Source organism: Pseudomonas sp. ChxA, from assembly GCF_030263855.1.
Classification (GTDB): Bacteria; Pseudomonadota; Gammaproteobacteria; order Pseudomonadales; family Pseudomonadaceae; genus Aquipseudomonas; species Aquipseudomonas fluorescens_CB.
Window position 1 is genome coordinate 1,145,001 of record NZ_JARPMK010000001.1, and the last position, 57,671, is coordinate 1,202,671.

43 protein-coding genes, 2 tRNA genes, 2 rRNA genes and 1 pseudogene (1 of these 48 only partly in view) are annotated in these 57,671 nt (G+C 59.4%); 31 read left to right on the plus strand and 17 right to left on the minus strand.

Translation table 11 applies throughout. The features are described 5' to 3' along the window. The first annotated feature begins 75 nt into the window (after window positions 1-75). The 12 genes from P5706_RS05045 to yfiB all read left to right on the plus strand — a co-directional run bounded on the left by P5706_RS05045 (window position 76) and on the right by yfiB (window position 17,502). Window positions 76-152 (plus strand) — tRNA-Ile (locus P5706_RS05045). Window positions 153-162: 10 nt separating this feature from the next. Continuing rightward, window positions 163-238, plus strand: a tRNA-Ala gene (locus tag P5706_RS05050). A gap of 237 nt (window positions 239-475) precedes the next feature. Further along, window positions 476-3,366, plus strand: a 23S ribosomal RNA gene (locus tag P5706_RS05055). 156 nt (window positions 3,367-3,522) lie between these two features. Further along, window positions 3,523-3,638: ribosomal RNA gene (gene rrf / locus P5706_RS05060) — 5S ribosomal RNA — on the plus strand. A gap of 174 nt (window positions 3,639-3,812) precedes the next feature. Next, window positions 3,813-4,172 carry an IS66 family insertion sequence element accessory protein TnpB gene (gene tnpB / locus P5706_RS05065; protein ID WP_060766773.1) on the plus strand — a complete coding sequence of 120 codons (360 nt, stop codon included), beginning with the start codon at window positions 3,813-3,815 and terminating at the stop codon, window positions 4,170-4,172. Window positions 4,173-4,190: 18 nt separating this feature from the next. After that, the gene (gene tnpC / locus P5706_RS05070) at window positions 4,191-5,723 is read left to right on the plus strand and encodes an IS66 family transposase (protein ID WP_060766772.1); all 1,533 of its coding nucleotides are present in this window, start codon (window positions 4,191-4,193) and stop codon (window positions 5,721-5,723) included. Window positions 5,724-5,848: 125 nt separating this feature from the next. After that, window positions 5,849-9,301: an exodeoxyribonuclease V subunit gamma gene (gene recC / locus P5706_RS05075; RefSeq protein WP_285678676.1), complete on the plus strand. Its 3,453-nt coding sequence runs from the start codon at window positions 5,849-5,851 to the stop codon at window positions 9,299-9,301. Continuing rightward, window positions 9,298-12,972, plus strand: coding sequence for an exodeoxyribonuclease V subunit beta (gene recB / locus P5706_RS05080; protein ID WP_285678677.1), 3,675 nt, complete (start codon window positions 9,298-9,300; stop codon window positions 12,970-12,972). Before recC ends, recB begins: the two co-directional genes overlap by 4 nt. Next, on the plus strand, window positions 12,969-15,038 hold the full coding sequence (recD, locus tag P5706_RS05085; RefSeq protein ID WP_285678678.1) for an exodeoxyribonuclease V subunit alpha: 2,070 nt from the start codon (window positions 12,969-12,971) through the stop codon (window positions 15,036-15,038). Before recB ends, recD begins: the two co-directional genes overlap by 4 nt. A 142-nt stretch (window positions 15,039-15,180) precedes the next feature. Next, on the plus strand, window positions 15,181-15,747 hold the full coding sequence (gene yfiR, locus P5706_RS05090) for a regulatory sequestration protein YfiR (RefSeq protein WP_200432502.1): 567 nt from the start codon (window positions 15,181-15,183) through the stop codon (window positions 15,745-15,747). Continuing rightward, complete coding sequence (gene dgcN / locus P5706_RS05095; protein WP_285678679.1) at window positions 15,744-17,006, plus strand: diguanylate cyclase DgcN/YfiN; 1,263 nt, start codon at window positions 15,744-15,746, stop codon at window positions 17,004-17,006. The genes yfiR and dgcN overlap by 4 nt, the downstream gene beginning before the upstream one ends. 4 nt (window positions 17,007-17,010) lie before the next feature. Next, window positions 17,011-17,502: an outer membrane lipoprotein YfiB gene (yfiB, locus tag P5706_RS05100; RefSeq protein ID WP_285678680.1), complete on the plus strand. Its 492-nt coding sequence runs from the start codon at window positions 17,011-17,013 to the stop codon at window positions 17,500-17,502. A gap of 824 nt (window positions 17,503-18,326) precedes the next feature. Here the strand turns inward: yfiB and P5706_RS05105 are convergent. The 3 genes from P5706_RS05105 to P5706_RS05115 form a co-directional block, all read right to left on the minus strand. Then, window positions 18,327-18,617 carry a DUF3077 domain-containing protein gene (locus P5706_RS05105; RefSeq protein ID WP_219269023.1) on the minus strand — a complete coding sequence of 97 codons (291 nt, stop codon included), beginning with the start codon at window positions 18,615-18,617 and terminating at the stop codon, window positions 18,327-18,329. Window positions 18,618-19,249: 632 nt separating this feature from the next. Then, window positions 19,250-21,046 (minus strand): glycosyl hydrolase family 28-related protein, encoded by a 1,797-nt coding sequence (locus tag P5706_RS05110; protein WP_285678681.1) that lies wholly within the window; start codon window positions 21,044-21,046, stop codon window positions 19,250-19,252. A 117-nt stretch (window positions 21,047-21,163) separates the two neighbouring features. Continuing rightward, entirely contained in the window at window positions 21,164-22,111 is a 948-nt protein-coding gene (locus P5706_RS05115; protein ID WP_065930500.1) for a LysR family transcriptional regulator, read from the minus strand. A gap of 132 nt (window positions 22,112-22,243) precedes the next feature. Here P5706_RS05115 and P5706_RS05120 point away from each other — a divergent pair, with 132 nt between their 5' ends. Then, window positions 22,244-23,761, plus strand: coding sequence for a CoA-acylating methylmalonate-semialdehyde dehydrogenase (locus P5706_RS05120; protein ID WP_186618047.1), 1,518 nt, complete (start codon window positions 22,244-22,246; stop codon window positions 23,759-23,761). A 15-nt stretch (window positions 23,762-23,776) separates the two neighbouring features. After that, entirely contained in the window at window positions 23,777-24,664 is an 888-nt protein-coding gene (mmsB, locus tag P5706_RS05125; RefSeq protein WP_285678682.1) for a 3-hydroxyisobutyrate dehydrogenase, read from the plus strand. Window positions 24,665-24,715: 51 nt separating this feature from the next. On the opposite strand, the gene P5706_RS05130 is transcribed toward mmsB, so the two are convergent. Further along, on the minus strand, window positions 24,716-25,966 hold the full coding sequence (locus P5706_RS05130; protein ID WP_285678683.1) for an OprD family porin: 1,251 nt from the start codon (window positions 25,964-25,966) through the stop codon (window positions 24,716-24,718). 105 nt (window positions 25,967-26,071) lie between these two features. Continuing rightward, on the minus strand, window positions 26,072-26,416 hold the full coding sequence (locus P5706_RS05135) for a cupin domain-containing protein (protein WP_003230905.1): 345 nt from the start codon (window positions 26,414-26,416) through the stop codon (window positions 26,072-26,074). Between the two features lie 373 nt (window positions 26,417-26,789). Between P5706_RS05135 and kynB the strand changes: the two genes are divergently transcribed. Both kynB and kynA read left to right on the plus strand, forming a co-directional pair. After that, entirely contained in the window at window positions 26,790-27,440 is a 651-nt protein-coding gene (kynB, locus tag P5706_RS05140; RefSeq protein ID WP_285678684.1) for an arylformamidase, read from the plus strand. Then, the gene (kynA, locus tag P5706_RS05145) at window positions 27,437-28,294 is read left to right on the plus strand and encodes a tryptophan 2,3-dioxygenase (protein WP_285678685.1); all 858 of its coding nucleotides are present in this window, start codon (window positions 27,437-27,439) and stop codon (window positions 28,292-28,294) included. Before kynB ends, kynA begins: the two co-directional genes overlap by 4 nt. A 177-nt stretch (window positions 28,295-28,471) precedes the next feature. Here the strand turns inward: kynA and P5706_RS05150 are convergent, their stop codons facing one another. From P5706_RS05150 to antA, 4 genes are all read right to left on the minus strand, one after another. Next, the gene (locus P5706_RS05150; protein WP_200432512.1) at window positions 28,472-29,875 is read right to left on the minus strand and encodes an amino acid permease; all 1,404 of its coding nucleotides are present in this window, start codon (window positions 29,873-29,875) and stop codon (window positions 28,472-28,474) included. A 71-nt stretch (window positions 29,876-29,946) separates the two neighbouring features. After that, window positions 29,947-30,954, minus strand: a complete 1,008-nt coding sequence (gene antC, locus P5706_RS05155) for an anthranilate 1,2-dioxygenase electron transfer component AntC (protein WP_285678686.1) — start codon at window positions 30,952-30,954, stop codon at window positions 29,947-29,949. A gap of 263 nt (window positions 30,955-31,217) precedes the next feature. After that, window positions 31,218-31,709, minus strand: a complete 492-nt coding sequence (gene antB, locus P5706_RS05160; RefSeq protein ID WP_285678687.1) for an anthranilate 1,2-dioxygenase small subunit — start codon at window positions 31,707-31,709, stop codon at window positions 31,218-31,220. Next, entirely contained in the window at window positions 31,709-33,100 is a 1,392-nt protein-coding gene (antA, locus tag P5706_RS05165) for an anthranilate 1,2-dioxygenase large subunit (RefSeq protein WP_285678688.1), read from the minus strand. Before antA ends, antB begins: the two co-directional genes overlap by 1 nt. A 312-nt stretch (window positions 33,101-33,412) precedes the next feature. Here antA and P5706_RS05170 point away from each other — a divergent pair, with 312 nt between their 5' ends. Continuing rightward, the gene (locus P5706_RS05170) at window positions 33,413-34,405 is read left to right on the plus strand and encodes an AraC family transcriptional regulator (protein WP_138813856.1); all 993 of its coding nucleotides are present in this window, start codon (window positions 33,413-33,415) and stop codon (window positions 34,403-34,405) included. Window positions 34,406-34,538: 133 nt separating this feature from the next. Here P5706_RS05170 and P5706_RS05175 read toward each other — a convergent pair whose 3' ends face one another. Then, a complete protein-coding gene (locus P5706_RS05175) occupies window positions 34,539-35,414 on the minus strand; it encodes a LysR family transcriptional regulator (RefSeq protein WP_285678689.1) in 876 nt (291 codons plus the stop codon). Between the two features lie 114 nt (window positions 35,415-35,528). Between P5706_RS05175 and P5706_RS05180 the strand changes: the two genes are divergently transcribed. Genes P5706_RS05180 through catA form a run of 3 tightly spaced genes read left to right on the plus strand, consistent with a single transcriptional unit; the run spans window position 35,529 to window position 37,930 of the window. Next, window positions 35,529-36,656 (plus strand): muconate cycloisomerase family protein, encoded by a 1,128-nt coding sequence (locus tag P5706_RS05180; RefSeq protein ID WP_285678690.1) that lies wholly within the window; start codon window positions 35,529-35,531, stop codon window positions 36,654-36,656. A gap of 12 nt (window positions 36,657-36,668) precedes the next feature. Beyond that, entirely contained in the window at window positions 36,669-36,959 is a 291-nt protein-coding gene (catC, locus tag P5706_RS05185; RefSeq protein WP_017137960.1) for a muconolactone Delta-isomerase, read from the plus strand. Between the two features lie 41 nt (window positions 36,960-37,000). Beyond that, window positions 37,001-37,930, plus strand: a complete 930-nt coding sequence (gene catA / locus P5706_RS05190; protein ID WP_285678691.1) for a catechol 1,2-dioxygenase — start codon at window positions 37,001-37,003, stop codon at window positions 37,928-37,930. 166 nt (window positions 37,931-38,096) lie between these two features. Here the strand turns inward: catA and P5706_RS05195 are convergent, their stop codons facing one another. After that, window positions 38,097-38,570 (minus strand): Lrp/AsnC family transcriptional regulator, encoded by a 474-nt coding sequence (locus P5706_RS05195; protein WP_003176072.1) that lies wholly within the window; start codon window positions 38,568-38,570, stop codon window positions 38,097-38,099. Window positions 38,571-38,714: 144 nt separating this feature from the next. On the opposite strand from P5706_RS05195, the gene kynU reads away from it, so the two are divergent. Continuing rightward, window positions 38,715-39,965, plus strand: coding sequence for a kynureninase (gene kynU, locus P5706_RS05200; protein ID WP_285678692.1), 1,251 nt, complete (start codon window positions 38,715-38,717; stop codon window positions 39,963-39,965). Between the two features lie 236 nt (window positions 39,966-40,201). Continuing rightward, window positions 40,202-41,608 (plus strand): amino acid permease, encoded by a 1,407-nt coding sequence (locus P5706_RS05205; RefSeq protein WP_200432521.1) that lies wholly within the window; start codon window positions 40,202-40,204, stop codon window positions 41,606-41,608. Here P5706_RS05205 and P5706_RS05210 read toward each other — a convergent pair. Next, the gene (locus P5706_RS05210) at window positions 41,554-42,444 is read right to left on the minus strand and encodes a LysR family transcriptional regulator (RefSeq protein WP_200432522.1); all 891 of its coding nucleotides are present in this window, start codon (window positions 42,442-42,444) and stop codon (window positions 41,554-41,556) included. The genes P5706_RS05205 and P5706_RS05210 overlap by 55 nt on opposite strands. A 191-nt stretch (window positions 42,445-42,635) precedes the next feature. On the opposite strand from P5706_RS05210, the gene P5706_RS05215 reads away from it, so the two are divergent. The 5 genes from P5706_RS05215 (at window position 42,636) to P5706_RS05235 (ending at window position 47,682) form a co-directional block, all read left to right on the plus strand. Then, window positions 42,636-43,400: a sulfite exporter TauE/SafE family protein gene (locus tag P5706_RS05215; RefSeq protein WP_285678693.1), complete on the plus strand. Its 765-nt coding sequence runs from the start codon at window positions 42,636-42,638 to the stop codon at window positions 43,398-43,400. A 124-nt stretch (window positions 43,401-43,524) separates the two neighbouring features. Beyond that, on the plus strand, window positions 43,525-44,115 hold the full coding sequence (gene mdaB, locus P5706_RS05220) for an NADPH:quinone oxidoreductase MdaB (protein ID WP_200432524.1): 591 nt from the start codon (window positions 43,525-43,527) through the stop codon (window positions 44,113-44,115). A 30-nt stretch (window positions 44,116-44,145) separates the two neighbouring features. Beyond that, window positions 44,146-45,042, plus strand: a complete 897-nt coding sequence (locus P5706_RS05225; RefSeq protein ID WP_285678694.1) for a LysR family transcriptional regulator — start codon at window positions 44,146-44,148, stop codon at window positions 45,040-45,042. Between the two features lie 103 nt (window positions 45,043-45,145). After that, on the plus strand, window positions 45,146-46,039 hold the full coding sequence (locus tag P5706_RS05230; protein WP_285678695.1) for an NAD-dependent epimerase/dehydratase family protein: 894 nt from the start codon (window positions 45,146-45,148) through the stop codon (window positions 46,037-46,039). Window positions 46,040-46,236: 197 nt separating this feature from the next. After that, a complete protein-coding gene (locus P5706_RS05235; protein ID WP_285678696.1) occupies window positions 46,237-47,682 on the plus strand; it encodes a SulP family inorganic anion transporter in 1,446 nt (481 codons plus the stop codon). Window positions 47,683-47,685: 3 nt separating this feature from the next. Here the strand turns inward: P5706_RS05235 and P5706_RS05240 are convergent, their stop codons facing one another. Further along, a complete protein-coding gene (locus P5706_RS05240; protein WP_285678697.1) occupies window positions 47,686-48,078 on the minus strand; it encodes a lysozyme inhibitor LprI family protein in 393 nt (130 codons plus the stop codon). A 247-nt stretch (window positions 48,079-48,325) separates the two neighbouring features. Between P5706_RS05240 and P5706_RS05245 the strand changes: the two genes are divergently transcribed. From P5706_RS05245 to P5706_RS05260, 4 genes are read left to right on the plus strand one after another with little or no spacing between them, the layout of a single operon-like run. Beyond that, window positions 48,326-49,675, plus strand: a complete 1,350-nt coding sequence (locus tag P5706_RS05245) for a GntT/GntP/DsdX family permease (RefSeq protein ID WP_285678698.1) — start codon at window positions 48,326-48,328, stop codon at window positions 49,673-49,675. A 54-nt stretch (window positions 49,676-49,729) separates the two neighbouring features. Beyond that, complete coding sequence (locus tag P5706_RS05250; protein WP_285678699.1) at window positions 49,730-50,590, plus strand: MurR/RpiR family transcriptional regulator; 861 nt, start codon at window positions 49,730-49,732, stop codon at window positions 50,588-50,590. A 1-nt stretch (window position 50,591) separates the two neighbouring features. After that, window positions 50,592-52,055: an N-acyl-D-amino-acid deacylase family protein gene (locus P5706_RS05255; protein WP_285678700.1), complete on the plus strand. Its 1,464-nt coding sequence runs from the start codon at window positions 50,592-50,594 to the stop codon at window positions 52,053-52,055. A 29-nt stretch (window positions 52,056-52,084) separates the two neighbouring features. Then, complete coding sequence (locus P5706_RS05260; protein WP_200432532.1) at window positions 52,085-52,453, plus strand: glyoxalase superfamily protein; 369 nt, start codon at window positions 52,085-52,087, stop codon at window positions 52,451-52,453. 204 nt (window positions 52,454-52,657) lie between these two features. On the opposite strand, the gene P5706_RS37120 is transcribed toward P5706_RS05260, so the two are convergent. The 4 genes and pseudogenes from P5706_RS37120 to P5706_RS05275 all read right to left on the minus strand — a co-directional run. Then, complete coding sequence (locus P5706_RS37120) at window positions 52,658-53,521, minus strand: methyl-accepting chemotaxis protein (protein WP_371317720.1); 864 nt, start codon at window positions 53,519-53,521, stop codon at window positions 52,658-52,660. Further along, window positions 53,513-54,802, minus strand: a pseudogene (locus P5706_RS37125) (methyl-accepting chemotaxis protein); the annotation flags it as partial. The gene P5706_RS37120 and the pseudogene P5706_RS37125, both read right to left, overlap by 9 nt. Beyond that, window positions 54,753-56,579 carry a CocE/NonD family hydrolase gene (locus tag P5706_RS05270; RefSeq protein ID WP_285682645.1) on the minus strand — a complete coding sequence of 609 codons (1,827 nt, stop codon included), beginning with the start codon at window positions 56,577-56,579 and terminating at the stop codon, window positions 54,753-54,755. The gene P5706_RS05270 and the pseudogene P5706_RS37125, both read right to left, overlap by 50 nt. Before the next feature lie 19 nt (window positions 56,580-56,598). Further along, window positions 56,599-57,671, minus strand: the 3' portion of a protein-coding gene (locus P5706_RS05275) for a YfcC family protein (protein ID WP_285678702.1). It continues 355 nt past the right edge of the window; only the last 1,073 of its 1,428 coding nucleotides appear in the window; its start codon lies off the right edge, out of view; it ends in the stop codon at window positions 56,599-56,601.

Sequence of the window (57,671 nt, forward strand, 5' to 3'; positions counted from 1 at the left end):
TCATTGAAGAAGACGATAGAAGCAGCTTTAAGCTCCAAGCTGATAGCTCTTAGCTAATCAGTGGCGCTCGAAATTGGGTCTGTAGCTCAGTTGGTTAGAGCGCACCCCTGATAAGGGTGAGGTCGGCAGTTCGAATCTGCCCAGACCCACCAATTTTGTTATGGGGCCATAGCTCAGCTGGGAGAGCGCCTGCCTTGCACGCAGGAGGTCAACGGTTCGATCCCGTTTGGCTCCACCATTAACTGCTTCTGCTGTTAGAGTTTAGAAATGAATATTCTGAAGTGAATATTGATTTCTAGTCTTTGATTAGATCGTTCTTTAAAAATTTGGGTATGTGATAGAAAGATAGACTGAACGTTACTTTCACTGGTAACGGATCAGGCTAAGGTAAAATTTGTGAGTTCTCTTAATTGAGAAATTCGAATTTTCGGCGAATGTTGTCTTCACAGTATAACCAGATTGCTTGGGGTTATATGGTCAAGTGAAGAAGCGCATACGGTGGATGCCTTGGCAGTCAGAGGCGATGAAAGACGTGGTAGCCTGCGAAAAGCTTCGGGGAGTCGGCAAACAGACTTTGATCCGGAGATGTCTGAATGGGGGAACCCAGCCATCATAAGATGGTTATCTTACGCTGAATACATAGGCGTAAGAGGCGAACCAGGGGAACTGAAACATCTAAGTACCCTGAGGAAAAGAAATCAACCGAGATTCCCTTAGTAGTGGCGAGCGAACGGGGACTAGCCCTTAAGTGGCTTTGAGATTAGCGGAACGTTCTGGAAAGTACGGCCATAGTGGGTGATAGCCCTGTACGCGAAAATCTCTTAGTCATGAAATCGAGTAGGACGGAGCACGAGAAACTTTGTCTGAATATGGGGGGACCATCCTCCAAGGCTAAATACTACTGACTGACCGATAGTGAACTAGTACCGTGAGGGAAAGGCGAAAAGAACCCCGGAGAGGGGAGTGAAATAGATCCTGAAACCGTATGCGTACAAGCAGTGGGAGCCCACTTTGTTGGGTGACTGCGTACCTTTTGTATAATGGGTCAGCGACTTATTTTCAGTGGCGAGCTTAACCGAATAGGGGAGGCGTAGCGAAAGCGAGTCTTAATAGGGCGTCTAGTCGCTGGGAATAGACCCGAAACCGGGCGATCTATCCATGGGCAGGTTGAAGGTTGGGTAACACTAACTGGAGGACCGAACCGACTACCGTTGAAAAGTTAGCGGATGACCTGTGGATCGGAGTGAAAGGCTAATCAAGCTCGGAGATAGCTGGTTCTCCTCGAAAGCTATTTAGGTAGCGCCTCATGTATCACTGTAGGGGGTAGAGCACTGTTTCGGCTAGGGGGTCATCCCGACTTACCAAACCGATGCAAACTCCGAATACCTACAAGTGCCGAGCATGGGAGACACACGGCGGGTGCTAACGTCCGTCGTGAAAAGGGAAACAACCCAGACCGTCAGCTAAGGTCCCAAAGTTATGGTTAAGTGGGAAACGATGTGGGAAGGCTTAGACAGCTAGGAGGTTGGCTTAGAAGCAGCCACCCTTTAAAGAAAGCGTAATAGCTCACTAGTCGAGTCGGCCTGCGCGGAAGATGTAACGGGGCTCAAACCATACACCGAAGCTACGGGTATCACGTAAGTGATGCGGTAGAGGAGCGTTCTGTAAGCCTGTGAAGGTGAGTTGAGAAGCTTGCTGGAGGTATCAGAAGTGCGAATGCTGACATGAGTAACGACAATGGGTGTGAAAAACACCACGCCGAAAGACCAAGGTTTCCTGCGCAACGTTAATCGACGCAGGGTTAGTCGGTCCCTAAGGCGAGGCTGAAAAGCGTAGTCGATGGAAAACAGGTTAATATTCCTGTACTTCTGGTTATTGCGATGGAGGGACGGAGAAGGCTAGGCCAGCTTGGCGTTGGTTGTCCAAGTTTAAGGTGGTAGGCTGGAATCTTAGGTAAATCCGGGATTCTAAGGCCGAGAGCTGATGACGAGTTAACTTTTAGTTAACGAAGTGGTTGATGCCATGCTTCCAAGAAAAGCTTCTAAGCTTCAGGTAACCAGGAACCGTACCCCAAACCGACACAGGTGGTTGGGTAGAGAATACCAAGGCGCTTGAGAGAACTCGGGTGAAGGAACTAGGCAAAATGGCACCGTAACTTCGGGAGAAGGTGCGCCGGTGAGGGTGAAGGACTTGCTCCGTAAGCTCATGCCGGTCGAAGATACCAGGCCGCTGCGACTGTTTATTAAAAACACAGCACTCTGCAAACACGAAAGTGGACGTATAGGGTGTGACGCCTGCCCGGTGCCGGAAGGTTAATTGATGGGGTTAGCTAGCGCGAAGCTCTTGATCGAAGCCCCGGTAAACGGCGGCCGTAACTATAACGGTCCTAAGGTAGCGAAATTCCTTGTCGGGTAAGTTCCGACCTGCACGAATGGCGTAACGATGGCGGCGCTGTCTCCACCCGAGACTCAGTGAAATTGAAATCGCTGTGAAGATGCAGTGTATCCGCGGCTAGACGGAAAGACCCCGTGAACCTTTACTATAGCTTTGCACTGGACTTTGAATTTGCTTGTGTAGGATAGGTGGGAGGCTTTGAAGCGTGGACGCCAGTCTGCGTGGAGCCAACCTTGAAATACCACCCTGGCAACTTTGAGGTTCTAACTCAGGTCCGTTATCCGGATCGAGGACAGTGTATGGTGGGTAGTTTGACTGGGGCGGTCTCCTCCTAAAGAGTAACGGAGGAGTACGAAGGTGCGCTCAGACCGGTCGGAAATCGGTCGTAGAGTATAAAGGCAAAAGCGCGCTTGACTGCGAGACAGACACGTCGAGCAGGTACGAAAGTAGGTCTTAGTGATCCGGTGGTTCTGTATGGAAGGGCCATCGCTCAACGGATAAAAGGTACTCCGGGGATAACAGGCTGATACCGCCCAAGAGTTCATATCGACGGCGGTGTTTGGCACCTCGATGTCGGCTCATCACATCCTGGGGCTGAAGCCGGTCCCAAGGGTATGGCTGTTCGCCATTTAAAGTGGTACGCGAGCTGGGTTTAGAACGTCGTGAGACAGTTCGGTCCCTATCTGCCGTGGACGTTTGAGATTTGAGAGGGGCTGCTCCTAGTACGAGAGGACCGGAGTGGACGAACCTCTGGTGTTCCGGTTGTCACGCCAGTGGCATTGCCGGGTAGCTATGTTCGGAATAGATAACCGCTGAAAGCATCTAAGCGGGAAACTAGCCTCAAGATGAGATCTCACTGGGACCTTGAGTCCCCTGAAGGGCCGTCGAAGACTACGACGTTGATAGGTTGGGTGTGTAAGCGCTGTGAGGCGTTGAGCTAACCAATACTAATTGCCCGTGAGGCTTGACCATATAACACCCAAGCAATTTGTTTCTCGAGAGAGCATCAGATTGCGGTGTGTGAAGACGAGATGAACCGAAAGTTCGACGCTCACAAAACACCGAAAGCTGTCACATACCCAATTTGCTGAAGCGAAGCCAGCTGGCTACGACTCAGTACCCGAATTTCTTGACGACCATAGAGCATTGGAACCACCTGATCCCATCCCGAACTCAGTAGTGAAACGATGCATCGCCGATGGTAGTGTGGGGTTTCCCCATGTGAGAGTAGGTCATCGTCAAGATTAAATTCCGAAACCCCTGATTGCTAACGCAATCAGGGGTTTTGTTTTGGACGGTCGAAAAGTGTGGGCACGCAACGTATCAAGCGTTTCGTATCCGCTCCACGAACCCCACATTCCAAACGAATAGCTGACAGCTGATGCTGTGCTCCCGATTTCCCTCAGGAGCCCGCAACCATGATGCGTCCCGACGCCAAGGTCGAAAAAGTCTATCTCTACCCCAAACCTGTCGACTTCCGAAAATCCATCGACGGCCTCGCCGCCTTGGTCGAATTGGATATCAAAGTGGCGGTGTTCGACCCCGTGCTTTTTGTTTTTCTGAATCGCCCCCGTAATCGGGTGAAAATACTTTATTGGGAGCGCAACGGCTTCTGCCTTTGGCTCAAGCGCCTCGAATCCGAACGATTCAAAACGTCCCCTGACGATACGGATGAAGCCATTGTCCTGACGGTTCAGGAACTGAACTGGCTGCTCGACGGTTTTGATCTCTGGCGCAACCGTCCGCATCAGGTTTTGACGCCGCGATTCGTCGCTTGATTGGGTATAATCCGGGCCATGATTTCCATGCCCGACGACCTCCCCGATGATCCGGTTCTGCTCAAGCAAATGCTTGTGCAGATGCTCAGTGAGCGTCAGGTGGACAAAGACCAGATTGTTGATCTGAAAGAACAGATCCGGCTATGGCGTGAACGTTTTTTCGGGCGTAAATCAGAACAAACCGTCGATCCGCAGACGCCACAGCTCGCGCTCTTTAATGAACCTGAAAGTCTCGCTGTTCCGGTCTGCGACGAGTCTGACGAAGAAGCCGTTGCGCCTACCAAGCGCCGTGGCAAGCGCAAGCCGTTGTCGACTGACTTGCCGCGCATCGAAGTTATCCACGAACTTCCAGAGCACGAACTGACCTGCGCCTGCGGCTGTCGCAAACACGTCATTGGCGAAGAAACCAGCGAACAGCTGGAGATCGTGCCGATGCAGATCCGCGTACTCAAACACATCCGCAAAGTGTACGGTTGCCGCAGTTGTGAAACCGCGCCGGTCACCGCTGACAAACCCGCTCAGATAATCGAAAAGAGCATGGCCAGCCCCAGTGTGCTGGCGATGTTGTTGACCACCAAGTATGTCGATGGTCTGCCGCTGCATCGTTTTGAAAGTGTACTGAGTCGACACGGCGTCGATATTCCACGGCAAACCCTGGCGCGTTGGGTGATCCAGTGCAGTGAACACTTTCAGCCACTGCTGAACCTGATGCGTGATCGATTACTGGAAAGTCCGGTGATCCACTGCGACGAAACCCGCGTCCAGGTACTCAAGGAACCGGATCGAGACCCGACCAGCCAATCCTGGATGTGGGTGCAAGCCAGCGGCCCGCCAGAGCGGCCAGTGATCCTTTTTGACTACACCACCAGCCGAGCGCAGGAGGTGCCGTTGCGCCTGCTCGGCGACTATCGCGGCTACGTGATGACCGATGATTATGCGGGTTACAACGCATTGGCGTTGCAACCCGGAGTTGAGCGTTTGGCGTGTATGGTCCATGCGCGACGCAAGTTCGTCGAAGCGCAGAAGGTACAGCCCAAGGGCAAGACCGGTCGCGCCGATATCGTGCTGGCGATGATGAGCAAGTTGTATGGCATCGAACGCGAGCTCAAGGATGCTTGCGATGAACAGCGGTTTATCGGTCGGCAGGAGAGAAGCTTGCCGGTACTCGCCGAGTTGAAAAGTTGGCTGGAGAAAACACAGTCCCAAGTCACGCCGCAAAGTGTGCTGGGCAAGGCGGTGAATTACCTGGCGAACAACTGGAGCCGGTTGGAGCGCTATGTGGAGGCCGGCCATTTGCCGATCGATAACAACTTGGCGGAGCGTGCGATAAAGCCGTTTGTTATTGGGCGCAAGGCGTGGCTGTTCAGTGACACGCCTAAAGGCGCCACGGCCAGTGCGCAGATCTACAGTTTGGTCGAGACAGCCAAGGTCAACGGCCAAGAGCCCTATACGTGGCTGCGCCACGTACTGGAGCGATTGCCGCACGCCTCGTCAGTAGAAGATTACGAAGCGCTGCTGCCGTGGAACTGCTCGCCACAGATGCCACGGTAAACCGAGGTTACATCTTGTGGTAGGTGGGGTTTGTGGATCGCACTCAGCGTTTCCCTCTTGCAACCTGCAGCCGCCTTCAATGCTAAAGTCCATGCCTCGATTTTGCTTTTCCCAAGGAAGCCGTTATGCCGGATGCGACGTCCCTCAGCGCTGGATTCATGGTGGTTCACGGCAACCGCCTGGACGAACTGCGTAGCCTGGTAGTCAGCTGGATGCGCCGTTATCCGTTGGCTCCTCTGGAAAACGAAATTGCCCTGGTCCAGAGTAACGGCATTGCCCAATGGCTCAAGTTGGCCTTGGCCGAAGATCCGGAAGAAGATGATATGGGCGGCTGTGGCATCGCTGCGGCTATCGACGTGCAACTGCCCGGTAGCTTCATGTGGCAGCTCTATCGCATGGTTCTGGGCAAAGACGAAATTCCGCCCAAATCCCTGCTCGATAAAGCCCCGCTGACCTGGCGCCTGATGCGCCTGCTCCCGGCGCTCATCGATCAACCGCACTTCGAGCCCCTGCAGCGCTTTCTCACCGACGACACCGACCTGCGCAAACGCTACCAACTGGCCGAACGTCTGGCCGACTTATTCGACCAATACCAGGTCTACCGCGCCGACTGGCTGGAAGATTGGGCTGCCGGCCGCCATCAACTGCGCAGTGGCCGAGGCGACGCAAAGCCCCTGAACCCAGCGAACTGCTGGCAGGCAGAGCTATGGCGCGCACTGCTATTGGATGTAGGCGAAGAGGGCATGGCCGAAAGCCGTGCCGGTGTTCACCAGCGTTTCATCGAGCGGATCAACACCCTCGAAAAAGCCCCTCAGGGCCTGCCGTCCCGAGCCATCGTATTCGGCATCTCATCCTTGCCCGCTCAAGCACTGGAAGCACTTGCCGGCCTGGCACGCTTCAGCCAAGTCCTGCTGTGCGTACACAACCCTTGTCGTCACCACTGGTCCGACATCGTCGCCGACAAAGACCTGCTGCGTAACGAGTACAAGCGCCAGGCGCGCAAAGCCGGCATGCCAGTTACCATCGACCCGCAAACCCTGCACCAGCATGCGCACCCATTGTTGGCCGCCTGGGGCAAACAGGGCCGTGACTACATTAGCCTGCTGGACAGCTACGACGACCCCAGCAGCTACCGCGCCGCCTTCCGTGATGGCCGCATCGACCTGTTCAGCGACAACGAACCCACCACGTTGCTCAACCAGTTGCAGGACGACATCCTCGAATTGCGCCCACTCAATGAAACGCGTGAGCTGTGGCCGGGCGTCGATCTAACACACGACAGCTCCATCCGCTTTCACATCGCCCATAGCGCCCAACGTGAAGTGGAAATTCTTCACGACCAATTGCTCCAGCGCTTCAGCGCCGACCCCACACTGCGCCCGCGGGACATCATCGTCATGGTCCCCGACGTCGACAGCTACGCGCCGCACATCCGCGCCGTCTTCGGCCAGCTTGAGCGCAACGACCCGCGTTTCATCCCGTTCACACTCACTGACCAAGGCCAACGCGGCCGCGATCCGCTGCTGATCGCCGTCGAACACCTGCTCAAACTCCCGGACAGCCGTTTCCCCGTCAGCGAAATCCTCGACCTGCTCGACGTCCCGGCGCTGCGCGAACGTTTTGCCATCAAGGAGCGCGACCTGCCCACGCTGCACCGCTGGATCGAAGGCGCCGGCATCCGTTGGGGCCTCAACGCCGAACAGCGCGCCGGCCTCGGCCTGCCCCATGAACTGGAGCAAAACAGCTGGCGATTCGGTCTGCGCCGCATGCTGCTGGGTTATGCCGTGGGCACTGGAATCGCCTGTGACGGTATTGAGCCCTACGATGAAATCGGCGGGCTGGACGCCGCGCTGATCGGCCCACTGGTCGCCTTGCTTGATGCGCTAAACCACGCCCATCAAGCCTTGTCACAACCGGCAAGCCCGCAAGAATGGGGCGAGCGCCTGCAACGCCTGATGCAGCTGTTCTTCCTGCCCAGCAGCGAGCACGACGACTATCTACTCGGCCAACTCGAACAACTGCGAGAAGACTGGCTGGAAACCTGCGAGTCCGTCGGCCTGCAGGACGAGTTACCCCTTACCGTAGTCCGCGAAGCCTGGCTCGCCGGCCTCGACCAAGGCCGCCTGTCCCAGCGCTTCCTCGCGGGAGCTGTCAATTTCTGCACCCTGATGCCCATGCGCGCCATCCCGTTCAAGCTGGTCTGCCTGCTCGGCATGAACGACGGCGATTACCCACGCGCCCAACCGCCGCTGGACTTCGACCTCATGGGCAGCGACTACCGCCCCGGCGACCGTTCACGCCGCGAAGACGACCGCTACCTGCTGCTCGAAGCGCTGCTGTCTGCCCGCGATCAGCTCTACATCAGCTGGGTAGGCCGCAGCATCCGCGACAATAGCGACCGCCCGGCCTCGGTATTGATCGGCCAACTGCGTGACCACCTCGCCAGCGGCTGGCACAACGCAGACACACAAGAACCCCTGCTGGAAGCCATGACCCAGGAGCACCCACTCCAACCCTTCAGTGCCCGCTACTTCCACGAAGGTGATGCGCTGTTCAGCTACGCCCGCGAATGGCAATTGCTGCATCAGGCACCCGTGGCCACCGCCACAGAAGAACACTTGGCCGAGCACCACCAGGAAGAACCCTTGAGCCTTGGCCAGTTGCAGGACTTTTTGCGCAACCCCGTCAAACACTTCTTCAGCCAGCGTCTGAAAGTGTTCTTCGAGGCCGCTGAAGTCCCGCTGGCCGATGAAGAACCTTTCGTTCTCGACGCATTGCAACGCTACAGCCTCAGCGACAGCCTGCTCAATGCCGCCTTGGCCCAGCCCGATCACATAGACCAGGCCCTGAATGCCCAAGCCCTGCGCCTGCAAGGCAGTGGCCTGCTGCCCATGGTCGGTTTCGGCGAATGCCTGCGCAATGAATTGGTCGAGCCGTTGCCCGATCTATTGCAACGTTATCAACACTTACTGGCGCTCTGGCCCACGCCACAAACCGCCGCAGAACCGATCAGTTTTGAGCATCAAGGCATCGAGCTCGAAGGTTGGATCAGTGGTCTGCATCGGCGCAGCGATGGCGGATTGTTAAGCGTCACCACCATCCCCAACAGCATCGGCTCGATCAAGACCCGCAAGTGGCATCGCCTGATCCGCCCGTGGGTCAATCATGTGGTGGCCTGCGCTTGCGGCTTGCCGCTCAGTACCGGGCTGGTCGCCAGTGACGACACCCTGCTGCTGGCTCCGATGGAAAAAACCGTCGCCCAGGAAATACTCGGTAACCTTTTACTGGCCTGGCACACCGGCATGCGCAAACCACTGCCCGTCGCCGTGAAAACCGCCTTCGCCTGGCTCGGCCAAACCGACCTCGACAAGGCCCAGGCAGCCGCCAGCAAAGCCTACGAAGGCGACGGCCTGACCACCGACGGCGAACGCCGCGAAACTCCCGCGCTCACCCGCCAATTCCCGGATTACGCCACGCTTATCGCCAGCGAAGAATTCGAAGGTTGGGCCGAAACCCTGTATCGCCCCTTGATCAACGCCCCATGGCGATCACTCAGCAGCGAGGAGGCCAGCACATGATCAGTCAACCTTTGGCCCTGGCCTTCCCACTCAAAGGCAGCCAGCTGATTGAAGCCAGCGCCGGAACCGGCAAAACCTTTACTATTTCGGCCCTGTACCTGCGCCTGGTGCTTGGCCACGGTGGCGACGAATCCGGTTTTGGCCGCGAACTGCTGCCACCGCAAATCCTGGTGGTGACCTTCACCGACGCCGCCACCAAAGAGCTGCGCGAGCGCATCCGCATCCGCCTCGCCGAAGCGGCGCGGTTCTTCCGCGACGAAATCGAGCAACCGGATGCTCTGATCGCCGACCTGCGTGACCAGTACCTGCCCGAGCAGTGGCCTGCCTGTGCCAACCGCCTGGACATCGCCGCCCAATGGATGGACGAAGCTGCGGTTTCGACCATCCACAGTTGGTGCCAGCGCATGCTGCGCGAACACGCGTTCGACAGCGGCAGCCTGTTCACCCAGACCCTGGAAACCGACCACAGCGACCTGCTCGGCGAAGTGCTGCGCGATTACTGGCGGCTGTTCTGCTACCCAATGCACGACGACGCACTCAACTGGGTGCGCAAAAACTGGAGCGGCCCCGCCGCGCTGATGCCACGCGTGCGCGCGCTGTTCGGCAGCGAACGGCCCACCGATGAAACCCGTGAGCCGGCCGAATTGATCAACGCTTGCTTGCAAGAGCGCCGCCAAGCGCTGGTCGCCCTCAAGGCGCCCTGGCAACAATGGGCCATCGAGCTACGCGATATCTGCCTGCAAGCCGTCGCTGCCAAAGCTGTCGACGGCCGCAAGATGCAGGCGCGTTACTTTGAACCCTGGTTCGAAAAGATCAGCGCCTGGGCCGCTGACGAAACCCTCGAACAACTCGACATCGGCACCGGCTTCACCCGCCTCACGCCCGATGGCATGGCCGAAGCCTGGAAGGGCGAGCCGCCGCGCCACCCCGGCATCGACGCCATGGCCAGCCTCAAGGCCAGCCTCGACGCGCTGCCAACGCCCGACGCCGCCGTGTTGCAACACGCCGCCGGTTGGGTCGGTAAACGCTTCGAAGAAGAAAAACGCCGCCGCGCCGAAATGGGCTTCGACGACATGCTCATCCGCCTCAACGCCGCCCTGCAAGCCGACGGCGGCGAGCGCTTGGCCAATGTGATCCGCGAGCAATTCCCGGTCGCCCTGATCGACGAATTCCAGGACACCGACCCGGTGCAATACAGCATCTTCGACAGCATCTACCGCATCGAAGAAAACCACCTAGACAGTGGCCTGTTCCTGATCGGCGACCCCAAGCAGGCGATCTACGCCTTCCGTGGCGCCGACATCTACACCTACCTGCGCGCCCGCCAGTCCACCACCGGCCGCCATCACACCCTGGGCACCAACTTCCGCTCCAGCCATGCGATGGTCGAGGCGGTCAACCATGTGTTCCAGCGTGCCGAGACCGGCCGTGGCGCGTTCCTGTTCCGTGAGCCAAATGGCGACAACCCGGTGCCGTTCCACTCGGTGTTGTCCCAAGGCCGCAAAGAGCAGTTGCAATTCGATGGGCAAACCTTGCCGGCGATGAACCTGTGGCACCTGCCCACCGATCAGCCGATTTCCAACGCGGTCTATCGCCAACAACTGGCGGCCGCCTGTGCCACACAAATTGTTGAATTGCTCAATGGGGGGCAGCAGGGCCGCGCAGGTTTCCTACAACCGGATGGCAGCTTAAAAGGCGTACTCCCGTCAGACATCGCCATCCTGGTGCGCGACGGCAAGGAAGCCCAAGCCGTGCGCGCCGAACTGGCCGCCCGTGGTGTACGTAGCGTTTATCTGTCTGACAAGGATTCGGTGTTCGCCGCCCAGGAAGCCCACGACCTGCTGGCCTGGCTCAAGGCCTGCGCCGAGCCGGACGTCGAGCGCCCACTGCGCGCCGCCCTGGCCTGCGTCACGTTGAACCTGTCACTGGCGGAACTGGAGCGTCTGAACCAGGACGAACTGGCGTGGGAAACCCGCGTGATGCAGTTCCGTGGCTATCGCGCGATCTGGCGTACCCAAGGCGTGTTGCCGATGCTGCGGCGCCTGCTGCATGATTTCAAACTGCCGCAAACCCTGATCGCCCGCAGTGACGGCGAGCGCGTATTGACCAACCTGTTGCACCTGAGCGAATTGCTGCAACAGGCCGCATCAGAGCTGGACGGCGAGCAGGCATTGATACGCCACCTGGCCGAACACCTGGCGTTGTCGGGGCAGGCCGGTGAAGAACAGATCCTGCGCCTGGAAAGCGACGAGCAACTGGTCAAGGTAGTGACCATCCACAAATCCAAAGGCCTGGAATACGACCTGGTTTTCCTGCCCTTTATCTGCTCGGCCAAACCGGTGGATGGCAGCCGCTTGCCGCTGCATTACCACGACGAACAGGGCAAATCCCAAGTCAGCCTGCGGCCCACCGCCGAGCTGATTGCCCAAGCCGACGACGAGCGCCTGGCCGAAGACCTGCGTTTGTTCTACGTCGCCCTCACGCGTGCCAAACACGCGTGCTGGTTGGGCATTGCCGACCTCAAACGTGGCAATAACAGCAGCTCGGTCTTGCACCTGTCTGCGCTGGGTTATCTGCTGGGTGGCGGTGCCTCGCTGGGCGAATCCGCCGGTTTGGCGCGCTGGCTGCTGGACTTGCAGGAGCGCTGCGCTGCCATCCACTACACCCACGTGCCCGACGCGCAAGACAGCCTGTTCCACCCGCCGCGCAACGAGGCTACCTTGCTTGCACCGCTACTGCCCACGCGCAAGGCCGCTGAAAACTGGTGGATCGCTTCTTACAGTGCGCTAAGAATTGGCGACAGCATGAGCGCCGCCAATCTTGAAGCACCAGAAAGCCCACAGGCCCAGAAGCTGTTCGACGACGAACGCCTCGACCCCGACGCACCGCGTGAAGTGGCAGCGTCTGGCGGCGACATTCACCGTTTCCCACGTGGCCCTAACCCCGGCACCTTTCTCCATGGCCTGTTGGAATGGGCGGGCGAGGAAGGTTTCAACGTGACGCCCGAGGCCATCGAAAAAGCCGTGGGCGCCCGCTGTAATCGGCGCAACTGGGAAGGCTGGATCGTCACCCTCAGCGGCTGGCTCGGCCATTTGCTGCAAACGCCGCTGCCGGTAGATAACGATCTAGTCGCCCTCAGCAGCCTGCAGCACTATCAGATCGAAATGGAGTTCTGGTTCGCCAGCCACAAAGTCGACGTGCTGGCCCTCGACAAGCTGGTGTGCCAGCACACCCACAACGGCGTGTCCCGTGTGGCCGCCGAACCGGTGCTGCTCAACGGTATGTTCAAGGGGTTTATCGACCTGACGTTCGAACACGACGGCCGTTATTACGTGGCCGACTACAAATCCAACTGGCTTGGCCCTGACGATTCGGCCTACACACAGGACGCCATGGAACAGTCGATCCTAGAGCATCGGTACGACCTGCAATACGTGCTTTACCTGCTGGCCCTGCACCGCCAACTGAAGGCACGCCTGCCGGATTACGACTACGACCGCCATGTCGGCGGCGCGCTGTACCTGTTCCTGCGGGGCACCCAAGCCACCAGCCAAGGTGCGTATTTCACCCGGCCGCCACGGGAGCTGATCGAAGGCTTGGACCTGCTGTTCCAGGGCAAACCCATACCGCCCAAGGTTGAGCCCGCCTGGGAACAAGGAGTGCTGCTATGAGCCTGTCGCCGTTACCGCTAGAGGAACTGATGCCCCTCAGTCGCGCCGCCGACCTGCTGCAACTGTTGGAGCGTTGGGTAGACCGTGGCTGGCTGCGTGCATTGGACAAAGCCTTCGTCGGCTTCCTCCACGAACTCGACCCGCAGGCCGACCCGCTGGTATTGCTGGCCGCCGCACTGACCAGCCACCAACTGGGCCATGGCCACGTCTGCCTGGACCTGTTCGAAACCCTTAAAGCGCCAGACTTTGCCCTGTCATTGCCTCCCGAAGGCGACCTGCAAACCGGCGCCATGCTGTTGCCCTCGCAATTGCTCGACGGCCTTGATGGCGCCCACTGGTGCCATGCGCTGGCCGCCAGCCACTTGGTCGCGCTGGCTGTCGATGGCAGTGAATCGGCCCAAAGCCGCCCGCTGGTGGTGTCCGGCAAACGCCTGTATTTGCGCCGCTATTGGACCTACGAACGACGCATCGACACGGCGTTGCGCCTGCGCCTGGCCACCCAGGAAACCGTCGCCACTGATTTGCCGCAACGCCTGAACACCTTGTTCGATCAAGCGCCGCCGGACGGCGTCATCGACTGGCAAAAACTCGCCTGCGCCCTGGCCACACGCGGTGCCTTCAGCATCGTCACCGGCGGCCCCGGCACCGGCAAAACCACCACTGTAGTGCGCCTGCTCGCGCTGCTGCAGGCCCCGGCAGTCGAGGCCAACAGCCCATTGCGCATCCGCCTCGCCGCGCCCACCGGCAAAGCCGCCGCGCGCCTCACCGAATCCATCAGCCAGCAAGTGTTGTCGCTGAATGTGCCGGACAGCGTGCGGGAAAAAATCCCCACCCAGGTCACCACGGTTCACCGCCTGCTCGGCAGCCGCCCCGGCACGCGACATTTTCGCCATCACATCGGCAACCCGTTGCCATTGGACGTGCTGGTGGTGGACGAAGCCTCGATGATCGACCTGGAAATGATGGCCAACCTGCTGGACGCGTTGCCGCCCCATGCGCGCCTGGTATTGCTTGGGGACAAAGACCAACTCGCTTCGGTAGAAGCCGGTGCGGTGCTCGGCGACTTGTGCCGTGATGCCGAAGCCGGCTGGTACAGCCCCGACACACGCCGTTGGCTGCAAGCGGTCAGCGGCGAAGACCTCAGCGCCAGCGGCCTGCAGGAAGATCTCGATGGCAGTCATCCGCTCGCCCAGCAAGTGGTCATGCTGCGCTACTCGCGACGCTTTGGCGAAGGCAGTGGCATCGGCCAACTGGCGCGCTGGGTCAACCAGCAAAATGCCGAGGAGGCGCGCAAACTGCTTGCCGCGCGCAGCCACAACGACCTGTTCTGCCTCAGCCTCAAGGGCGAACACGATCACGCCCTTGAGCGCCTGGTGCTGGACGGGCAGGGCGACGAAGCCCAGGGTTATCGCTATTACCTGAATCTGCTGCACAGCGCGCGTCCTGCACTCGACACCCCGCGCGAAGACCTGGCCTGGACCCATTGGGCGCAACAGCTGCTGCAAGCCTTCGACGCTTTTCAACTGCTCTGCGCCGTGCGTAAAGGCCCTTGGGGCGTGGAAGGTTTAAACCAGCGCATCACCGCCGCCTTGCGCAAAGTGCGGCTGATCGAAGGCGATGACCAATGGTACGAAGGCCGCCCGGTGTTGATGACCCGCAACGACTACGGCCTGGGCTTGATGAACGGCGACATCGGCATCGCCCTCAAACTGCCCGAAAGCGACGGCGGCCCACAGGTGCTGCGTGTGGCTTTCCCACGCAACGATGGTCAGGGTGGCGTGCGTTTTGTACTGCCCAGCCGTCTGAACGATGTGGAAACCGTGTACGCCATGACCGTGCATAAATCTCAGGGCTCGGAATTCACTCACACTGCGCTGATCTTGCCGGATGCGCTGAACCCGGTGCTGACCAAAGAGCTGATCTACACCGGCATCACCCGCGCCAAACGCTGGTTCAGTTTGATCGAACCGCGAGGCGGGGTGTTTGAGGAAGCAGTGCGGCGCAAGGTCAAACGCCTGAGCGGGTTGATGCTGGAATTGGATGCGGCGCCTGATAAAACTGACTGATGGGTCATGAAATATTTCTGGTTTAGTTGTCTGATTTTTCTGAAAAAATAGCGGGCTTTGATAAACCCCCAATTCGTGGGGTTTTGCGCCGCTGTGCTATCGTTGCGGCATCACCCTGTAAAACATTTGAGAGAATCGCTGCATGAACGTGGCTGTCTCGCCCACAGAGCGCAGTTTGAGCTGGAGACGCATGTTACTGGTGGCGGTGCTATGCCTGCTCGCGCCGCGTGCATTTGCGCAGACGCCCAGCCTGGCGGACCACCGCGCCCAGGCGGTCACCCAAGTGGTACTCGGCATCCTCAGTTATGCCCGTTGGCCGGTGGAGCCTGCACAACTGCGCTTGTGCATCGTCGGCCCCACCCAATACACCGACGACCTTGTCAAAGGCACCACCCAGGCCACAGGCCGCCCGGTGGTGGTGCAGCGCCTGCTGGCCGATAATCCCGATATCGTCAGTGCCTGCGACGCCATTTACATCGGCAAACTCACCGCCGATGAACGCAGCCGCCTGTTTACCTCATTGATCGGCCACCCGGTGCTCAGCATCAGCGAAGGCGGCGACCAATGCACCGTGGGCAGCCTGTTCTGCCTGCGGGTGGGCGATGAGCAAGTGTCGTTCGAGGTCAACCTGGACTCCGTCGCCCGTAGCGGCGTGCGCATCCACCCCAGCGTGTTGCAACTGTCCCGTCGTCGAGCGCCAGCGCCATGAGAACCGCTAAAGCGCGGCCGACCTTGCGTTCGGTCATTGGCCGTGGGCATTTGATCCTGGCACTGGTGGCCGTGACCCTGGCCAGTGTGTCGCTGACCCTGCTCGGCGTGCTCGCGCTGCGGGTGTATGCCGAACACAACCTGCACCTGATCGCGCGCTCCATCAACTACACCGTGGAAGCTGCGGTGGTGTTCGATGACAGCGCCGCCGCCACCGAAGCGCTGAGCCTGATTGCATCGACTGAAGAAGTGGCCCAGGCCGAAGTCTTCGACGCCAACGGCAAGCTGCTGGCGCAATGGGTACGGCCCGAAACCGGCATGCTCTCCAAGGTCGAGTTGGCGGTGGCGCACACCCTGCTCGAACAGCCCATCAGCCAGCCGGTCCTGCACCAGGGCCAACCCGTCGGCAGCATTCACTTGGTCGGCCACGGTGGCAGCCTGCTGCGCTTTTTACTCAGCGGCCTGGCCGGGATTCTGATCTGTACCGCGCTCAGCGCCTGGGTCGCGTTGTACCTAGCGCGGCGTCTGTTGCAGGGCATTACCCAACCGCTGCAAAGCCTTGCCGCCGTGGCCCACGCCGCCCGCAGCGAGCGCGATTTCGACCGCCGCGTACCACCGGCGCAGATCGCCGAACTCGACAGCCTCGGCAGCGACTTCAACGCCTTGCTCGGTGAGATGGAAGCCTGGCAAAGCCACCTGCAAAGTGAAAATGAAACCCTCGCGCACCAAGCCAGCCACGACAGCCTCACCGGCTTGCCCAACCGCGCGTTCTTCGAAGGCCGCCTGATTCGCGCGCTGCGCAGCGCCGCCAAGATCAATGAGAAAGTGGCGGTGTTGTTCCTCGACAGCGACCGCTTCAAAGACATCAACGACAACTTCGGCCACGCCGCCGGCGATGCTGTGCTGGTCGCCGTCGCCGAACGCGTGCGTGCGCAACTGCGGGAGGATGACCTGGTGGCGCGCCTGGGCGGCGATGAATTCGCGATCCTGCTGGCGCCGCTGCACAAGGCCGAGGATGCCCAGCGCATCGCCGACAAGATCATTGCCAGTATGGACAAGCCGATCCCACTGCCCGGCAACGAACAGGTGTTGACCTCCCTCAGTATCGGCATCGCCATCTACCCCGATCATGGCGCCACTCCCGGCACCCTGCTTAATGCCGCCGACGCGGCCATGTACCAAGCCAAGCGGCTGTCCCAGGGCGGCCAGCAAACGGCGGAGGCGGAGCCTACCGCTGCCAATGTTCAACACAGGAGTTGATCCCTTGTTCTCGAAAACGCGTGTTCTGTTTATCACTTTGTTGGTGGCCTTTTTGGCCCTCGGCGGCTGCCAGACGCCGCCACCCAAAGGCCTGAGCCCGGCGCAAATCGCCGTGCTTAAACAGCAAGGCTTTGAACTGACTGACGAAGGTTGGGCGTTCGGCCTGTCGGGCAAAGTGCTGTTCGGCAGTGACGTCGAAAGCCTCAACAAAGCCAGCACCGACATCGTCGAACGCATCGGCAAAGCCCTGACGGGCGCCGGCATCGAACGCGTACGCGTCGACGGCCACACCGATGCCTCGGGCAAAGAAACCTACAACCAGCAACTGTCCCTACGCCGCGCCAAAAGCGTGGCCAAGGTGCTGACCGGCGTGGGCATGAAAGACGAAAACGTCCAACTACGCGGCCTGGGCAGCAGCGAACCGGTGGCGTCGAACACCACCGTGGCAGGTCGCACCGAGAACCGGCGTGTGTCGATCGTCGTGATCGCCGACTAAGCACCACACTCAGTTCCAAAATGGCAACGCGGTCAACTGTGGGAGCTGGCTTGCCTGCGATAGCGGTGTATCAGCAATAGATAAGCTACCTGACCCACCGCCATCGCAGGCAAGCCAGCTCCCACACTTATTTGTGCCAGACCTGAATCCTGTGCCCACCACCCTTCAACTGTGGGAGCGGGCTTGCTCGCGAATGCGGTGTATCAGCAGCAGATAACCTGCCTGACCCACCGCCATCGCAGGCAAGCCAGCTCCCACACTTTTTTGTGCCAGATCTGAATCCTGTGCCCACCGCAGTTCAAGTGTGGGAGCGGGCTTGCCCGCGAATGCGGTGTATCAGCAGTAGATAAGCTACCTGACCCACCGCCATCGCAGGCAAGCCAGCTCCCACACTTTTTTGTGCCAGATCTGAATCTTGTACCCGCCACCCTTCAAATGTGGGAGCGGGCTTGCTCGCGAATGCGGTGTATCAGCAATAGATAAGCTACCTGACCCACCGCCATCGCAGGCAAGCCAGCTCCCACACTTTTTTGTGCCAGACCTGAATCCTGTGCCCACCACCCTTCAACTGTGGGAGCGGGCTTGCCCGCGAATGCGGTGTATCAGCAGTAGATAAGCTACCTGACCCACCGCCATCGCAGGCAAGCCAGCTCCCACACTTATTTGTGCCAGATCTGAATCCTGTGCCCACCGCAGTTCAAGTGTGGAGCGGGCTTGCCCGCGATGGCGGTGGTTCAGACAATGATTTACTCACTGACCCACCGCTTTCGCGAGCAAGCCCGCTCCCACATTTTGTTTTGCGGTGTGCTTGCTGGCGTGTTCGCTTAGCTGCTCGGCGTCATCGCTTGCGTCAGGTCATCCACCACGGCTTTGCCCATCTCACACAGGTAGTGCGCGGCCCAGGCGTATTGTTCGCCGCGTACATCCATGGCGGCTTCCATGGCGAGTTTCTTGGAGTAGAACAGCAGGGTGGAGGCGTGTTCAAGGGCTTGTTCGATGGGCATGCCGGCATTGACGCGGAACAGCGGTTTTTGGTTTTCGCCGTAGTCGCCGAAGGTGACGACGCCGAGGGTGGTGATGGAGGAAAGGGGTGGATCGGGGACGATTTTGCTCATGATGAATGCTCTCTGCTGAAGTAGAGCCGCCACATCACATCGCTAAACATGAAGAGGGTGGCAGCTGTGTGCGGGTTAGCGATCCGGGCCAGAGCGCATCCCGGGTAGACTCGAAAGTCTCCCGCACACAGCCGCCATAAAACGCTAAAAGCTGACGAGAGCCAGCTGATACTGCTGGGGGCAGTGTCACGCCTGAAACCCGGATCGCTAAACCCGATCGCTGATGAGCAGCGAAGTCAGGAGGCTAGTGACCCAAACGGTACGGCGCAATAGGGTTGAGAGTCTCTAGGAAACGTCCTGCAAATTAAAGCGAATCTTCGTTGATGGCTTTTTAATTCGCAGGACCACATCCTCCGCGTCTCTTTGCTAAGCGACGCGTATTTCTACTTCGCTTGCTCTTCTCACCCAGCAGTATCACTACAGGCACAACCGCACCTTTTGAAGCAGTGGCGGTGAGATCCACATCGTCCATTTTTTCTAAGAAAGTCTGATAGGTCGATGGTTAAATAAGCATGGTTGCCATCAGGTTGTTCCACCTTGCCCCTGAATTCTTTTGAGCTGTTGCTCTTATGTCTATAAAAAAGCAAGCCAGCCCTCGAGGTTTTCAGAGGCAAGCCTATCGTCACTTGATCTTAAGTGGGAGAGGCACTCTTAAAGCTCAATCGAGTAGAAGATACAAGTAAATCAAGTGCGGTGGATGTATCTTGGAATACTTGCATGCTTACCTTGTCTCCTTTATTTAAAGAAAGTTCAACGGTTAAGCCGAGATAAGTGTTGTTTCCACCTCCGGTAGCATTTTTAGAGTCATTCATTACCTCCACGCCATTCACGTTGACTCTAATTAATCTTGTGCCAGCTGAGTTAGCAGTAAAATTGGCGTTGGCAGTTACCGTATACCTATTGGTGATAGGGACGGTGATGTAAGTTGCGTGGGTTGGATCGTGTAGGGCGCTAGGATCAAAAATGTCCGCAGTGAAATCGACATCGGTCAGCACGCCCTGAGTAATTGATTGCTTAGTATTTAGACCTATCACGCAACTGAAGTGCTCTTGTTGTGGAATGGCTTCGATATCATCTTGGAAGAGGTTGCCTTCAGCGTGAAAATTATAAGCGCTCATGTTGTCAAGGCCGAATTTAATATACGGGCGGCCACTGGATGCAGCGTAATTCCCATACCCTTTAAAGCCAGATGAACGCACATTCAGCTTCTGCTTACCAGCAACAGAAGACGTGAACGTAGCAAAGATGTTAGTGATGGTGAAATTTTTATCGCTGACTCTGTTGAATGAGCAAGAGTCAATATTGTGCACGCAATGGTTAGGGTTTAAAGTAGCATCCGGTGCATTGCTCGCGCTCACCCACACATCAGCAATACCATTGTTCTGCTCAAAGTAGACGCCGTTAAGGTTAGCACCTACGCCACCTTGCACACCGCAGTCCTGGAACAATAGGCCGAAACCTTTACCGTCTCCTTCGATTCCGTTACCTTCTATATCCCCTCCGTAGAAGTTAATGCAAGAACCTTTAATAAAGGCGGCACCATACGTTTTATTGCCAGCAATTTGGCAGCCAATAAAGTCAAGTCCATTGGGGGCTGTACTATTGATAAGCCTAGGGCTACGCTGTTCAGCAATAAGCCCTCTATTATTCCAATGAATAATGATTTTTTGAAATGAAGAGAAGTCCGCATCCAGAAGCTTTAAACCAAAATCCAACAGGGTGAGTTCAATGTCTTGCATGAAAATATGCTGGCAAGTGTCTTGGTAAAAGCCAATAGACCCAGATACCTGATTGCCCTTAATGGCGAATCCGGAAAATACTTGAAACATTTGCGATGGGATTGCTCCAGAACCGGTGCCGCCAGTAACCTTTATGCAAGCGTCGGTGCCCGTAAATTCAAAGCGGCACGTTTGGATGCCGCTTCCGCGCATATCAATTTTGCGGGTGTCAGTGAATTCGGTGGAACCACTAAGATCAAAGTTTAGAGTTTTGCTAATAAGGTATTTGCCGGAAGGGATACGGATTTCAATACCGGCTGTTATTGCAGCGTTAATGCAGTTTTGAAATGCAACTGTATCGTCTGTTTTTCCATCACCTTTACAACCGAACTGACGTGGATTGTAGAAAGGAAGACTCGACGCTTTCCACCGTCCACCATCGGTTGGATTAACCAGGATTGTTCCTCCATTATCAGCAGAAACAGTGTCGGTTGGATCGAGTTGATAATCTACGCCGCCGCCACCCGTAAAGGAAGTCGTACCATAGTCAAATGTACGAGCGTACGGTGCGCCGGTATTAGACAATTGGCGAATAGCAGTTGCGCTTTTACTGGGCAGGATGACATTAAGTGATTCTGAAGTTCCTGGAGTGCCTTGTGGTTCTAGGGAGCTTGGTTCTCCATTTGGAGAAAAAACAGATGAATCTGTCATGCTAAACATCCTGTAGTAATTTGATATTGAATATAAAACAGCCTTTCTTGAGTAAACAAGAAGAAAGCACGTTATGTGTCACCTATATATTGCTTCGAGCAAGATCAACTGCGCACCTCAGTCCGAAAACCTCATCTCCCTTGTCGTCCCCATCAACAACCCCGCGTTCTGCTCCGTCACTTCCCTGATGTAATCCCACAACAGCGTAATCCGCTTCAACTTCCTCAAATCCTCCCGGCAATACATCCAGAACTGCCGCGTTATCGCAATCTGCTCGCCCAGCACCGGCAACAACCGTGGATCCTGCGCCGCCAGAAAGCACGGCAATATCGCCATCGACCGGCCCTGCTGCGCCGCCACGTACTGTGCGATCACACTGGTACTGCGCAAACTCGCGCTGGCGCCGGGCACCACATTGGCCAGGTACAACAGCTCCGAGCTGAACGCCAGGTCATCCACATAGCTGATAAACGGATGCTCGGCCAAATCCGCCGGTTTGCGGATCGGCGGGTGTTGGTCGAGGTAGTCCTGGGTCGCGTACAGCTGCAGTTTGTAGTCGCACAGTTTGCAGCACACATACGGCCCGTGTTCCGGGCGCTCCAGGGCGATCACAATGTCGGCTTCGCGCTTGGACAGGCTGATGAAGTGGGGCAGGGGCAGGATATCCACGGAAATGGCCGGATACGTATCGACGAAATGGCTCAACTGCGGCGTGACAAAAAAGCTGCCGAAACCTTCGGTACAGCCCATGCGCACATGGCCGGACAGCGCCACGCCTGAGCCGGACACCTGCTCGCAGGCCATGTGCAGCGTGCTTTCGATGGACTCCGCATACCCCAGCAAACGCTGGCCTTCGGTGGTGAGCACGAAGCCGTTGGTCCGGGATTTTTCGAATAACAATGTGCCGAGCGACACTTCCAACGAGCTGATACGCCGCGACACGGTGGTGTAGTCCACCGCCAGGCGCTTGGCGGCGACGCTGGCCTTGCGGGTGCGGGCCACTTCGAGGAAAAACTTCAGGTCATCCCAGTTCAGGGAGCCCAATGACGTGATGTTTTTTTGCATATTGGACCGGCTTTTATGTGCGTTCTTATTAGAGATTTGCACATCTATACTCCAAAAACAGTCCGAACGCCTCATTCTTCAAGGCGATTCAACGCCTTGGTTCTCTGCACAAATATAAGATTTGGAGACCACATGAACGCTTCTGCCGATATTTCCGTGCAACAGGTCAAGTTGCTGATCAAGGGTGAATGGGTCGAGTCCAAGACCACCCACTGGCAAGACATCGTCAACCCGGCCACCCAACAAGTGCTGGCCAAAGTCCCTTTCGCCACCGCCGATGAAGTCAACGCCGCCATCGACGCCGCGCATCAAGCTTTTCAAACCTGGAAGCTTACGCCGATCGGCGCACGCATGCGCATCATGCTCAAGCTGCAAGCGTTGATCCGCGAACATTCCAAGCGCATCGCCGTAGTCCTGAGCGCCGAGCAGGGTAAGACCATTGCCGACGCCGAAGGCGATATTTTTCGTGGCCTGGAAGTGGTCGAACACGCGTGTTCTATCGGCACCTTGCAGATGGGCGAGTTCGCTGAGAACGTCGCCGGTGGCGTCGACACCTACACCCTGCGCCAGCCGATCGGCGTGTGCGCAGGCATCACTCCGTTCAACTTCCCGGCGATGATTCCACTGTGGATGTTCCCGATGGCGATTGCCTGCGGTAACACCTTCGTGCTCAAGCCATCCGAGCAAGACCCGCTGTCGACGATGCTGCTGGTAGAGCTGGCGTTGGAAGCCGGTGTACCGGCCGGCGTGCTCAACGTGGTGCACGGCGGCAAGGATGTGGTGGATGCGCTGTGCACCCATAAAGATATCAAGGCAGTTTCCTTCGTCGGTTCGACCGCCGTCGGCACCCACGTTTACGACCTGGCCGGCAAACACGGCAAGCGCGTGCAGTCGATGATGGGCGCCAAGAACCACGCCGTGGTGCTGCCGGACGCCAACCGCGAACACACGTTGAATGCGCTGGTCGGTGCCGGTTTCGGCGCGGCAGGCCAGCGTTGCATGGCCACCTCGGTGGTGGTGCTGGTAGGCGCGGCCAAGCAATGGCTGCCGGACCTGAAAGCGCTGGCGCAAAAACTCAAGGTCAATGCCGGCAGCGAGGCCGGTACGGATGTCGGCCCGGTGATCTCCAAACGCGCCAAGGCGCGCATCCTGGAACTGATCGAAAGCGGCGTGAAAGAAGGTGCCAAGCTAGAGCTGGACGGCCGCGACATCAAGGTGCCAGGCTTCGAACACGGCAACTTCGTCGGCCCGACCCTGTTCTCTGGCGTGACCACTGATATGCAGATCTACACCCAGGAAATCTTCGGCCCGGTGCTGGTGGTGCTGGAAGTCGCCACGTTGGATGAGGCCATCGCGCTGGTCAACGCCAACCCGTTCGGCAACGGCACTGGCCTGTTCACCCAAAGCGGTGCGGCAGCGCGTAAGTTCCAGAGCGAAATCGATGTAGGTCAGGTCGGCATCAACATCCCGATTCCGGTGCCAGTGCCGTTCTTCAGCTTCACCGGTTCGCGCGGTTCCAAGCTCGGCGACCTCGGCCCGTATGGTAAGCAAGTGGTGCAGTTCTACACCCAGACCAAAACCGTCACCAGCCGCTGGTTCGACGACGACACGGTCAACGATGGCGTCAACACCACCATCAACCTGCGCTGATTTGGGGAGACGACCATGAAGATTGCATTTATCGGCTTGGGCAACATGGGCGCACCCATGGCCCGCAACCTGCTTTTGGCTGGCAATAAGCTGAATGTGTTCGACGTAAATCCAGGCGTGTTCAAGGAGTTCGCAGAACTGGGCGCCACCGTCGCAGGCTCACCGCGTGAAGCGGCACAAGGCGCGGATTTGGTGATTACCATGCTGCCCGCCGCCGCCCATGTGCGCAGCGTTTGGCTGAATGAGGACGGTGTGCTCGCCGGGATGGGTGAAGGCGTGCCGGCCGTGGATTGCAGCACCATCGACCCGCAAACCATCCGCGAGGTTGCCGCTGCGGCGGCCAAGCAAGGTGTGGTGATAGCTGATGCTCCAGTCTCCGGCGGCACCGGCGGTGCTAGCGCCGGGACGCTGACCTTCATGGTCGGCGCCACCCCGGAACTGTTCGCCACCCTGCAACCGGTGCTGGCGCAGATGGGCCGCAATATCGTGCATTGTGGCGATGTCGGCACCGGCCAGATCGCCAAGATCTGCAACAACCTGTTGCTCGGCATCAGCATGGTCGGCGTCAGCGAGGCCATGGCCCTGGGCGACGCACTGGGTATCGACACGCAAGTGCTGGCCGGGATTATCAACAGCTCCACCGGGCGCTGCTGGAGTTCGGACACTTACAACCCATGGCCGGGCGTGATTGAAACCGCGCCGTCGTCCCGTGGCTATACCGGTGGTTTTGGCGCCGACCTGATGCTCAAGGACCTGGGCCTGGCCACCGAAGCCGCACGCCAGGCCAAGCAACCGGTGATCCTCGGCGCCGTGGCCCAGCAGTTGTATCAATCGATGAGCCAGCGTGGGGAAGGTGGCAAAGACTTCTCGGCCATCATCAACAGCTATCGCAAGCCTAAGTAGTGGCGTTTCCGAGAGCCCGCGTCGGGCGGGCTCTCGGGTTTTTGCCAGTGGTTACCACAGAGGCCGTTCGTAGCTCACGATCAAGCGGTTTTCATCGATATTGCGCTCAAAATTGGAGCGCACCATCGCATTACGCAGGCGTACCTTGACGTTTTTCAGGGTCGGGTTCTGGAATGCATAAGTCACATCGATATCCCGCTCCCACTCGCGGCCATCCGAGCGCCCAGGGCCGCGGTCGACGTTGCTGCCTGAGCCATAGCGCGTAAACATCGACAGGCCGGGAACGCCCAGTGCGGTGAAATCGTAGTCGTAGCGAGCCTGCCAGGATTTTTCATCTTTATTGGCGAAGTCGCTGTATTGGAAAAAATTAAACACCGAAGAGAAACTGCCTCTGAGTGACGCATACCCGGTTTTGCCGGCCATGGTCTGATAGGCGCCGGTCCACTTATGTGAGCCCAGTGAGTAGCTCAGTGCGGCGCCCCACATGGTGTTGTCAATGTTGGTATTACCGTTGTCGGCGGAGCGCGAGTAGCGCAGTTCGCTTTTCAGGCTCTGGTTCTCTGCCACTGGGTAGGTGTGTTGAACGGTGGCCGCGTGTTGGGTGTAGAGGTCATCCAGCGCGCTGCGGTAGTAACTGGCGGTGAGGTGTTTGCTGAAGGCGTAACTGCCGCCGGCAAAGTCGAATGCAGTTGATTGGTTCTTGCCCCGCACAACAATGTTTTTGCGTGAACCCGTGCCGACACCCAAGGCTTCAAAGTTGGTGGAGTTGCCTTGGTTAACGTGGGTAATTCTGCCCACATCCAGGGTCAGGTCTTGCAACTCTTGCGAGCGCAGGTGCATGCCCTTGAAGTATTGCGGTTGCAGCGTGCCCAGGTTCTTTTCCAGGATCGGCAGTGGCGGCGGGGCCAGGGTGCCGATTTTCAGCGTGCTTTGCGAAGCCCTGAATTTGGCTGTTATGCCTATCTCGCCGTAGCTATCTTCGGCTTTACCGGACTCACGCACGGGCAGCAGGCCGGTGCGGGTGCGGCTGGCGCTCGAGTCGAGCTTGAACCCCGCCATCGCCAGCACGTCGATCCCCACGCCCACGGTGCCTTCGGTAAACCCCGACTCAATTTGCAAGGCAAAACCTTGTGCCCACTCCTCGCGCTTGGATTGCGTGGCATCGGGGTCGCGATAGTCACGGTTGTAATAGAAATTTTTCAGTTCCAGCTTGCCGGTGCTGTCGTTGATGAAATCAGCAAAGGCAGAGGGTGCGAGAAAAACACAGATATTCAGCGCGCATATTTTGGTCAGAACGTTCACTTAGACACCCTGCGTGAGAGAGAGGACTCATCGCAGGGTGCTTTAAGGGATTGGGCCTCACGCTAGGACTAAGCTGAAGTTAGCCAGGGTTTTGTCTGATCTGACTTATGCAAATACAAAATACTTACGCACGGTCTCGACCACCTCCCACGTGCCCTTCATGCCGGGCTCCACCACAAAGATATCCCCAGCCCGCAGGTGAATCGGCTCCATGCCTTCGGGCGTGATTACGCAGTAGCCTTCCTGGAAATGGCAGTATTCCCACTTCACGTATTCCACGTACCACTTGCCCGGTGTGCAGATCCAAGTGCCCATGATCTTGCTGCCGTCTTCGCTGGTGTAGGCGTTGAGGTTAACGGTGTGCGGGTCGCCTTCGAGCTTTTCCCACTTGCAGGCATCCAGGACAGGTAGCGGGTGGGTGTCACGCAGTACGGTGATGGGCTTGGACATGATGGCTCCGAGGCAGGGAAGGGAAGGGCCCACCCTAAGGCCTTGGGCGTTGTGCCAGTGGTCTGAACTCGACATCGGGATGCCCAGAAGCGCAGCCAAATGCGATTCCTCTGACACAGAGCAGCTCATGTGGGAGCGGGCTTGCCCGCGATAGCGGAGTGTCAGGTGCCGGAGATGCAAGCTGTGCCGCAGCTATCGCGGGCAAGCCCGGCTCCCACAGGGAAAGGAGGCGCTCTTGAGTGATAGGTTTGTGCGGTAAACAGCGATTTCCTCGCAGTAACTGCGAAAGATTTCCCGCCCTGCGCTGGATTTCGCAAGAAAATGCACGGCTGGCCCTCGTATCATTCACCCAAGAACGAGTGAGAGCCTTGCAATGAACCCAATAAAAACGTGGTGGGATATCAGCCCGCCCTTGAGCACGGCGACGCCGACCTGGCCGGGCGATACGCCGTTCCAGGAAGAGCGCGTATGGCAGTTTGGCCCCGAGTGCCCGGTGAATGTGGGGCGCGTGACGTTTTCGCCGCACACCGGCGCCCACGTGGATGCGCCGCTGCATTACAGCGCCGACGGTGCGCCGATCGGCGAGGTGTCGCTGGATGTGTACATGGGCCAGTGCCGGGTGTTGCATTGCCTGGGCAGCGGCGCGCTGGTGCAGCCGCATCAATTGCAAGGGCGTGTGGATAACTTGCCTGAGCGCGTGCTGCTACGCACTTATCCACAAGCGCCGCTGACCGAGTGGGATTCGAATTTTACCGCCATCGCCCCGCAAACCATTGAGCTGCTCGCCAGCCTTGGCGTGCGCCTGATCGGTATCGACACACCGTCGCTGGACCCGCAGCAGTCCAAGACCATGGATTCGCACAACGCCGTGGCCCGCCATGGCATGGCGATTCTCGAAGGCATCGTGCTCGATGACGTGCCGGAGGGCGACTATGAGTTGATCGCACTGCCGCTGCGCTTTGCCAACCTGGACGCCAGCCCCGTCCGTGCCATTCTCCGCCCGCTCAAGGAGCCCACGCGATGAGCCAGTGTCCTTTCTCTGCCGATTACCAACCCCCGGAAGAATGGCATAACGCCGAACTGAATTTTTCCGAGTCCATGAGCTATGGCGACTACCTGGACCTGGGCAAAGTCCTCAGCGCCCAGCACCCGCTGTCGCCCGATCACAATGAAATGCTCTTTATCATCCAGCACCAGACCTCGGAGCTGTGGATGAAGCTGATGCTCCACGAACTCAAGGCCGCTCGCGAACACGTGCGCCTGGGCGAGTTGCCGCCGGCCTTCAAGATGCTCGCGCGGGTGTCGCGGATCTTCGATCAACTGGTGCATGCCTGGGCGGTGCTGGCAACCATGACGCCGTCGGAATACAAGGCGATTCGCCCGTTCCTGGGGCAGTCCTCGGGGTTCCAGTCGTTCCAGTACCGCGAGATCGAATTTATCCTCGGCAATAAAAGCGCAGCGCTGTTGCGCCCGCACGCGCATCGGCCAGAGTTGTTGAATGAGTTGAAAGTGGCGATTGCCACGCCGTCGTTGTATGACGAGGCGATCAATTTGATGATTAAAGCGGGTTTGGCGATTGACCCCAAACGCGCCGAACGCGACCCGACGGCAGCCACGGTTCATGATGAGTCGGTGGAGGCGGCGTGGCGCGAGGTGTATCGCGACCCGAGTCGGTATTGGGATTTGTACCAGTTGGCCGAGAAGTTTATCGACCTGGAAGACTCATTCCGCCAGTGGCGCTTTCGGCATGTGACCACGGTGGAGCGCATCATTGGCTTCCAGCCCGGCACCGGTGGCACGGAGGGCGTGGGTTACCTGCGCAAGATGCTCGACACGGTGTTGTTCCCGGAACTGTGGCGAGTGCGTTCCACGCTCTAAACAAAAAGCCCCGGAATCCCGGGGCTGATCGTTCCCACGCTCTGCGTGGGAATGCCGCTTTGGACGCTCTGCGTCCGCTTCATGTGGGAGCTGGCTTGCCTGCGATAGCGGTGTGTCAGCCAGCCGATCCACTGACTGACCCACCGCCATCGCGGGCAAGCCCGGCTCCCACAGGGATCACCGTGCGTTCACTACCGCGCTGCTTTTTCTAATCCGCAACCGGTAGGCAATGTAGATAATCCCCACCCAAACCGGCATCGCATACACCGAGTTGTTAATCCCTGGAATCGCCAGCATCACGCTGATGATCATCACCATGAACGCCAGGCACAGGTAGTTGCTGAACGGGAACCAGAAGGTCTTGAACGACGGCGTCACGCCTTGCTCGCCCATGGCCTTGCGGAACTTGATATGGGTGAGGCTGATCAACGCCCAGTTGATCATCAGCGAGGCAACCACCAGCGCAAACAGCAGTTCCAGCGCACTGTGCGGCGCGACGTAGTTGACCACCACGCACAGCATCGTCACCAAGGCCGAAATGGCCAGGGCGCGAATCGGCACGCCTTGCTTGTTGAGCTTCATCAGCGCCTTGGGCGCATCGCCTTGCTCGGCCAGGCCGAACAGCATGCGGCTGTTGCAGTACACGCCGCTGTTGTACACCGACAGCGCCGCGGTCAGCACCACGAAGTTGAGGATGTGCGCGGCGGTGTCGTTACCGATCAGCGAGAAGATCTGCACAAACGGGCTGCCGCTGTAGGCATCGCCCGACGCGCCGAGGGTTTGCAGCAGTTGATCCCACGGGTACAGCGACAGCAGCACGGTCAGTGCACCGACGTAGAAAATCAGGATGCGGTACACCACCTGGTTGATCGCCTTGGGGATCACTTTGCGCGGCTCGCTGGCCTCGGCGGCCGTAATGCCCACCAACTCCAGGCCGCCGAACGAGAACATGATGAAGGCCATCGACATCAACAACCCCATGCCGCCATTGGGGAAGAACCCGCCGTGGCTCCACAGGTTGCTCACCGAGGCTTGCGGGCCGCCGGTGCCGCTGAACAGCAGGTAGCAGCCGAGCACGATCATGCCGACAATCGCCACCACCTTGATGATCGCGAACCAGAACTCGGCTTCACCGAAGAACTTCACGTTGAGGGTGTTGATCAGGTTGACCGCGACAAAGAACACCAGCGCACTGACCCAGGTCGGAATCTCCGGCCACCAGAACTGGATGTATTTGCCCACGGCGGTCAGTTCGGCCATGCCTACCAGTACGTAAAGTACCCAGTAGTTCCAGCCGGCCAGGAAGCCGGCGTAGCCGCCCCAGTATTTGTGCGCGAAGTGGCTGAAGGAGCCGGCCACCGGCTCTTCGACGATCATCTCGCCAAGCTGGCGCATGATCAGGAACGCGATGAAACCGGCAATCGCGTAGCCCAGGATCATCGACGGCCCCGCCGACTTGAGCACCCCGGCCGAGCCAAGGAACAACCCTGTGCCAATCGCCCCTCCCAAGGCGATCAGCTGAATGTGCCGGTTCTTCAGGCCACGCTTGAGGCCCACCGGGTTAACCATGTCATCCGCCATTAACATTCCCTTCTACTTGTTTTTCTTGAGGGTGAGTGCACGCCGCATCAACCCCTCAGAACTGCTGAGGGTCAGATATTACTCTGCGTAAACTTTTCGTAATACAGCTGAACGCCATCAAGTGCCTGATCCGCCAGCCATTGTTGAATGGATTCGACCATTGGAGGGGGCCCGCACACGTACATATCCGCCGAACCGTCCCGTAATTCGGCCAGGTCGAAATGCTCGGTGAGGTAACCACGTTTGCCCGGCCATTCGGGTGACGGGGCGCTGAGCACTTCGGTGTAGCGCAAACCGGGGATTTTCGCTGTATAGGCTTGGATGCGAGTTGCTTCACACAAGTCCTCGGCCCCACGCACGCCGTAATACAAGTGGATCGGCTGGTTGCAGCCGTTGGCAGCCAGCTCATCGAGCATGCCCAGCAAGGCCGACAGGCCAGTGCCGCCGGCCACCAGGATCAGCGGCCGGGTCACATGCCGGAGGTAGAAGGCACCCAATGGCGCCTCCATCAGCATTTCATCACCGACCTGGCAGCGCTCGCGCAGGTAGTTGCTCATGACGCCATCGGGCAACAGCCGCAGCAGAAACTGCAGTTGACTACCCGGCCGGTTGGCGAAGGAGTACGAACGCCAACTGTCGGTGCCAGGCACCGCCAGGCGGGCGTATTGGCCGGGGAGGAAGTCCAGCGGGTTGTCCAGGGTCACCTGCAAAATCGCCGTGCTGGCCGACACCTGCTGCACTTCGCTGACCTTGCCGCGCACCTGCACCGGCCCTGGCGCATTGCACAGGCTTGAATCAAAATCGAAGTAGAACGTAGCGTCGGACTGCACCCGCGTCTGGCAACTAAGCATCTTGCGTTGCTTGAGGTCGAGGCTGGAGAGGGCTTCGTCGTCGACATAATCCTGGGTGTAATCGCCGGACTCGCAACGGCCCTGGCAGGTGCCACACACGCCCTCACGGCAATCGAGCGGGATCTTGATGCCGTTGCGCAATGCCGCATCCAGCAGGATTTCATTCGCGCCTACCGGGAAAAACAGGGTCTTGCCGTCGGCAAAACTGAAGGCCACTTTGTGATTCATCCGCATAACTCCGCGTATCTGATTTTTGTGCCTGCCCCGTGAGCTTTTGTGGCGACCGGGCTTGTTGTGGTGACTGGGCTTGTTGTGGGGAGCTGGGTTGTTGTGGCGAGCGGGCTTGCCCCGCGTTGGGCTGCGAAGCAGCCCCAATAAAGTCACCGCATTTATCCAGTCAAACCGCAGTGCCTGAACCAGGGGCCGCTTCGCGCCCCAACGCGGGGCAAGCCCGCTCGCCACAGGACGGTGTTTGTCACAAAAGTTCTCTGCTACAAGTGATAAAAATCCAGCACCGAGTTGATGGTGTCGTTGAGCAACAGTGCGTGCTTGCGGGTAATCAGCCAGCTGTCCCCATTCGGCTTGAGGTGGTAAGTGGCAGGCCCGTAAAACTGCTCCGACGTGGCCAGGCGATAAAACAGCGTATGCCAGTTCAGCTTCACCTCCAGCGTGCCGTCAGCCTGCTCGGCGATCCGCACGTTGTTGATCAAGTGCAAGGTGCGCGGCATCGGTGTAGCCGACGCCGCCTTGCCGGTGCGCAAACGGAACACGCGGTCTTCCAGGCCCGAACGGTTGGCGTAGTAGATCAGCGACATCTCGCGTTTGGGGTCGCGGGTGTAGATGTGTTCCGAGTCCCATTGCGGCAGGTGAAACTCGCTCTGCGGGTCGAACAGCTGCACGTACGCATCCCAGTCCTGGGCGTCGCACAGCTCGGATTTACGGTAGAAAAATTGTTCGATCCGGTACTGCAATTGGGCATCCATCACTTCACCTCCCGCAGTCTCAGCGCTTGCTGGTCCAGGCCTTTGAGCAGAAATTGCTGCCAGTTGCGATGCTGGTTCACATACAGGCCTTCGTGGGTAAATTCGGTGCCGGTCATGGCCGGTTGAATGCCGATGGCTTCGCTGTTCGGCGTGGGCCCGGTTTCCCAGCGATGGCTGCCCCGTGAGATATCGCTCCAGCGCTCCAGGCGGCCCTGGAAACCGCGCTGGGCTTCGCGAAATTCCACCAGATCATCCGGCGTGCCCATGCCCGACACGTTGAAGAAATCCTCGAACTGGCGAATGCGGTTTTCACGGTCGGCGTCCGACTCGTTTTTCACGCCCAGGCACTGGCTGATGATCTCGGTCTTGTTCCACGCCACCGGGCGGATAATCCGCAGCTGCGAGCTGATCTGGTCGAGGAAAAACAGGCTCGGGTAGATGTTCAGGTTGCGCAGGCGGTGCATCATCCACTCGGCTTTCTGCTGGCCGTGTTCATCCACCAGGCGCGGCATGATGGTGGCGTAGCCCGAGCGCACGCTGGGGTTGGGCATGTCGCTGAACAACACACTATGGCCGTTGTTGAAGGCGAACCAGCCGTCATCGGTATTTGCGTCGCCGGCGCCGAGCTTGCTGTAGTCCAGGGTGCTGGCGGAGCCGTTGCCGTTTTCGCTATTCACCTGCTGGCGATGCTGCACCGTGGCCACGTAGTTGTAGTGCACGGTGCTGACGTGATAACCGTCCAGGCCGTTTTCGTTTTGCAGTTTCCAGTTGCCGTCGTAGGTGTAGGCGGATTTGCCCGGCAGCACTTCCAGCTCACCGGTGGCGGACTGCGCGACCATCATGTCGAAGAACACTTTGGCGTCACCGAGGAAGTCTTCCAGGCTGTCGCTGCCTTGCACATTGAGGCTGATGAACACAAAGCCCTTGTAGCTTTCGATACGAGCCTTTTTCAGGCCGCGTGTGGCTTTGTCGAAACCTTCCGGGTATTCGCCCGGCGCCTTGACCTTCACCAGCCGGCCGTCGCTCTTGTAGCACCAGGCGTGGAACGGGCAGGTAAAGGTCGATTGGTTGCCCTTGCCGACGCGGGTCAGTGTGGTGCCGCGATGCTGGCAGGCGTTGATCAGCGCATTGAGTTGGCCTTCACCGTCGCGTGTGATGATCATCGGCTGGCGCCCGGCGCGCATGGTCACGAAGTCGTGGTTATTGGCCAGTTCGCTTTCGTGGCAGGCGTAGATCCAGTTTTTTTCGAAGATCAGTTCCATCTCCAGATCAAACAGTTCGGGCTCGGTGAACATGTCGCGGGCGATGCGAAACACTTCATCCACAGGCCGAAAGTCCAGGCAACCTTCGATAAACGTTTTCCACTGCTCGACGCTTCTTGCACCACTCATGGGAGGCACCTTTTTTGATAGGGGCTAATCGGTGGGGTATTAGAGGCAGTGGGGCAGTGCGCGGGCTATCCGCTTAATGGGTGAAGGCAGGCCGCAAAATTGGGCAGCAAATACCCAGTTCAGTGCGCCCAGGTGACGCCATGCGCTACTGTCATACCAAGGGAAGGTCGCAAATGCCTGCGGCTTATCCACATAGTCGACGCTTGCTATCCACCCCGTTGCATTCAGGCGGGCGTGGCGTAGAACTTGCTGTCGATTGCCAACGACGCGCCGCCAGAGCGCGCAACCGCCTAACCGCCGTGGGTGCCCCTGATGAGTAGCCATACACGCGAAATCCATATTCAACGCTTCGACCTCGAAGGCGCCTGCAGCTGGATGTCCGGCATCTGCGGGCCGCATCGCCTGGCGACGTCTACTCCTGAGCGCCTGCGTTTTCACCACAGCGCCAATGTGTTCAAGTCCCGCGCCACCACCTTGGGCGTGATCGAGTACGGCACTGACGTGACCATTGATATCGAAGATGCCGAGCACTTCAGCAGCTACAGCCTGAGCCTGCCCTTGGTGGGCGAGCAGGAATTGAGCAAGAACGGCGAGCGCTTGAGCTCCAACCGTGACCAAGGCGTGATTTTGTCGCCTAACGAGCATCAGGTACTGGCGATATCCGGTGATTGTCGCAAATTGCAGGTGGTGATTACGCGGGCGGCGATGAGTGAGTCGCTGGAAGGGTTGCTGCAACGGCCGATTGAAGCGCCACTGCGTTTTGAGTCGGTGATGGATGCCGTGGACGGCGCTTCTGCGTCGTGGTGGCGCATGGCGCGCTACTTTATTGCCGAGCTTGAGTGCAGCAGCGAGTTGTATGAGCAGGCGGCGTTTACGCGGGATCTGGAAAGCTCGTTGATCAAGGGTTTGATCCTGGCCCAGCCGAACAACTATTCAGAAGAATTGCGCGACGTGCTGGGTGTGAAGCTGCCGCATTACCTGATTCGGGCGCGGCAATACATCCATGACAACGCGCGCGAAGCCGTGCATTTAGAGGATCTGGAAGCCGCTGCCGGTGTGTCGCGGTTCAAGCTGTTTGATGCGTTTCGTAAATACTTTGCGCTGTCGCCGATGGCGTATTTGAAGAAGTACCGGCTGGGTGTCGTGCGCCAGGAAATCCTTGAGCACGGTTCAATCCGCACCATCTCCGAGATCGCGCTGGGCTGGGGCTTTACCCACTTGGGACGGTTTTCGGCGGAGTACCGCAAACTCTTCGATGAATCCCCCAGCCAAACCCTGCAACGCAAGCGCCTGCGCAGTCTCTGAAATCAAAGAGTATTCAAATGTGGGAGCTGGCTTGCCTGCGATAGCGGTGGACCCGTTGGCATCCTGGTTAACTGACCCACCGCTATCGCAGGCAAGCCAGCTCCCACAGGGGAATTGCGGTGTTTGGAGGGTTTCAGATCAACTCCTCAACCAACTGCAAACAATGACTCAGCCCTGGCGACTGATCATTCACTCGCCGGCTCAGGATAATCGGCGAGGTCGCAGTGGCTTCCACAATCGGCGTGTAGCCGATGTCCGCCCGGTGCAACACCTGCACCGAGGCCGGCACCAGCGTCACGCCCATTCCCGCGCCCACCAGCCCGATCGCCGTCTGCAACTCGTTGGTCCACTGCGCCACCTTGAGGCTCAAACCATGGGCGTCGAACAGCGCAATCACATGGTCGGCATAACTGGGGCGCGGGTTGCCGGGGTAGAGCACAAACGGCTCCGCGGCCAATTGCGCGAGGGTGGCGGGCGTGCCGAGCAACGGGTGGCCGGCGGGCAATACGGCCACCAGTCGGTCCTCCACCAGCACGCGCTGGACGATGGCCGGGTCGTCGATGCGAATGCGCCCGAAGCCCACATCAATACGCCCGGCCTTGAGTGCTTCGACTTGCTGCAAGGTGGTCATCTCCGACAAGCCCAACTCCAGCTCCAGCGCCTCATGGTTGCGCAGCCGCCGAATCAACTCCGGCAGCACGCCGTACAGGGTCGATGGCGCAAAGCCGATGCCCAGCCAGGTCTTTTCGCCCTGGCCAATGCGCCGCGTGGTGTCGCAGACCTTGGCCAGTTGTTCCAGCAGCACATTGGCGTGCTCATAGAAATACCGCCCGGCCTCGGTCAGCCGCAACGGGCGGCCGCGCTCCAGCAGAATCACGCCCAGTTCATCTTCCAGTTGCTGGATCTGCCGGCTCAATGGCGGCTGGGCGATGTGCAGGCGAACGGCGGCGCGGGTGAAGTTGAGGGTCTCACCCAGCACCTGGAAATAGCGCAGATGACGCAGTTCCATGACGGCTCCTTTCATACCTTGAGGGTATCGTGCGAGACCCATTCTATATTGGATGCCTCCAAGAATACGGCACAGAATCGGCTCAAATCTATAAAGAACCCAACGGGTATAGCCATGCCGATTTGCGCCATCGAGTCGATCGAGACCATCATCGTCGACCTCCCCACCATTCGCCCGCACAAGCTGGCGATGCACACCATGCAAAACCAGACGTTGGTGATCATCCGCCTGCGTTGCGCCGACGGCATCGAAGGTATCGGCGAGTCCACCACCATCGGCGGTTTGAGCTACGGCAACGAAAGCCCGGACAGCATCAAGGTCAACATTGACCGTCACTTCGCGCCGCTGCTGATCGGCCAGGACGCGAGCAATATCAACGCGGCCATGTTGCGCCTGGAGCGCAGCATTCGCGGCAATACCTTTGCCAAATCCGGCATCGAAAGCGCCTTGCTCGATGCACTGGGCAAACGCCTGAACCTGCCGGTGAGCGAACTGCTCGGCGGGCGTGTACGTGACGCCTTGCCGGTGGCCTGGACCTTGGCCAGCGGCAACACCGAACAGGACATCGCCGAGGCCGAAAAGATGCTCGACCTGCGCCGCCACCGTATCTTCAAGTTGAAGATCGGCGCCGGTGAGGTCAGCCGCGACCTGGCCCATGTGATCGCGATCAAAAAAGCCCTGGGCGAGCGCGCCAGCGTGCGTGTCGACGTCAACCAGGCCTGGGACGAAGCCGTGGCCCTGCGCGCCTGCAAGGTGCTGGGCGATAACGGCATCGACCTGATCGAGCAGCCGATTTCGCGCAATAACCGTGGCGGCATGGCCCGACTCAACTTGTCTAGCCCGGCGCCGATCATGGCGGATGAATCCATCGAATGTGTGGAGGACGCCTTCAACCTGGCCCGCGAAGGCGCGGCTTCAGTGTTCGCGCTCAAGATCGCCAAAAACGGCGGCCCACGTGCGGTGTTGCGCACCGCCGCGATTGCCGAGGCGGCGGGCATCGGCTTGTACGGCGGCACCATGCTCGAAGGCGGCATCGGCACATTGGCGTCGGCGCATGCCTTTCTTACGCTGAACACGCTGGCGTGGGGTACCGAACTGTTCGGCCCGCTGCTGCTCACCGAAGACATCCTCACCGAACCGCCGGTGTACCGCGATTTCGAGCTGCATGTCTCCACCGCACCGGGCCTGGGCCTGGCCATCGATGAAGAATGCTTGGCGTTCTTGCGTCGTGACACACACTAAGAGGCGCCTGCCATGTTGTTCCACGTAAAAATGACCGTGAACCTGCCGCTGGACATGAACCCCGAGCGCGCCGCCACCCTCAAGGCCGAGGAGAAAGCCCTGGCGCAGCGCCTGCAACAGGAGGGCAAATGGCGCCACTTGTGGCGAATCGCCGGGCACTACGCCAACTACAGCGTGTTCGACGTCGACAGCGTGCAAGACCTGCACGACCTGCTGATGCAACTGCCGCTTTTTCCCTACATGGCCATCGAAGTGAACGCCCTGTGCCGCCACCCTTCGTCGATCCATGAGGACGACCGTTAAGCCTGTTTTGCACCCAATAATTACAAGATGAGGACTGCACCATGTTCATCCGACTGTCCCAGACTGCCCATGCCCAGGCGTTTCTCGAAGAAGCCAGCGGCAACCATAACGACGGCGGCAACCCGCGCACCAAGGCGCTGATCTACCGGATCCTGCGCGATACGGTAAACATCATCGAAGACCTGGAAGTGACCCCGGAAGAGTTCTGGAAGGCGGTCAATTACCTCAATGAATTGGGTAAAAATCAGGAGGCGGGTTTGCTGGCTGCCGGCTTGGGCCTGGAGCATTACCTGGACTTGCTGATGGACGCTGCGGACGAAGAGGCCGGCAAATCCGGCGGTACGCCACGCACCATCGAAGGCCCGCTGTACGTGGCCGGCGCGCCGCTGAGCCAATACGAAGCGCGGCTGGACGATGGCAAGGACGACGCAGTGCCGCTGTTTATGCGCGGGCAAGTGCGCGACACCGATGGCAAGCCGTTGGCGGGTGCGATTGTGGATGTGTGGCAGGCCAACACGGGTGGCACCTATTCGTGGTTTGACCCAACGCAATCGGAGTTCAACCTGCGTCGGCGCATTGAGACCGATGCCCAGGGCAACTACCGGTTCCGCAGCATCGTGCCGTCGGGCTACGGTTGCCCGCCGACCGGGCCGACTCAGCAGTTGCTCGACCAGTTGGGTCGCCACGGGCAGCGGCCGGCGCATATTCACTTCTTCATCTCGGCACCGGGGCACCGGCACCTCACCACGCAGATCAACCTGTCGGACGACCCGTACCTGCATGATGATTTTGCCTACGCGACGCGCGATGAGTTGATCGCCGAGATTCGCTTTAGTGACGATCAGCAATTGGCGCGGGAGTTTGGGGTGCAAGGGCGGTTTGCGCAGATTGATTTTGACTTTGAGTTGCAACTGGCAGATGCGCCGGTAGAGCAAAAACGCATGCAGCGAGTCCGCGCCCTCGAAGACTGATTAAACGCGGTCAAAAAAATGTGGGAGCTGGCTTGTTGTGGCGAGCAAGCTTGCTTGCGCTGGGGTGCGAAGCGCCCCCAAAAAGCCGGCTCCAGCTGCGCTGTCGTACGGGAGCAAGCTCCCTCGCCACAACAAGCCAGCTCCCACAGGGTTTGTAGTGTTGCGGTTATTTGCGCACCACCAAGTCCAGCACCTCATCCCGGTCCTTGATCTTCTGCAACACAATCTCCGAACGAATATCCATCACCCCGGCCGTGCGATTCAGGTGGTTCACGATAAAGTCGGAAAAGTGCTTGAGGTTGCGCGCCTGCACGCGCAACACATAGTTGCTGGCGCCGGTGATCACATAGGCACTGGCCACCTCTGGCCAGCCTTGAACCTTCTTGATAAAGGTCTCGTGCCAGTCCTCCACATCCTGGCGCAACGACAGGTGCACGATGGCCTCCAGTTCAATCCCCAACTGTTCGGCATTCAACACGGCGCGGTAGCCGCTGATGATTCCTTCGCTCTCCAGCAGGCGCAAACGGCGCAGGCAGGCGGAGGGCGAGAGGGCGACTTTTTCCGCCAGTTCCTGGTTACTGATGCGCCCATCCTGTTGCAAAAAATGCAGGAGGCGCAGGTCGGTGGCGTCGAGAATCATGCTTAGAATAAATCCGCGTGTTTTGGGGTTAAATTCGAATTTCCTACAGCTTAATTAGCCTGTTACCCACCACTTTGCACGAAAATTCTCTAAAACTTCGTTCATTATTTGGTCCATCTTTACTTATAAAAATCAGGACGACCCATGACCACCCGAAGCCACTGCCAAGCCCTCGACGCCCAGGACCCGCTGGCGCCACTGCGTCAGCAGTTTGCCTTGCCCGCAGGCGTGATCTACCTCGACGGCAACTCCCTTGGTGCCCGCCCGGTGGCGGCGTTGGCGCGCGCCCAGCAGGTGATCGCCGAGGAGTGGGGCAATGGCTTGATTCGCAGTTGGAACAGCGCTGGTTGGGCGGATTTGTCCCAACGCCTGGGTAACCGCTTGGCGCCGCTGATCGGCGCGCGTGACGGTGAAGTGGTGATCACTGATACCACCTCGATCAACCTGTTCAAGGTGCTCAGCGCCGCCTTGAGTGTTCAGCGCCAACGCGAGCCTGCACGCAAGGTGATTGTCAGCGAGGCGAGTAACTTTCCCACCGATCTGTACATCGCCGAAGGCCTGACCGAGTTGCTGCAACAGGGCTATTCCCTGCGGCTGGTCAACAGCCCGGACGAACTGCCCCAAGCCATCGACCAGGACGTGGCGGTGGTGATGCTCACCCACGTCAATTACAAGACCGGCTACATGTACGACATGCAGGCGCTCACCGCCTTGAGCCACGAATGTGGCGCGCTGAGCATCTGGGACCTGGCGCATTCGGCGGGCGCGGTGCCCATTGATCTGCATCAAGCCAGTGCCGACTATGCGATTGGCTGCACCTACAAGTACCTGAATGGCGGGCCGGGTTCGCAGGCGTTTGTGTGGGTCAACCCGGCCTTGGTGGATGTGGTGCGCCAGCCGCTATCGGGTTGGTTTGGCCACACGCGCCAGTTCGCCATGGAAGCTCACTACGCGCCAAGCGCCGGCATCGCGCGTTACCTGTGCGGCACCCAACCGATCACGTCGTTGGCGATGGTCGAATGCGGCCTGGAGATTTTTGCCCAGACCGACATGGCCAGCCTGCGCAGCAAATCCCTGGCCTTGACCGACCTGTTTATCGCGCTGGTCGAAGCCCGTTGCGCCGCCCACGGCCTGGTGCTGATTACGCCGCGTGAGCATGCCAAGCGCGGCAGTCACGTGAGTTTCGAACACCCTGAAGGTTATGCGGTGATCCAGGCCTTGATCGCCCGTGGCGTGATCGGCGATTACCGTGAGCCGCGCATCATGCGCTTTGGGTTTACGCCGTTGTACACAAGCTTTACCGAGGTATTTGATGCTGTAGAGATCCTTGGCGAAATCCTCGATAACGCCACCTGGGACCAGCCGCAATTCAAAGTGCGCAACAGCGTCACCTAAGTACAACACGAATCAAAATGTGGGAGCTGGCAAGCCCTAATGCCAGTCAGCTAAAAGCTAGAACTGACAACCAGCGACCTGTGGCGAGGGAGCTTGCTCCCGCTGGGGCGCGAAGCGGCCCCAAAAATGGGACTGCTACGCAGTCCAACGGGAGCAAGCTCCCTCGCCACAACAAGCCAGCTCCCACAAGGTTCAGCGCCAGCCATAACCATCACAATAATAAAGGGGCACGCCACGTGACCACGCCAGACAACGGCTTTGCAGAGATCACCCATCGCGAACTGGGCCTGAGGCGCCAGCTCACTTCCGGCCAGATGAGCATGATCGCCATCGGTGGCGCCATCGGCACCGGGCTGTTCATGGGCAGCGCCTACGCCATCGGTTATGCCGGGCCGAGTGTGCTGGTGAGTTACGCCATCGGCGCGTTGATCACCTTATTACTGATGGGCTGCCTGGCGGAGATGACCGTGGCGCACTCCACCTCGGGCTCGTTCGGCGCCTATGCCGAGTTCTACATCAGCCCGCTGGCCGGGTTTCTGGTGCGTTATGCCTACTGGGCGGCGATTGTGCTGGCAGTGGGCGCCGAGGTCACGGCGGTGGCGATGTACATGAAGTACTGGTTCGCCAACGTGCCGGAGTGGGTGTGGATCGTGTCGTTTTCCAGTGTGCTGATTTTGCTCAATGCCATCAGCGTAAAGACCTTCGGCAACTTCGAATACTGGTTCTCGACCATCAAGATCACCGCGATCGTGGGCTTCATCATCCTCGCGGTGTACGTGGTGTTCGGCTCCGGTAACCCTGACTATGGCGTGCAGAACTACACGGCCCACGACGGGTTTTTTCCGCATGGGTTGAGCGGCATGTGGATCGCGGTGATCGTGTCGATCTTCAGTTATCTAAGCGTGGAAATGATCGCGGTGGCCGCCGGTGAAGCCGCCGACCCCGAGCAGGCGGTGAAGAAAGCCTTTCGCGCCACCATCGTGCGGTTGGTGGTGTTTTACCTGCTGACGCTCGCGCTGATGCTTGCCATCGTGCCGTGGAACCAGGCCGGCCAGACCCAGAGCCCGTTTGTCACGGTGATGCAGACCATCGGCATTCCCGGCGCCACCGGGGTGATGAACTTCGTGATCCTGATCGCGGCGTTGTCGGCGATGAACAGCCAGCTCTATATCACCACGCGCATGATGTTCAGCCTGTCGCGTGCAGGTTTTGCGCCCAAGTCCATGGGTGCCTTGAGCAAGAGCGGCATTCCGCTGAATGCGTTGCTGCTGTCCAGCTCCGGGATTGCCCTGGCGACCTTACTGAACGTGGTGTACCCGGAAAGCTCGTTCACCTTGATGATGGCGATTTCGATGTTTGGCGCGATCTTCACATGGTTCATGATCTTCCTCACGCACCTGTTTTTCCGCCGTTATCGCAAGCGCCATGGCGGGCCGAAGCTGTCGTTCCAGCTGCGCCTGTTTCCCTACAGCACACTGCTGGGCCTGGTGCTGATGGGGGCGGTGATGATCACCACGTACTTCACCGAGGCATTCAAGATGACGCTGGTGTTTGGCGTGCCATTTCTGCTGATTCTGTCGGCGGTGTATTACGGGTTTTTCCGCAAGGGCAGGGCCAAGGCGTCGAACAAGGCTTTGGCGTAACCCGGTAATTGCTCGAAGGAGCGGGCGCATAACAGCAGTTTGCGGCAGGCCCAATCTTCGCTCAGTGGTTGGGCCTTAAGGCGATTTTCCATTGGCCAGCGCTCCAAGGCGGCCTGGGGCACGATACCCAGGCCGGCGCCGCCGGCGACCATGCGGATCAGCCCATCAAAACCCTCGGCGCGAATGCGGGTTTGCAGGCGAAAGCCTGCGTGCAGCGCCTGTTCTTCCAGGTACACCGAGAGGGCGCTGTGGGCGGTCAGGCCGACGTAATCGTATTGCAGGCTGTCGATGAAATTCGCCGTCGCCAACGGATGATCGAGGGGCATGATCAGCACCAGCGGGTCATCGCGAAACGGCAGGGTCTGCAAGCCGTGGGTGTCCACCGCATCGGAGATAATCCCCAGGTCTGCTGTGCCCTGGCGCAAGGCTTGGGTAATGCGCAGGCTCGGCAGCTCTTGCAGGTCGATATCGAGGTTGGGGTGTTCGCGCAGAAAATCCGCCAGCAACTCCGGCAGGTATTCGCTCAGGGCGGTGGTGTTGCACAGCAAGCGCACCTGGCCTTTGATGCCCTTGGCGTATTCGGCCAGGTCTTGTTGCAGGTGCTCGGCCTGTTGCAACAGCAGGCGGGCGTGACGGGCCAAGGCTTTGCCGGCGGGTGTCGGGGTGACGCCACGACGGTTACGTTCGAGTAGCTCGATGCCCAGTGATGCTTCCATCGCGCGGATGCGCGCGCTGGCGGCGGCCAGGGACAAGTGGCTGCGCGCCGCGCCGGCGGTGATGTTGCCGGTGTCGAGGGTGTGCAGGTAGAGGCGCAGGTCGATCAGGTCAAAGTGCATGGCTGAGGGTTCTCGAGTGACTTCACTGGCCTTATCGCTGGCAAGCCAGCTCCCACCTTTTGCTTTGTGAACACAGTGAAATGTGGGAGCTGGCTTGCCTGCGATAGCTATTCCAGCCTCACACAAAACAAGAGGCTGCCTCAGTATATGGCGAATTTCCATAATCGCTTTAACGCCACACAATTACCCCCATGACTACCTTCCTGACGTTCTACCAAAACCTCGGCCCAGCCCTGACCCTGCTGGTAATCGGCACCTTCCTGCTGGCCGGCACGGTCAAAGGCGTGATCGGCCTGGGCCTGCCCACCGTGGCCATGGGCATGCTCGGCCTGGCTATGCTCCCGGCGCAGGCTGCTGCTTTACTGATCATCCCTTCAACGGTCACCAACCTCTGGCAACTGGCCTTCGGCGGCCACTTGAGCGCCTTGCTCAAGCGCTTATGGCCAATGCTGCTGCTGATTGTCCTCGGCACCGGGCTCGGCACTTTGTGGCTGGGCATGGACGGCGGGCACTGGGTGGTGCGCGCATTAGGCGGCGCCTTGCTGCTGTACGCGTTAAGTGGCTTGTTCTTGCCGACCTTCAAGGTGAAACCTCGAACCGAGCGTTGGCTTGGCCCGTTGTGCGGTCTGGTCACCGGCCTTATCACTTCGGCTACGGGTGTGTTCGTGATTCCGGCCGTGCCCTATCTGCAAGCCCTGGGTTTGAACCGCGATCAGTTGGTGCAGGCGCTGGGGCTGGCGTTCACCGCTTCCACACTGGCGTTGGCCGCTGCGCTGACTTGGCGTGGCACATTGGGCGGTGGCGAAGTCAGCGCCTCGTTGCTGGCACTGGTGCCCGCACTGTTGGGCATGTGGTTGGGCCAGGTGGTGCGCCAGCGCATCAGTGCGGTGCTGTTCAAGCGGGTGTTCTTTATCGGCATGGCGCTGCTGGGCAGCCATCTGCTGGTTGGCGGTTAAAGCAATAGTTGGCTTGTTATTCGTGCGTTTTGGTCAAATGTATTTTGCCGCATTGCGGCTTATTCCAAGGGTTGAATGTCGATAGCCTGCCGGCAGCCATTTTTAACCCTTTGGAATCCCTCCCATGAAAAAAGTCCTCCTGCTCAACGGCGGCAAAAAATTCGCCCACTCTGACGGCCGCTATAACAGCACCTTGCACGACGCCGCCGTGGCCGTGCTCGACCGTGCCGGTATCGACGTCAAAGTCACCCATATCGACGAAGGCTACGACGTGGCCGAAGAAGTCGCCAAGTTCCTCTGGGCCGATGTGATCATCTACCAGATGCCCGGCTGGTGGATGGGTGCGCCGTGGATCGTCAAGAAGTACATCGACGAAGTCTTCACCGAAGGCCACGGCAGCCTGTACGCGAGCGATGGCCGCACCCGTTCGGATGCGTCGCAGAAATACGGCAGCGGCGGCCTGATCCAGGGCAAGCAATACATGCTGTCGCTGACCTGGAACGCACCGCAGCAAGCCTTCGACGACCCTGCCGACTTCTTCGAAGCCAAAGGCGTGGACGCTGTGTACTTCCCGTTCCACAAGGCCAACGAGTTCCTCGGCATGACCGGCCTGCCGACCTTCCTGTGTGTGGACGTGATGAAACGCCCGGCCATCGAGGCCGACGTGGCGCGCTACGAGCAGCATCTGGCGCAGGTGTTCAATTTCTCGGTGTAAGCTGCCTGCAACCGATAAAGAGGACAGCCTGTGAAAGCCCGATCCGATGAGCTACAGATCTTCGTCAGCGTGATTGAGTGCGGCTCGATTTCGGCGGCTGCGGAGCAGGTCGGGCAGACGCCGTCGGCGGTCAGCCGCACCTTGTCGCGCCTGGAAGCCAAGCTCGACACCACGCTGATCAACCGCACCACGCGGCGCATGGACCTGACCGAAGAGGGCAAGTATTTTTTCGAACAGGCCAAGGTGATCCTGGCGCAGATGGACGAGTTGGAAGAGCGCCTGTCGTCGCGCCAGAAGAACCCTTCCGGGCGCCTGCGCATCAATGCGGCCGTGCCGTTCATGCTGCATGGGATCGTGCCGTACATTGCCGAGTTTCGCAGCCTCTACCCGGATATCCAGCTGGAATTGAACAGCGACGACCTGATCATCGACCTGCTGGAGCAAAGCACCGACATTGCCATTCGTATCGGCGCCCTGGCCGACTCGACCCTGCATGCACGCGCACTGGGCTGCACACCGCTGCACATCCTCGCCAGCCCCGACTACCTCAAGCAGTTCGGCACGCCGAAGACGGTGGCCGAGTTGGCCGACCATACGCTGCTGGGCTTTACCCAGACCGAGACACTCAACCACTGGCCGCTGCGCCACGTGGAAGGCGACCGCTGGCTGATCCAGCCGAGCATTGCCGCTTCCAGTGGTGAAACCGTGCGTCAATTGGCGCTGGAAGGGCAGGGCATTTGCTGCCTGTCGAACTTCATGACCATCGCCGACATCGACGCCGGGCGCCTGGTGCCGGTACTGGAAGCCTTCAACAGCGGCTATCGCCAGCCGATCCACGCGGTGTTCTACCGTAACTCGCAGTTGGCGTTGCGCATCCAGTGCTTCCTGGATTTCATTCAAACCAAGCTTGTGCGGTATGCCTGCTGATTCGTGACCTGTGCGCAAGATTGAATTGGGCAACATGGGCTTATTCGGCGCAAATGACTGCTTGATACTGGGCCCATCACTTACCCAGTCAGGAGCAACCTCCATGAACGTATTCGTCACCGGCGCAGCAGGTTTTATCGGCGGCTCCATCGCCACCGGCCTGGTCAAGGCCGGCCACACTGTCACCGGCCTGGTGCGCAGCGCCGAGCAAGCGGCTGAAATGACGGCCCTGGGTATTACGCCCGTGATCGGCACATTGGATGACGCTGACGTGTTGACCGCGCAGGCTTCTAAAGCTGATGCGGTGATCAATGCCGCCAGCAGCGACCATCGCGCTGCCGTCGAAACCTTGCTGGCCGCCTTGAAAGGCTCGAACAAGCCGTTCCTGCACACCAGCGGTTCGAGCATTGTCGGTGATGCGTCGGGCGGCAAAGCCAGCGATGTCATCTACGTTGAAGACAACCTGCCGGAGCCGACCGTCGACAAGGCCGCGCGCGTGGCCATCGACAACCTGATCCTGGCAGCCGCCAAAAACGGCGTGAACTCGGCAGTCATCTGCAACACCCTGATCTACGGCCACAGCCTGGGCGTGAAACGTGACAGCGTGCAATTGCCGCGCTTGCTCAAGCAAGCACGCAAAAGTGGTGTGGTGCGGCATGTGGGCTCTGGCCAGAACATCTGGTCCAACGTGCACATTGAAGATGTGGTGGCCCTGTATCTGCTGGCGCTGACCAAGAACGTCCCGGGCACCTTCTACTTTGTGGAAAGCAGCGAAGCGGCGTTTGTCGACATGACCACCGCGATTGCCCAGGCACTGAACCTGGGTGAGCCGCAGGACTGGCCATTGGCCGAGGCTGAGGCCGAGTGGGGCTATGAAATGGCCAACTATGGCCTGGGTTCCAACAGCCGGGTGCGTGGCAAACATGCGCGTGAATTGCTGGGCTGGGCGCCGAAGCGCACGTCGGTGGTGGAGTGGATTCGTCACGAGATGGTGTGATGTTCGCTTAGTACCGCGGCGCTGCCATCGCAGGCAAGCCAGCTCCCACATTTTGAATTGCGAATACATTCAAGTGTGGGAGCTGGCTTGCCTGCGATGAAGGCGACTCGGTTCATGTGTTGTTACACTTCACTGGCCCCACCCGCCGCAATTCCGTACCATCCCCCGCCATATCCCTCGCTACTCCCTGGTACCTCATGAACCTCACCCGTCTGCGCGCCGACGCCCTGGCCGGCCTCACCACGTCTTTCGCGCTGCTGCCCGAATGCATCGCCTTTGCCCTGGTGGCTCACCTCAACCCGCTGATGGGCCTCTACGGCGCCTTTATCATCTGCACGCTCACCGCCTTGTTCGGCGGCCGGCCGGGCATGGTCTCGGGCGCGGCGGGTTCGATGGCAGTGGTGATCGTGGCGCTGGTGGTGCAACACGGCGTGGAGTATCTGCTCGCAACGGTGCTGCTGGGCGGGCTGATCATGGTTGCGTTTGGCCTGTTACGCCTGGGCAAACTGGTGCGCATGGTGCCGCACTCGGTGATGCTCGGGTTCGTCAACGGCCTGGCGATCATCATTGCGCTGGCACAGTTGGAGCATTTCAAAAGCGGTGAAACCTGGCTGAGCGGCACGCCGTTGTACGTGATGACCGGGCTGGTGGCGGTAACCATGGCGATTGTCTACCTGCTGCCACGCCTGACCCGCGCCGTGCCGCCCGCGCTGGTGGCGATTTTGGGCGTGGGCCTTGCGGTGTACTTGTTGGGTTTGCCAACCCGTACGTTGGGCGACATGGCCCACATCGCCGGCGGCCTGCCGACCTTCGCGTTGCCACAAATCCCGTGGAGCCTGGAAACCCTCGGCATCATCGCGCCTTACGCGTTCCTGATGGCGATGGTCGGCCTGCTGGAAACCCTGCTGACCCTGAACCTCACCGACGAAATCACCGAAACCCGTGGTTACCCCGACCGCGAAAGCGTGGCCTTGGGCGCGGCGAATATGGTCTCGGGCCTGTTTGGTGGCATGGGCGGTTGCGCGATGATCGGGCAAACCGTGATCAATTTAAGTTCCGGCGGGCGCGGGCGTTTCTCCGGGGTGTTTGCTGGGGTGATGATCCTGTTGTTCATTCTGTTTCTGTCGCCGCTGATCGAGCGCATTCCGCTGGCGGCGCTGGTTGGCGTGATGTTCGTGGTGTCCCAGCAGACCTTTGCCTGGGCGTCGCTGCGGGTGATCAACAAGGTGCCGGTCAACGACGTGCTGGTGATTATTGCGGTAACGGTGATTACCGTATTCACCGACCTGGCCACTGCCGTGTTGTGCGGCATCGTGATTGCGGCGCTGAACTTCGCCTGGCAACAGGCCCGCGAGCTGTATGCCGATGAGCATCTGGAAGCCGATGGCAGCAAGTTGTATCGCCTGCACGGCACGCTGTTCTTTGCCTCGACCACGCCGTTTTTGAACCAGTTCGACCCGGCCAACGACCCGGCCCAGGTGACGCTCGATTGCCGTCACCTGAGCTTTGTCGACTACTCAGCCATTGCTGCGCTGATGACCCTGCGCGAGCGCTACACCAAGGCCGGCAAGCACTTGCGGGTGCTGCATTTGTCGGAGCGCTGCAAGAAGCTGCTCAAGCGCGCGAAGGTTCATCACGACTGACGATCACGGCCCGACCAGGTCTTCCAGCTCCTGGGCGCGGGTCTGGGTCATGTCCAGCAGGCAGCCGGAGCCATTGACCTGATCAATGGTGCCGCCGGTGGCTGAGCCCGCAAAGCCGCAATTGGCGTCGCGGAATTTGATCCACAGGCGCTGAACGTCCTGCAATTGCTGTTTACGTGCTCCTTCCTGGGCGGATAGGGCCGTTTTATAGGCCTTGTTCAGGCGCTCATCCTGCACCTTGGCTTCCTTGGCGTTGCAATTGACCATGTCGGCGGTGGTGTTGGCGCCGTCCATGCATTTCTTCAAGGCCGCGTTGTCGCTGGCCGAGGCGCTGCCGCAAAAGGCCAGCAGCAGTGCGCTGGCGGCGAAAGGAACAAGCAGGGTCTTGCGCTTCATTCTTGGTTTTCCTGGTTGTGGATAGGCCTGTCATCTGAGACTCGGCCCTGGCAACTGAGTTTCCGCACGCAAAAAACTTCATGTAAGAACACCCCCCGGATTTTCATCGGCTGGCGTTGGGCATGTCCCAAAGCGACAGCGCTTATCTGTGGGCGAAAATTACTTTCATAAAAATTGAAAATTAAACCCGGTAATGATTTATGAGTTTCACAACCAATTCGACGTGACCCTTTCCAAGGAGTACCGCATGGCCGCACCACTGGGCTTTGGGCTGTTGGCATACGCTGCCATCGCCATCATTGCATTGATCGTGCTGATTGCACGTTACCGACTCAACCCGTTTATCGTCATCACGTTGGTGTCTATCGGCCTGGCCTTGATGGCCGGCATGCCGGCCGACACCATCATGGGCTCGTACGAGGCGGGCGTCGGCAAGACCCTTGGGCATATCGCCCTGGTGGTGGCGTTGGGCACCATGCTTGGCAAGATGATGGCCGAATCCGGCGGTGCCGAGCAGGTGGCGCGCACGCTGATCAACCGTTTCGGCGAGCGCAACGCGCATTGGGCGATGGTGTGTATCGCGTTCCTGGTGGGGCTGCCGCTGTTTTTCGAGGTCGGTTTTGTGTTGCTGGTGCCGATCGCCTTTACCGTGGCGCGGCGTGTGGGCGTGTCGATCCTGATGGTCGGCTTGCCGATGGTCGCCGGTCTGTCGGTGGTACACGCGCTGGTGCCGCCACACCCGGCGGCGATGATGGCGGTGCTGGCGTATAACGCCTCGGTGGGGCAGACCGTGCTGTATGCGATTCTGATCGGCATTCCTACGGCGATCATCGCCGGCCCCGTGTATGCCAAGTTCATCGTGCCGCGCATCCACTTGCCGGCGGAAAACCCGTTGGAACGCCAGTTTATCGAGCGCGAGCCGCGTACACGTTTGCCAAGTTTCGCCCTGACCATGGGCACCATCTTGCTTCCGGTGGTGCTGATGATGATCGGCGGTTGGGCCAACGTGATTTCCACTCCGGGCACTGGTTTCAATCAATTCTTGCTGTTTATCGGCAACTCGGTGATTGCGCTGCTGGTCGCCACGCTGGTGAGCTTCTGGACCTTGGGCCTGGCCCAGGGCTTCAACCGCGAATCGATCCTCAAGTTCACCAATGAATGCCTGGCGCCGACCGCCAGCATCACCTTGCTGGTGGGCGCGGGCGGCGGTTTGAACCGCATCCTGGTGGACGCGGGCGTGACCAATGAGATTCTTGGTCTGGCGCATGCCTTCCACCTGTCGCCGCTGGTGATGGGCTGGCTGTTTGCCGCGTTGATGCGCATCGCCACCGGCTCGGCCACTGTGGCCATGACCACCGCCTCCGGTGTGGTCGCGCCCGTCGCCATGGGCCTGGGTTATCCACACCCGGAATTGTTGGTGCTGGCGACCGGCGCGGGCTCGGTGATCTTTTCCCACGTCAACGACGGTGGCTTCTGGCTGATCAAGGAATACTTCAATATGACGGTGATCCAGACCTTCAAGACCTGGACCGTGTTGGAGACTTTGATTTCGGTGGTCGCGTTTGGTCTGACTTACGGCCTGTCTCTCATTTTATAAGCCTTGTTTTATAAGGCTCGTTTTATAAGCCTCATTGTGTAAGCCGGAGCCGCCATGGACATCCTCTACCAGATCCGCGCCCGTCAGGATTCGTTCAGCGCCGGTGAAGGCCGTATCGCCAAGCTGATGCTCGATGATGTGGGCTTTGCCGCGTCGGCCAGCCTGGAAGCGTTGTCGCAACGGGCCGAGGTCAGCACGGCAACCTTGTCGCGTTTTGCCCGCAGCGTCGGTTGCCGCGATTTACGTGATTTGCGCCTGCAACTGGCCCAGGCCAGTGGCGTGGGCAGTCGCTTCCTCGACCCGGCCGGGTTGCCGGAGCAGTCGGCCTTTCACCGGCAGATTCTGGGCGATATCGAAGCGACGTTGCGTCAGCACCTGTCGGGGTTTAACCAGGCCAGTTTTGTTGATGCGGTCGGCCTGTTGGGTAAGGCGCGGATGATTCACGCGTTCGGCATGGGCGGCCCATCGAGCCTGTGCAGCGACGAATTGCAGGTACGCCTGGTGCGCCTGGGCTACCCGATTGCCGCCAGCCACGACCCGGTGATGATGCGGGTCACGGCGGCCACTTTAGGCCCGGAGCAGGTGCTGATCGTGTGCTCGCTCACTGGGCTGACGCCAGAGCTGCTGGACGTGGTGAAGCTAGCACGTAGCTACGATGCGCCCATCATCGCCATCACCCTGGCCGGCTCACCCTTGGCCGAGTTGGCGGACGTCTTACTGCCGCTGCAACCGGCCGAAACCAGTTTTATCTACAAGCCCACCGCGGCGCGCTACGGCATGCTGTTGGCCATCGACCTGCTCGCCACCGAGCTGGCGCTGGCCCTGCCGGACGACAACCAGGAACGCCTGCGCCGGATCAAGCTGGCCCTCGACGATTATCGCGGCGGCCCTGACAGCCTGCCGCTTGGAGACTGATATGAAGTACGACACGCTGATCCGCCAGGCGCTGATCATTGATGGCAGCAACACGCCGTGCTATGTCGCCGATGTGGGGCTGCGCGCCGGGCGCATCGAGACGATCGGCGATTTGTCGAACGCAACCGGCGAGCATGAAGTCGATGCCAATGGCCGCGTGCTGGCGCCGGGTTTTATCGACGTGCACACCCACGATGACACGGTGGTGATCCGCCACCCGCAGATGCTGCCCAAGCTCAGCCAGGGCGTGACCACGGTGATTGTCGGCAACTGCGGCATCAGCGCATCGCCGGTGAGTTTACGTAGCGATCCGCCGGACCCGATGAACCTTTTGGGCACGCGTGAGGCGTTCACTTACCCTCGTTTTGCCGATTACCGCGCCGCCGTGGAAAGTGCCCATCCGGCAGTCAACGTTGCCGCACTGATCGGCCACACCGCCCTGCGCAGCAACCATATGGACGACCTGCACCGCACCGCCACGCCCGACGAAATTGCCGCCATGCGCGTGCAGTTGCAGGAGAGCCTGCAGGCGGGTGCCCTCGGTTTATCCACAGGCCTGGCCTACGCCAGCGCGTTCAATGCCGAGACCGATGAAGTGCTGCAACTCAGTGAAGAACTCACGGCGTTTGGTGCGGTGTACACCACGCATTTGCGCAGTGAATTCGAACCGGTACTGGAGGCGATGGACGAGGCGTTTCTGATTGGCCGACATGCGCAGGCACCGGTGATCATTTCCCACCTCAAGTGTGCCGGTGCGGGCAATTGGGGGCGCAGTCCGCAACTGTTGGCATCATTGGAATTGGCCGCAAAAAACCATCCGGTCGGGTGTGATTGCTATCCCTATGCTGCCAGCTCGTCGACGCTGGATTTGAAGCAGGTCACCGACGCGTTTCGTATCACTATTACCTGGTCAACACCGCACCCGGAGGTCGGTGGGCGCGACTTGCAGGACATCGCTGCCGAATGGGACGTTTCGCTGATGGATGCGGCACGTCGCCTGCAACCGGCAGGGGCGGTGTACTACGGAATGGATGAGGCGGATGTACGGCGTATTCTTGCGCATCCGTTGTCGATGGTGGGGTCGGATGGTTTGCCCGAAGACCCGTTTCCCCATCCACGTTTGTGGGGCGCGTTTCCACGGGTGCTGGGGCACTTCAGCCGGGATGTGGGGTTGTTTCCACTGCACACGGCGGTGCACAAGATGACCGGGTTGTCGGCGGCGCGTTTTGGGCTGGCCGAGCGTGGAGAGATTCGTGAAGGACACTGGGCCGACCTGGTGTTGTTCGACCCGTTGCGCGTGCGTGATGTGGCGGATTTCAAAGAACCGCAACGCGCCGCCGAGGGCATTGATGGCGTGTGGGTCAATGGCGTGCTGAGCTACAGCGATGGGCAGGCCAATGGTCAGCGGCCGGGGCGATTCCTCGCGCGCAATGGGGATTTGCGTGGCGGGTTTTCGTCTCTATAGTGGGCGCATTCATACACGGAGCGGTTGCCATGCACTTAGGAAAAGTCACCCCGATTTTGCGGATCTTCGACGAGGCCAAGGCGTTGGAGTTCTACGTCGACTTCCTGGGGTTCAAGGTTGACTGGCAGCACCGTTTCGAGGCGAATTTCCCGTTGTATCTGCAAGTGTCGCTGGGCGAGTGCGTGCTGCATTTGTCCGAGCACCATGGCGATGCTTCGCCGGGCTCGGCAGTGCGGATTCAGGCGCAAGGCGTGGACGGCTACCAGCGGCAGTTACTGGCCAAGGACTACCGGTATGCCAAACCTGGGGTTGAAGAAACGCCTTGGGGCTCGCGGGAGATGAGCATCAAGGACCCGTTTGGGAATCGGCTGGTGTTTGTTGAGGAAGGCGAGGGCTGAGGGCCAAGGGACTCAAGGCAAGCCGAGTATGTCTAAGTTTGCCTGTGGCGAGGGAGCTTGCTCCCGTTGGGCTGCGCAGCAGCCCCAAGGCATTCGCTGCGCTCCCGATGTAAAATATCGATCAACTTCAGTAGGGGCCGCTGCGCGACCCAGCGGGAGCAAGCTCCCTCGCCACAGAGTTTGTGCGTAGTCAGCGTTGGGTTTTTACACCCGGAAATGACTGACCATCTGCTGCAACTGGCTGCCCAAACGCGCCAGTTCCACGCTCGATTTAGCCGTCTCGTCACTCGCAGTAGCCGTCTGCTCCGACACATCGCGCACGTTCACAATGCTGCGGCTGATCTCTTCAGCCACGGCGCTCTGCTGCTCGGCGGCCGCTGCAATCTGCTGGTTCATCGACTGGATATTCGACACGGTACGCGTGATGTTTTCCAGCGATACACCGGCCTTGCGCGTCAGCTCGACGCTGCTATCGGTAAGGCTGCGGCTGTTGTTCATCACCGTAGCCACTTGCTGGGTGCCGTTTTGCAAACCGGCGACCAGGCCTTCGATTTCTTCGGTGGATTTTTGTGTGCGCTGGGCCAGGCCACGCACTTCGTCAGCCACCACGGCAAAGCCACGACCGGCTTCACCGGCGCGCGCCGCTTCAATCGCCGCGTTGAGCGCCAACAGGTTGGTCTGCTCGGCCACGGCCTTGATCACGTCCATCACGCTGCCGATCTTGTTGCTCTCTTGTTGCAGGTGCGTCATGGCGTCGGTGGAGCGCGCCACTTCGGCGGCCAGGCGTTCGATCTGGGCGATGGCCTCGGCCACCACTTTGTCGCCGGCACGGGCTTGGCCATCGGCGTCGGCAGCGGCCAGGGACGCTTGCTCGGCGTTGCGCGCGACTTCCTGCACGGTGGCAGTCATCTCATGCATTGCGGTGGCGACTTGATCGGTTTCGATCTTCTGGCTGTTCACGCCGGCACTGGTCTGCTCGGTCACGGCCGAGAGTTCTTCGGCGGCGCTGGCGATCTGGGTTACGCCGTCACGGATGCCGCTGATCAGCTCGCGCAGGGTGGTGCCCATGCGCTGGATACCTTGCTGCAATACGCCGAGTTCATCGCGGCGGGTCACCTGGATGTTGTGGCTCAGGTCACCGGAAGCGATGCGTTCCACCACGGCCAGGGTGTCCTGGATCGGGCGAGTGATCTGGCGGGTAATGACCAGGGCAGCGATGATGCCGACCAGCAATGCCAGCAAGGTGCTGATCAATTGCAGGCTGCGGGCCTGGGTGCTTTCGGCGTCGCGGCGATCGAGCTGAATGTCGTACAGCTTGTCGCTGATGGTGACGATATCGGCGCCCTGGGTGGTCATTTCGGCACGGGCGCTGACGATGTTGGCGTTGGCGGCCTTGTAGCTCTGTACGGCGCTGCGATAGGCACCGAGTGCGGTTTCCAGCGCAGTCAGTGCGCTTTGTTGGCTGGTGCCAAACGCGGCGCTGAGGCTTTTCAAACCGGCGATGGCTTTTTCGATTTGTGCAGCGGCGCGGGCTTCGGTTTCTGCGCTGGGGGAGTTGGTGTAGCCCCGCACTTCATAACGGGCCAGTTGGAACTCTTCCTTGGCGTGCGTCACGGCCTGGTACTGGGTGAAGCGCTCCGGGCTGTCGGGCGCTTGCTGCACGCCAGTCTCCAGTGCGTCGATCTGCCCGTTGGCGATATCGGCCTTGTCGCCCATCACTTGGCGCGCGGCATTGCCGTTACGGTAGGCCTCACGCATTTTGTTCAGCGACTGCTGGTAAGCCGTGATAACGGCTTTCTGGTCGGTGAGCAGCTTGAGGTTTTCCGGGCTCTTGAAGCTGTCCAGCAGTTTCTGTTGCTGGGCGGCGAAGGCGTCGAGGCTGGTCTGGACGTTCTGTGCCACGGCTTCGTCGCCATTGGCGAGCATGTATTGCAGGCGCACGATGCGCAGCTTGGTCAGGGACGCGTTGAGCTGGGTGATGTCGCTCATCCAGTTGCTACGGTCAATCAAGCCGCCCAGGCTGGTCCAGCCGGTCAGGGCCAGGATCGAGGTGAGGACCAGCACCAGGCCAAAGCCCAGGCCGAGTTTGAGGTTGACGCTGATGTTGCCGAACCAGCTATTCATCGAATGCTCCGCAAGAATGATGTGTGTCTGCTGGACGGTGTTGTTGTTTGAGCCAGCCAAAGTTTGTACGGGGGTATCGGCGGCAGGCGATGATTCTGAAATACATTTCTTACGGGTGCGACGAAGGGTCGCCATTGCCTGGCAGCAACGGCGGCCCAGCAGGCTCCCAGCAGGCTTATAGTGCGGTAGCGGGCACCACGGTGAGTCTGAGGCACGACGCGGCATCCGTGCTCAGGTGCACAGTGTTGCGTGCCACCCTTGAATGGTGGGCCTGGCCAGAAGGCTCACCACTGTTGGGGTTGACGTCAAACCTGGGGAAGTTGCTGCTGGCAATATCCAGGCGCAGTCGATGGCCGCGCTTGAACAGGTTGCAGGTGGCGAAGGGTTCGATCGTGACCTTTACCCGTTTGCCCGGTGTCAGCGTCGTCGGCTGCTCCCAAGAGTCTCGATAACGACAACGGCGGATGCCGTCGGTGATGTTCATCGCAAAACCATCGGGGTAGTCGGCACTGGGCGGGTACAGGTCAATCAGCTTGGCGGTGAAGTCGGTATCGGGTGCATCGCTGTCTATCCATAACTCGATCTGTACATCACCTGCGACAATCAAGTCTTCAATCAGCGGCTCGGTAAGGAAGCTCAGCACATCTTTGCGCTCGCTCAGGGGGCGGTTGTCGCCACGGGTGCCGAAAAAGTCGGCACGCTCACGTTGGTCGAAAGCGCCGCCGACGAAAATGGGAGCGCCGGAGGTCAGCGCACCGCCGAGGGTCGGGACCGGACAGGCCGGGTCGGCGAGGTAGCTCAAGCACGCGTCGGTAGCGTCTGGTGCAGCGCCGCTCAGTTGCCCTTGAGCCGTCAGGTAGAGCGTCTGCACCTGGCTGCCTGGCAGCGGCCATTGCGTCGATTGCAGCCAGCGTCCGCCGTGTTGCAGCCGGCCGTCAGGGTCACGTCGGCCGCTGCCGCCACCCATCAGAAATACCTGCACGCTAGCCTTTGGCGCGTGAGGCGAGGGTTTGAGCGATTGTTCGAACCACGCCAGGCGACAGCTCAGCCAGTTCTGATCGACCTGGCCATCGAATGCTGCCTGCGGCCCGAACTCGATGTCGCCGCTGTGGCTGATATTGCGGTCACCGTGCAGCCATGGGCCCATCACCAGCCGCTGCTGGGCCGAGGTGTTTTGCCTGAAGGCGCTGTAGTTGGCCAGGGTGGAGCTGACATAGGCGTCATACCAGCTGGACATGAACAACACTGGAATATCCGGCAGTTGCCGATAATAGCCCTCGGCATAGATGCCGGATGTGCGCCAGTACTCACTGAACGAGCCCTGGGCCCACTGCTCCAGCACGTAGGTCTCGTATTCCGGCACATGGCGTAAAGGTGACTGGCCCGGTTGCCAGGGCATCCGCGTAAACCAATGATGGATATCTTCCTGCTCCAGCGCTTGGCGAACCTGTGGATCGGCCAGGGCTGTTGGGCTTTCCTTGGCCTGGCGAAAGGCCCAGGTGGCCTGCTTGAGTTCGAACGCGCCACCCTGGCGAATCCCGCACTGGTAGGCGTTGGCGAAGCCGCCGCTGTCGAGCACCATGCTGCTCAAGCCCGGTGGGTGCAGGCAGGCCATCGCCAACTGGGTATGGGCTGCGTAAGACAGGCCCATGCTGCCGATCTTGCCGTTGCACCACGGCTGGCGGACGATCCAGGCAAGCGTGTCGAAACCGTCCTCGCCCTCGGCGGTGTATTTAGTAAACACGCCTTCAGAGGCATAGCGGCCCCGGCAGTCCTGAAAGATTGCGACAAAGCCTTGGTCGGTAAAGCGTGCCGCCATCTGTTCTCGGGAGATGTGCTGGCCGTCGAGTTGTTTTTCCGAGCGAGAGGGTTTGCTCTTGTCGTAGGGCGTGCGTTCAATGACCACCGGGAAAGGGCCGCAGCTGCCTGTCGGCAAATAGATATCGGTGGCCAGGTGGATGCCATCACGCATCGGGATCATGTGGTTGTGCAGGGTTTGCATGGGGAAAACACTCATCGACTCAGTACCCGCTCGTGACCGCGATGGCCAGCAACACCATCGCCAGTACGGCGTAGATCAGAAACAGCGGCAGGATGTAGCGTGCCCATTGGCCCCAACCGACATTGGCGGTGGCCAGTAACACCAGCAAGCCACTGGAGGTTGGGGTGATCATGTTGGTCAGGCCATTGCCCATCAGAAACGCGAATACAGTGGTCTGCGGGCTCACGCCGGAGAGTTGGCCCAGCGGGCCGAAGATCGGCATGGTCACCGCCGCCTGGCCCGAGGTGGACGGGATCAACACGTCCAGCCCCAGTTGTGCGAAGAACATGCCGTAGGCCGACACAATCGGGCCGTGGTCGCCTACCAGGTTGGCCAGCGTGTGGACGATGGTGTCGAGCACTTGGCCAGTACTGAGGATGATCTCCACGGCGGTGGCGAGGCCGATCAGCACGCCGGCAATCAGCACTTTCTTCATGCCATCGACAAAGGCACTGGCGGCGACACTCGCACCTAGCCCGGCTATCACACTGAATGCCACCGTCAGCAACAGGTAAAACGCCGACAGCTCGTGGTATTTCCAGCCCCAGCGGTTGGAGGCGTAGACCAGAAAACCGATGCCGCTCAGCAGCACAATAAGGTTGATCAAATGGCGCGTGGGCAAGGGTTTATGTTCGAACGTAATCTGCGCTGTCGCATCGAAACCGTGCTTGCGGATACTCCACAGTACGAAGGCGATCCCCACCAGCAGGAAGCTGCAGTAGGCCAGTACGCGCATGCTTAAACCGCTGAATATCGGCAGCCCGACCATCGGCTGAGCGACGGACAGCGCCACGGGATTGGAGATTGACGCGAGGTAGCCGATCTTCACCGAGATCGTGACGATAGCCAGCCCGATCAGGTTCGACAGCCCCAGCCGGTTGGCCATGGCGACCATCAGCGGCACGATCAGAATAAACTCTTTGGCCAGGCCCATGAACGTGCTGCCCGCCGAGAACACCAGCATCAGGCTCGGCACCAGCACGTAGATGTTGCCGCGGGTCAGGCCCAGTAAACGCTCCAGTCCGGCGTCGATCACCCCGGCCTTGTTCAGTA

Excerpts from the sequence above, each read along its gene's own strand:
- tnpB (WP_060766773.1), top strand. The coding sequence starts at position 3,813 with ATGATGCGTCCCGACGCCAAGGTCGAAAAAGTCTATCTCTACCCCAAA.
- tnpC (WP_060766772.1), top strand. The coding sequence starts at position 4,191 with ATGATTTCCATGCCCGACGACCTCCCCGATGATCCGGTTCTGCTCAAG.
- recC (WP_285678676.1), top strand. The coding sequence starts at position 5,849 with ATGCCGGATGCGACGTCCCTCAGCGCTGGATTCATGGTGGTTCACGGC.
- recB (WP_285678677.1), top strand. The coding sequence starts at position 9,298 with ATGATCAGTCAACCTTTGGCCCTGGCCTTCCCACTCAAAGGCAGCCAG.
- recD (WP_285678678.1), top strand. The coding sequence starts at position 12,969 with ATGAGCCTGTCGCCGTTACCGCTAGAGGAACTGATGCCCCTCAGTCGC.
- yfiR (WP_200432502.1), top strand. The coding sequence starts at position 15,181 with ATGAACGTGGCTGTCTCGCCCACAGAGCGCAGTTTGAGCTGGAGACGC.
- dgcN (WP_285678679.1), top strand. The coding sequence starts at position 15,744 with ATGAGAACCGCTAAAGCGCGGCCGACCTTGCGTTCGGTCATTGGCCGT.
- P5706_RS05105 (WP_219269023.1), bottom strand. The coding sequence starts at position 18,617 with ATGAGCAAAATCGTCCCCGATCCACCCCTTTCCTCCATCACCACCCTC.
- P5706_RS05110 (WP_285678681.1), bottom strand. The coding sequence starts at position 21,046 with ATGACAGATTCATCTGTTTTTTCTCCAAATGGAGAACCAAGCTCCCTA.
- P5706_RS05115 (WP_065930500.1), bottom strand. The coding sequence starts at position 22,111 with ATGCAAAAAAACATCACGTCATTGGGCTCCCTGAACTGGGATGACCTG.
- P5706_RS05120 (WP_186618047.1), top strand. The coding sequence starts at position 22,244 with ATGAACGCTTCTGCCGATATTTCCGTGCAACAGGTCAAGTTGCTGATC.
- mmsB (WP_285678682.1), top strand. The coding sequence starts at position 23,777 with ATGAAGATTGCATTTATCGGCTTGGGCAACATGGGCGCACCCATGGCC.
- P5706_RS05135 (WP_003230905.1), bottom strand. The coding sequence starts at position 26,416 with ATGTCCAAGCCCATCACCGTACTGCGTGACACCCACCCGCTACCTGTC.
- kynB (WP_285678684.1), top strand. The coding sequence starts at position 26,790 with ATGAACCCAATAAAAACGTGGTGGGATATCAGCCCGCCCTTGAGCACG.
- kynA (WP_285678685.1), top strand. The coding sequence starts at position 27,437 with ATGAGCCAGTGTCCTTTCTCTGCCGATTACCAACCCCCGGAAGAATGG.
- P5706_RS05150 (WP_200432512.1), bottom strand. The coding sequence starts at position 29,875 with ATGGCGGATGACATGGTTAACCCGGTGGGCCTCAAGCGTGGCCTGAAG.
- antC (WP_285678686.1), bottom strand. The coding sequence starts at position 30,954 with ATGAATCACAAAGTGGCCTTCAGTTTTGCCGACGGCAAGACCCTGTTT.
- antB (WP_285678687.1), bottom strand. The coding sequence starts at position 31,709 with ATGGATGCCCAATTGCAGTACCGGATCGAACAATTTTTCTACCGTAAA.
- antA (WP_285678688.1), bottom strand. The coding sequence starts at position 33,100 with ATGAGTGGTGCAAGAAGCGTCGAGCAGTGGAAAACGTTTATCGAAGGT.
- P5706_RS05170 (WP_138813856.1), top strand. The coding sequence starts at position 33,413 with ATGAGTAGCCATACACGCGAAATCCATATTCAACGCTTCGACCTCGAA.
- P5706_RS05175 (WP_285678689.1), bottom strand. The coding sequence starts at position 35,414 with ATGGAACTGCGTCATCTGCGCTATTTCCAGGTGCTGGGTGAGACCCTC.
- P5706_RS05180 (WP_285678690.1), top strand. The coding sequence starts at position 35,529 with ATGCCGATTTGCGCCATCGAGTCGATCGAGACCATCATCGTCGACCTC.
- catC (WP_017137960.1), top strand. The coding sequence starts at position 36,669 with ATGTTGTTCCACGTAAAAATGACCGTGAACCTGCCGCTGGACATGAAC.
- catA (WP_285678691.1), top strand. The coding sequence starts at position 37,001 with ATGTTCATCCGACTGTCCCAGACTGCCCATGCCCAGGCGTTTCTCGAA.
- P5706_RS05195 (WP_003176072.1), bottom strand. The coding sequence starts at position 38,570 with ATGATTCTCGACGCCACCGACCTGCGCCTCCTGCATTTTTTGCAACAG.
- kynU (WP_285678692.1), top strand. The coding sequence starts at position 38,715 with ATGACCACCCGAAGCCACTGCCAAGCCCTCGACGCCCAGGACCCGCTG.
- P5706_RS05210 (WP_200432522.1), bottom strand. The coding sequence starts at position 42,444 with ATGCACTTTGACCTGATCGACCTGCGCCTCTACCTGCACACCCTCGAC.
- P5706_RS05215 (WP_285678693.1), top strand. The coding sequence starts at position 42,636 with ATGACTACCTTCCTGACGTTCTACCAAAACCTCGGCCCAGCCCTGACC.
- mdaB (WP_200432524.1), top strand. The coding sequence starts at position 43,525 with ATGAAAAAAGTCCTCCTGCTCAACGGCGGCAAAAAATTCGCCCACTCT.
- P5706_RS05230 (WP_285678695.1), top strand. The coding sequence starts at position 45,146 with ATGAACGTATTCGTCACCGGCGCAGCAGGTTTTATCGGCGGCTCCATC.
- P5706_RS05235 (WP_285678696.1), top strand. The coding sequence starts at position 46,237 with ATGAACCTCACCCGTCTGCGCGCCGACGCCCTGGCCGGCCTCACCACG.
- P5706_RS05240 (WP_285678697.1), bottom strand. The coding sequence starts at position 48,078 with ATGAAGCGCAAGACCCTGCTTGTTCCTTTCGCCGCCAGCGCACTGCTG.
- P5706_RS05245 (WP_285678698.1), top strand. The coding sequence starts at position 48,326 with ATGGCCGCACCACTGGGCTTTGGGCTGTTGGCATACGCTGCCATCGCC.
- P5706_RS05250 (WP_285678699.1), top strand. The coding sequence starts at position 49,730 with ATGGACATCCTCTACCAGATCCGCGCCCGTCAGGATTCGTTCAGCGCC.
- P5706_RS05255 (WP_285678700.1), top strand. The coding sequence starts at position 50,592 with ATGAAGTACGACACGCTGATCCGCCAGGCGCTGATCATTGATGGCAGC.
- P5706_RS05260 (WP_200432532.1), top strand. The coding sequence starts at position 52,085 with ATGCACTTAGGAAAAGTCACCCCGATTTTGCGGATCTTCGACGAGGCC.
- P5706_RS37120 (WP_371317720.1), bottom strand. The coding sequence starts at position 53,521 with ATGGGCACCACCCTGCGCGAGCTGATCAGCGGCATCCGTGACGGCGTA.
- P5706_RS05270 (WP_285682645.1), bottom strand. The coding sequence starts at position 56,579 with ATGCAAACCCTGCACAACCACATGATCCCGATGCGTGATGGCATCCAC.